This window comes from Chitinophaga pendula (assembly GCF_020386615.1).
GTDB lineage: Bacteria > Bacteroidota > Bacteroidia > Chitinophagales > Chitinophagaceae > Chitinophaga > Chitinophaga pendula.
In genome coordinates this window covers 4671391-4729061 of sequence record NZ_CP077769.1, presented here as the reverse complement: position 1 = coordinate 4729061, position 57671 = coordinate 4671391, and the positions used below count along the sequence as shown (strand labels likewise).

The following is a 57671-nucleotide window of genomic DNA, read 5'->3' as shown; positions in this document are numbered from 1 at the left end:
TCTTGTTCTTACTCGTGCAGGTGCGACAGACAGACTAAAAACTTTGGACACAGCAAGGGCTCCATCTGTAGAAGTTGGCGAATCACTGCTTGTTATTAAGAATGGAAGTATCGAAGATTTTGTACAGGTATTTAAACGTGTTAATAATACATATCTGCCTCCCATTATTGACGAAACGGGTTATAAAGGAAGGATTGACTTACAATTATTATCGCCATTGGATGATTTGGACAAGATAAAGACTGAATTGGGTAAATATGGCTTAGTGTTACAGGAGAAAGAGCGGCAACTAAAGATGCTGGTAGTTAGAGAAACTGCAAGGTTGTAAAGCACTATCTATTTCGTAACAGCAAGTAATAAACAGGCACATCTTCAACTGAAGATGTGCCTGTTATTTGCTTTTAGAGAAGCATAGCAACGATGCTTATGGTTGTCTGTACAGTTCTTGGTCAATCAGCAGACTGTTACCGGTAAGCTGAGTACCATTTTTTAACAGCTGAGCGCTTAATACTACAGTTGACGCCGGGGCAAAAACGATAGATGTAAACGGATTAGTTGATTGCGTATTGCGTTGTGCGAAATAACCGTAAGCAATCAGACCTTTTTTAGCAGGAGTGATTTGGGCATTGGCTAAGGCTTCAGTACCATATACTTGGAAAGATAAGGTAGGAGCATCAAACCAAACATACTCAAGGGGAGCAGTAGTGAAAGCGCTAGTAGCAAAACCTACTGCGAGAGCGATCAAGGCAACGCCGAGTTTCAAAGTTTTCATAAAATACGTGCTTTTGTAGTCTTAAAAAGCAGAAAAAACTTTAATGGTTAAATTATGGATGTACCTACTCTTTCTCAGGTTTTCGGTAGCCCCTGTAATACCTGCTGCAGACAGGCGGGTGTTGTACAACAAAACGTTTATTGAGCTATATGGTAAGCGCCCGTTGTATGTGGGCGTTGATGTACCGCTTTTCTTTTCTGAATAATATTATACCGGTTAATGCCAGCCCTGCCAGTAGCAGGTTAAAAAAGATATGTAGTTGTTCTGTCAGATGCGGACGTAATAAATTTCCACATATACATGGCAAATGGAGACCGGCACTAAAAAGTGAAATCCGGTAGATGGCGCCAACGCTCATTGTTATTAGAACCATATACAGGGCAACGTTACGGCTGCGTGGGATGATCAATATGATAGCAATGACCAGTTCGGCTGCAGGTATTACCCAGGATAGTTGAACAGGTAACTGATTAATATAAGGTTGGAAATGTAGTAACAATAAAAATACTTCGTATTTTGATAGCTGGCCCGCGGCCATTATGGCAAAAACAATGATCAGCAGGTCGGCAATTATTTCTATCCATATTTTCCTAGACATACATTCGCGTTGTGTTCTTTTAATGGGTGTACTTAACCAAAGAGTGGGGTATAATTACTGACGATGTAAAAGTAACGGACTGCTATTTTTAATGTTCATCAATTCGGGTATTTTTATCTATCAATTCAGACGTTACTATCGGTATAACTCGTTATCGATGATCAGGCTGTTGCCATAGGGCTTGCCCGTTTCGTCACGGATCAGAGAAGCATATACTACTACCATGCTATGTGGCCCTTCGTACACTACCGCGTAGAAAGGATCGTATCCTCTTTGCCAGCGCCCGGGATCATACCCATATGCCAGCAGTCCATATTCATTAAGTGGAAAACTAGCCAGTGCCTGAGCTTCGGTGCCATAACACTTAAATTTATAGCCTCGGTTTACATCGAACCAGATATAATTGAACGGTAAACGCGCCGAATAGGAGCTAGTAAACCATCCTGTTGCCATAAGCATAATGAAAAGACAGATACGGTTACGCGTATTCATAAGAGAGGGTTTTTGTATCGCTCACAATTTATCTGTTATCAGCCTGATCCACATATCAAATCTGTTTTTCATCTTCTATCAAATCAGGCGCGTTAAGTAATGCTTTCCTAAAGAGGCCAGGTACGATCCCTGTATGTTTTTTAAAGACACGGCTGAAGTTGCCCTGCTCTGAATAGCCTGTATGCCACGCTACTTCCCGTACGCTCATACCTGCCTGTAGCAATACCTTTGCTTTGTCTATTTTTCGGTGAAGGATATAATCGTAGACAGCGGTATTAAACTGTTCTCTGAAACCCTTTTTAAGGCAGGTAGTGCCCATGTGAAAATGTTTTGCAATCGTTTCGATGGTTAGTTTTTCATCCAGGTTATTATGTATATAGGCTCTTATTGCACTGAATCTTTCTTTCTGCTGCTGTTGGTAGGAAAGTGAATGTGGTTCATAGCGCTGCGCAATTTTATCCAAGGAGAGCATAAAGAGGTGACGTGCCCAACATTCGATGGCGGCATGAGCGCCGTATCCGGTGCCTTTATGTTGTATGATCTGATCGATCAATAGTTTCATTTCGGGTGAAATGCCAGTTTCCTGTTTGCTGAAAATGCGGGAGGGAGCTGTTTCTGCTTGTTGCAGATGTGCAGATAGAAATGGATAGTCGGTACAGAGACGTTGAAGGAATGCAGGGCAAATGTCGAGGTGAAAGAAGCGATAGATACCGGGCTGCAATTGTAGTTCAAGTTGAGAAGGCTGCATCACACTCCAGCATTGCTGCCCTTCATGTAAGGTAACAGTTCCCTGTTGTGGAAGTGTTGTTGTCAGCGAATTTTTCAGCATGCATTGTAATGAGAAGGTGCAGACATCGGCCCGGGCAAACAATGTAATGGGTTGTTGAATGAAAAACAGGTGATCCCAAAGAGTAAAGTCATTGAAGGTGATGTGTTGGGATATGATACGTCCGGTATCAAGTACCAGTGTTCTTGCCTGGGCAATAGTAATGTGATATTTTCCAAAGGCTTTTTCAATAGCAGGTATCACTTTGGGGGCAACCAACTGTGGTGATGCTACAAGGAGTTGCATAAACGATTGTTTTAGTGAACAATAGATCATGGTATAAGACAATAAACAGGGAGCTGGTTCCTGTTATAGTAATCATTGTTCTCTGTCAGGCGTGAGTAGTTAGCCTGTGCCAGATTACGATAAGTTTGGAAGGATGAGGGTTAAATAAGTCAGGTATACTATTATTTACCTATACAATAGGGAATTAGCCGGCAATGATGTATGAATGCCATTGAGGGACACGAACGGTGATATTTGAAACAGGTAGCTGCCAAAGACCTGTCGGATAATAAAGATAGGTGAAGCGCTGGGTTATGTGGCGCAGTAACTGTCTTTCTTTGCGGGTGCATGTCGCAGTCGTTTTAGAAGGTCATTAATAAGACGATGCACGGCAAATTAACTAAGTGGGGCTGCAACAACATTGCGGATAGGAAAATATAAACGATTTGCACATTTCCTGAAACAAATTGCCCACTTATATCCTGGGCTCTTTTGCGAGGAATTTACGATGAATAACTGTTTGTACCGGGATGCCGGCGATTTTACTTTCCAGCCAGGAAATGATATCCAGGTAGAGGAACGATCTTCTCTCGTAAGGGTCTTTAGATATCTGTACCAGCCGTTCTTTGAGGTCGATAAAAGCTTCGCGCAGTGCCTTTGGATGTGCATATATGTTCTTACGCAGGAACTTCAGGATCTCTTCCATTACCTGTCCGAGGTCTTTATGTTTGGAGATAAAATGGTAAACCGACTTGATGAGATATTCTACCAGGCTATAGTTTTCCAACTCATAGTGTGCAATCAGGTGTAAGATGCGGGCGAAACACTGAATGTCTGCGCGCAGGCTTCCTATACGCAAATTGATGATCTTATTGAGGTAGGTAATCGTCTTGTTATTATCTCCGCTGCCAAAGTAGAGACAAGCTATTTTATAGTAAAATACCAGTACCCGGTGTTGGTCTACTTTCAGCTGATGTTCTGCGATCGCGGCTTCCAGTTCCGGTACTAACCTGAGGCCATTGCTGAAGGTGCCCTCCATAAAATGTTGGTTGATCCGGGCGGTGTATAGATGTACGACGGCAGATGTCTTTGTATTTTCGTTGAACTGTTCATCGTTGTTGGCCATGAAACACTCTAGTTTTTCGAGCACTGTTTTGAACTTTTCGTGGTTCATAGTATAGAAGTGTGCTGTCAGGAGGTTGTGTATGGCTTTGATGTACAGGTCTACATCTGTTTTGAGCAATGAAGGATACTCTGTAAACAGGTCTGTCCATTTCTGGGAGTAGCGGTAGTACATTACAAAGTCCTGGAGTATGTAGTAATACCAGCAGTAGGCCTGGTAAAGATGTATCTTTTCGTAGGAGCTCATCCTGGAAGACTGGTGGGCTGGTAATTGTCTTTCGAAGAAACTTTTTACCATGGCTTCGTCTTTCTCATTACGGGCGTGCCCTAATTTCAGGTATAACCCGTATAGTCTCAGTGATAATGTGGAAAGGGTATTGGCATTAGCCAGCTGTTGACGGAGGTGGAGCGATTCTTCACTTAGTTCGTCGGCCCGGTTCTCCAGGCTGCGGGTGATGTGCCGTGACTCAATCAGTTTTTCGAACTCCACGATCTCATAGCTCAACATTACTTCCTGGCAGTCTATGGCCATGGTTTTGGCTTTAGCCAGCAGGCGAAGGCTTTGGTTATATAGCCCTTTCAGATATAGTACGCGGGCATAGTCCAATTGCTCGCGGAGTTCTATTAGCGGGTCTTTTTGTTTATAAAGTAGCCGGAGGCTGGTGAGCAGGTGTTTGTAAAGGTGTGCTTTTACATTCGACAGCTGCTGCTTTTTGATGTCGGGTATCTTTTTGAGGATCTGTTCCTCGTCGTAGTCCTTCATTTTATCCAACGTATTGAAGAGTTGGACGAAAAGGACGTCTTCTTTGGTGTTGTTTTTATTAAAAGCCAGCTGAAAATGCCTTTTTTCTGCTTTTGTTAGTGTTTTTATTAATATGAATAATGCGTCCTGCTGACTGTTGGGCATCGTTGATAAAATATTGTAAGTGATTGATAATCATCTTTTTGATGACTGCTCACAGCTTTTAAGAATCGTAATTATATCAAATTTAACTATCTGGTCAATAACTATTGCCCATTAGATTTGAAGGTACAACACAAGGAAGCGTAAAATTAACGAATCTCCGCTCATATAAATATAATGGCAATTGATTTACAGTAGCTAGGCGGGGAGCTAAATAAAAAAGGATGGGGAAAACATTATTTGATAAGATCTGGGATAGCCACGTTGTATTTAACAAACCCGGATATCCGGACGCTGTGTACATTAACACCCATTTTATTCACGAAGTGACCAGTCCACAGGCTTTTGATGGACTGCGTAAGCGTGGGATACCTGTATTTCGTCCGGCTAAAACGCGGGCGACGGCCGACCACAATGTGCCAACGGTCGACCAGCACCTGCCTATCAAAGAAGCGTTGAGCCGGTTGCAGGTGGAGATGCTCAGTAAAAATACCGCCGAGTTTGGTATAGCATTATATGGATTGGGGCATCCTTACCAGGGTATTGTGCATGTGATAGGACCGGAATTGGGGATCACCCTGCCGGGGATGACCATTGTATGTGGAGACAGTCATACTTCCACGCACGGTGCCTTTGGAGCGATAGCATTTGGTATAGGTACTTCGGAGGTAGAGCAGGTATTGGCGACACAATGTATCCTGCAATACAAACCCAAGCGGATGAAGATCTCGGTGAACGGGCAGTTAAAGAAAGGTGTAGTATCCAAAGACATTATACTTTATATCATTTCCAAGATATCAGCTTCCGGTGCTACCGGTTATTTTGTGGAATATGCCGGCGAAGCGATCACTGGTTTAAGCATGGAGGCCCGGATGACCATTTGCAATATGAGTATTGAAATGGGAGCCCGTGGTGGACTGATTGCTCCCGACCAGGTGACCTTTGATTATATAAAAGGCCGTGAGTTCGCGCCCAAAGGAGCTGACTGGGATAAATCACTTGCATACTGGGAGACCCTATATTCCGATACTGACGCAGAATTTGACGTCACATTGGAGTTTGACGCAGCTGATATTGAGCCGATGATCACCTACGGAACCAATCCTGGTATGGGAATGGGGGTGACGCAACATATTCCTTCTCTGGATCAGCTGGATGCGCAGGAGCAGCCATCTTTCAAAAAATCACTGCAGTATATGGATCTCGAACCTGGTAGTGTTTTACTGGGGAAGAAGGTTGACTATGTATTTATTGGCAGCTGTACGAATTCCAGGATAGAGGATCTCCGGATGGTGGCTGATTTTGTGAAAGGGAAGCAGAAGGCTGCTGATGTGGTGGTGTGGATTGTGCCTGGTTCCAAGCAGGTAGAAGCACAGGCGAAGCGGGAAGGTATTGATAAAGTATTTGAGGCGGCGGGTTTTCATTTGCGGGAGCCCGGTTGCTCTGCCTGTCTGGGTATGAATGAGGACAAGGTACCTGCGGGAATGTATTGTATATCTACCTCTAACCGCAACTTTGAAGGCCGGCAGGGGCCTAATGCCCGTACATTCCTGGCCAGTCCGCTGACGGCCGCTGCAGCGGCCATTACGGGGAAAGTGATGGATGTAAGGGAACTTATTTGATCATGTCATTGCAACATGTTATGGAACATTGGAACGCCACATTATATAAGGAGAAACATTCTTTTGTATTCGAGTATGGTAATAGCTTACTGGAATGGTTACAGCCATTGGCCGGGGAGCAGATCCTTGATCTGGGATGTGGGACGGGCGAACTAACTGCTAAGCTGGCAGATGCCGGCGCGTTGGTAACGGGTTTGGACAATGATGGGGAGATGATAGCCAGCGCGCGTGCTCAGTATCCCGGACTAGACCTGGTGGTAGCTGATGCTGCAGGTTTTTCATTGCCGGGGGTATATGATGCCGTTTTTTCTAATGCAGCCCTACATTGGATGCCGGATGCCCGGGCTGTCATAGCCGGAATGTACCGTCATTTGAAGCCAGGTGGCCGGCTGATATTGGAAATGGGCGCCAAGGGAAATGTGGGCGGAATATTGCATGCTCTGGAAAAAGTAATGGCTCTTCATGGATATGAATACCAGGCCTTCTGGTATTTTCCATCTCTGAGTGAATATAGTACGTTATTAGAGGAGGCGGGATTTGTGGTACGGAAGGCTTATTTTTTTGATCGGCCTACGGTTTTGTCTGATCCGGAAAACGGTATAGTGGAGTGGTTGCGAATGTTTGGAGAACGGATATTTTCAGATGTGCCGGTAGAAAAACAAGAGGTGATATTGCGGGAAACCCAGCAGTTGCTCTACGATACGCATTATAAAGATGGAAAATGGTATGCAGATTACGTAAGGTTACGGGTGCATGCCGAAAAATAATCACGACTGAATTTATTAATAGATATGAGTAAAAACTTCCAACAGCTTACATCTACTGCAGTTCCGCTGCCCATAGAGAATATTGATACGGACCAGATCATTCCGGCACGCTTTCTTAAAGCCACTACCCGTGAAGGATTTGGAGAGAATTTGTTTCGTGACTGGCGGTTTGACAGCAATAATCAGCCTAAAGCTGATTTTGTATTGAATAACCCTGTGTATAAGGGGCAGATACTTGTAGCAGGCAAAAACTTTGGTTGTGGTTCTTCCCGCGAGCATGCGGCCTGGGCGTTGGCAGATTATGGTTTTAAAGTGGTGGTGAGCAGTTTTTTTGCGGATATCTTTAAGAACAATGCCTTAAACAATTTCATACTACCTGTAGTTGTCAGCGATGCTTTTCTGCAAAGTATATTCCGGACTATAGCGGCTGATGTCAATGCTCAGCTGGAGGTGAACCTGGAGCAACAATACATCAGGATAGTGGCAACCGGAGAACAGGCTACGTTTGATATCAATCCGTATAAAAAGACCTGTCTTATCAATGGCTATGATGACATCGACTATTTACTCAGTCTGCGTAAGGAAGTGGAGGCGTATGAAGCTAGCCGGGAATTTAATTTTTGATCTACCTGTATTGCACTTAAACTGTTAAATAATAATAATGGGCGTTGAGAAGAAAATATTGATAATACCCGGTGACGGAATAGGACAGGAAGTAACTTCCTGGGGCCAGAAAGTACTACAGGCTATTGCCACGAACTTTAAACACACTTTTACCTTCGAAGAAGGCATTATGGGGCATGTAGCGATCGAGGCTACCGGCGACCCGCTGCCAGATGAGACGCTGGAAAAGGCTCGTAACAGTGATGCGATCCTGTTCGGCGCTATCGGCCATGCTAAATATGATAATGATCCTACGCTGAAGGTAAGACCTGAGCAAGGGTTATTAAAGATCCGCAAAGAGTTGGGATTATATGCCAACCTGCGTCCGATCAAACTGTTTGACGAATTGCTGGAGGCATCCAGTATAAAGCCGGAGATACTCAGAGGAGCAGATATCCTGTTCTTCCGGGAGTTGACAGGTGATGTTTATTTTGGAGAGAAGCAACGAACAAATGACAGAAATACGGCCTCGGATCTTATGATCTATCATCGCTATGAAGTAGAACGTATTGCCCGTAAGGCTTTTGATGCGGCACGTACCAGGCGTAATAAACTTTGTTCTGTAGATAAAGCAAACGTACTCGAAGCCAGCCGACTGTGGAGGGAAGTAGTACAGGAAGTTGCCAAAGAGTATCCTGATGTGGAGACAGAACATATGTTTATTGACAATGCGGCTATGCAGCTTATCAAAGACCCCAAACGCTTTGATGTCGTAGTGACGGGGAATCTTTTCGGAGATATCCTGACAGATGAGGCTTCTCAGATAGCGGGTTCCATGGGTATGCTGGCCTCTGCATCTGTAGGAGATAAGGTAGGATTTTATGAACCTATTCACGGTTCTGCACATGATATCGCTGGCAAGGGTATTGCCAATCCGCTGGCATCTATATTATCAGCTGCTTTATTGCTTGATATCTCATTTGGTTTGAAAACAGAATCACAACGTGTTATTAAAGCGGTGGAAGCTACGCTGAAGCAAGGCTACCGGACGATGGACATTGCCAATAAGCATACTGTAAATGATCTCATCATGGGTACGGATGCGATGGGCGCAAAAGTATTGGAGAACCTGAATTAATAACGCTTTTTCATTTACTCAACCTTAATAACAAATTCACATGGATAAAAATCGTGTATATATATTTGATACCACCCTGCGTGATGGTGAACAGGTACCAGGCTGCCAGTTGACGACTGTAGAGAAGATCGAGGTAGCCAAGCAGCTGGAAGCGCTGGGAGTGGATATTATCGAAGCAGGTTTTCCTATTTCCAGTCCTGGTGACTTCCAGAGTGTAGTGGAGATATCCAAAGCGGTAAGTGAGCCCGTGATATGTGCGCTGACCCGTGCTAATACCATGGACATTGATGCAGCGGCAGAGGCACTTCGTTTTGCTAAACGCAAGCGTATCCATACTGGTATTGGCTCTTCAGATATGCATATCAAATATAAATTCAACAGTACCCGGGAGGAAATACTGGAAAGAGCGGTTAAGGCAGTGACTTATGCCCGGAATTTCTGTGATGATGTGGAATTTTATGCAGAAGATGCTGGTAGAGCAGATAATGAATACCTGGCACGTATGATAGAGGCTGTGATCGCAGCGGGAGCTACAGTTGTAAATATACCGGATACTAACGGCTATTGTCTGCCGGAGCAATATGGTGCCAAGATCAAATACCTGGTGGATCACGTATCCAATATTGACAGGGCAATTATCTCCGTGCATTGTCATAATGACCTCGGGCTGGCTACTGCCAATTCCATTGCGGGCGTGATCAATGGCGCCAGACAGGTGGAGTGTACTATTAACGGCATAGGAGAGCGTGCCGGTAATACTTCTCTGGAAGAGGTGGCTATGATCCTGAAAACACATCATGGTCTTGGATATAATACCAATATCAATTCCAAGCAGATATATGGTTTGAGCACCCTGGTATCTACTATGATGCGTATGCCGGTGCAGCCAAACAAAGCCATCGTTGGCCGCAACGCTTTTGCTCACAGTTCCGGTATTCACCAGGATGGGGTATTAAAACATCGTGAAAACTATGAGATATTAAATCCGGAGGATGTGGGTATTTCCAGTAATTCGATCATCCTTACTGCCCGCAGTGGCCGTCATGCATTGAAACATCACCTGGAACGCCTGGACTACAAGATCGATAAGATCAACCTGGATGAAGTGTACCAGCGCTTCCTGGTAATGGCCGATCAGAAGAAGGAGATCAACGACGCAGACCTGCAGCAACTGATGGGTGATGGTGACGAAAAAAACTATGCGGATCAGGCAATCAAAGTTACTTTGTTGCAGGTAGTATGTGGCGATCCACTACGTCCTATGGCCACTGTGAAGCTGAAAGTGAATGGAGAAGAACACGAAGCCAGTTCTGCGGGTAATGGTCCTGTGAATGCAACGATCAATGCTATCCACGAGATTATCAAGGACAACATCGATATTGATGAATTCAGTATACAGGCGATGCACGGAGGAAGTGAAGACGTGAGTAAAGTGAATATGCGCGTGAAACATAATGGTCATTCTTATTATGGTTTTGGCTACTCGACGGATATCGTTAATGCATCGGTACATGCGTATGTAGATGCTTTGAATAAGATATTTTAGATCCAGATTTGGACTACTTGAAGGTAGGGACTGTCGTATAGTAAGATATGCGGCAGTCCCTCTTTTTTTATGTCTTTCGGAAAGGGAGGAGAGAGAATTGATAACAAATAACCTCTTGTTTAGACGGCGGATATCAGTTTTTTTTTACCATCAGGCATATCAAATCAAACAGATGCGTACTAAATACTGGTATCCCGTATCTGTTCACTGCTAATGAGGGGGACTTAAGGGAATGGGATGCTTATGCGGAAAATGTAAGGGTGAAAGATCTGCAACTGGATGCCACTGTTTTTCAGCGCCTGCATTTCTGAAGTTACTGAAGACCTGAGATGCACCGGAGGGGTATATTTTGTAGATGCAAAGAGCAGCCCGAATAGTAAGCATCTTTTGGTCGTTTGCGGTGAAGGGGATGGTACTGTAAAGTTATATAATCCTACACGCTAGTTTTTTTTATTATGAATAAAAGGTGTAATCGGTACTTTTTGACCGGGCGAAGCCTTTTTTTGCATTGGATTTTATTAAAATTGGGCAAGAAACTACAAATTACGGTTAAAAAAGAATTGCTGCGACCCTGTTTATTTGGGTATTTTAGAACCCTTAAATTAATCAAAGATGAACTTGTTTCGATTAGATGGAAAGACTGCCGTGGTGACCGGAGGCGGAAGTGGAATAGGACAAGCTATTGCACAATGTTTTGCCGCGCAGGGAGCTCATGTACATATTATTGAGTTGAACGAGGATGGAGGGAAGGGAACAGCGGCAGCCATCATAGCGGAAGGGGGGCTGGCATCATTGCATGCCTGCAATGTATCGGACCAGGCGGCGATGATAAACACGATGGAGACTATCAAGGCTGCAACCGGTCGTATAGACATCCTCGTGAACTGCGCCGGTATTGCGCATATAGGAAATCTTCAAAATACTACTGAAGCTGACCTGGACAGGATATACCAGGTGAATGTGAAAGGTACCTATAATGCGATGTATGCGGTAATTGGTCAGATGAAGCAACAGGGTGGTGGTGTGATATTAAATGTCGCTTCTATTGCTTCGAGTGTGGGTATTCCGGATCGTTTTGCTTATTCGATGAGTAAGGGTGCTGTATTGACGATGACATTGTCGGTGGCTAAAGATTTTATACAGGACGGTATCCGCTGTAATTGTATCTCTCCGGCACGGGTGCATACACCTTTTGTGGATGGATTCCTGGCCAAAAATTATCCCGGGCGTGAGCCGGAAATGTTTGAAAAGTTATCTAAAACGCAGCCGATCGGCCGTATGGCGAAACCGTCGGAGGTAGCTCACCTGGCACTGTACCTATGTGCAGACGAAGCTGGTTTTATCACAGGGTGTGATTATCCGATCGATGGGGGCTTCATTAAATTAAATAATTGATACGGCTTATCTTGCAGAGATAAAACTATTATATGCAATATCTCTTTAAGACCGTATTTGTAGCAGCCATTATTAGTTTCGTCGTAGCTTGCCATTCATCCAACAATCAGGGAGCGGCTGACAAAGAACAGGCTGCCGGCCCGTTGGTGGAAGCAAAGCCAGCTGGCACTATCGCCATTACCATAGAGGATAAGGATAAAGACACGCAGCATGTTAAGATCCGTTTCCAGCTGGGGAATTTAGAGAAGGAGAAGCGATTTGAAGTGTCTTTGGCGAAGGGGGTGCAAGAGGAAGACCTTTATAAGATGGTATGGGACAAGCCCAACAGTTGTTATATTGGGGTGTTAAAAAGTAGCAGGAGCACACGTTATTATCATGCGAGCCAGAGTGAAGACGGAAAGGAGCTGAAGATATTCCATGTAGGTACTCCCCCGGAGCAGATATGGCATTATGTAGAAGACGTGAAAGGGCTGGGGAAGATAACAGAGCAGAAGGAGTTATTGCAGCATGATTATAACAAGCATATTTTATCGGGTAAGATATCCGCTGACTTTATAGTGCGGTTCAAGGTTAATAACAGTAAGGATTCTGTTAATCTGTATACTGAATTTGCCGGTGCGCGTAAAGAGCAGATGATAGCGATTCCTACTGGTTATGATCCTGCTATAGAGGCATTGTCTGAAGATCATTGTGTATTCGGATATGTGGACAAGCAGCAGAAAGTAGACCGGGTGCTTGATATACAGGTCGTGCAGGGCCGATTGAAAATAAAACAACTGAAACAAGTATACTGATAGTGGTGTAATCACCGCTGTCGTCAACTTTCAAATCAATACAAATGAAACTGATCAGGTTTGGATTACCGGGAGCGGAGCAACCGGGTGTAGTAACAGCGGCGGGACAATTTGATGTCAGCGCTTTTGGTGAGGATTACGGAGAGCGATTTTTTGAGACGGGGGGATTGGAGCGTTTGGCTAGTTGGTGGGAGCAGCATGGAAAGGACTGTCCGGTTATCCCTGCCGGCACTCGTTTGGGGGCGCCTGTTCAGCGTCCTTCCAAGATCATCTGTATAGGGTTGAACTATGCAGACCATGCCCGGGAAACAAATGCCCAGCTACCACAGGAGCCAATCGTATTTTTTAAGAGTACCTCTTCGCTGGTAGGTCCTAACGATGCACTGGTTATACCCAAAGGGAGCGAAAAGACCGATTGGGAAGTAGAATTAGCAGTGGTAATTGGTAAAAAGGCCAGTTATGTCGAGGAAAAGGATGCACTGGACTATGTGGCCGGCTATGCTTTACATAACGATTATAGTGAAAGGGCTTTTCAGCTGGAAAGAGGTGGTCAGTGGGTAAAAGGTAAGAGCTGTGACACCTTTGCTCCATTAGGGCCCTGGTTGGTGACTAAAGATGAGATTGCGGATATTGACAACGTACGTTTATGGCTGACTGTTAATGGTCAGCAAATGCAGGACGGTAATACTTCTAATTTCATTTTCAAGGTGCCTTTCCTCATTTCTTATCTCAGCCAGTTTATGACCTTGCTGCCAGGAGATGTCATCTCTACCGGTACGCCGGCAGGTGTAGGTTTGGGTATGAATCCCCAGGTTTATTTAAAACCAGGTGATGTGATAGAATTAGGTATTGATGGTATGGGCACCTCGAAACAGGTGGCACAGGCCTGGAAATAATTTCTAATGGATGCTGTTCCTGCAGCGGGAACAGCGTCCTTATACGGACTATAATTATCAGATATGAAAAGGTATTGCCTGGCGTTGGATCTTGTGGATGATCCGGTGCTTATAGCAGAATATGAAAGTTATCATCAGGCGGTATGGCCGGAGATCAAACAGAGTATTACGGACAGCGGGATACTGAATATGGAGATCTACCGCATTATGAATCGTCTGTTCATGATCATGGATGTATCTGCTGAATTTGACGGGGAGCGTAAGGCGGCAGCGGATGCTGCGAGTCCTAAAGTACAGGAATGGGAGCAACTGATGTGGAAATACCAGCAGCCATTGCCTATTGCCAATCCCGGAGAGAAGTGGATCGAAATGAAAAAAATATTCGGGCTTTAGCGCTATACGACTAATAGACGAGTGAAGACAGGACGGATAGGAGCTTCACGTTAATGAATTTTCCACTTATGAATATATGAATAACGACCTATTTCATCACAGTGACGATCGTATAGACAGCCATCAACATTTCTGGCGATATCATCCCGTAAAGGATGCCTGGATCACGGATGACATGCAAGTGATCCAGCGGGATTTTCTGCCTGATGATCTGCAACCGGTGTTAACAGCGAATGGCATTACCGGTTGTGTTGCCGTACAGGCTGATCAGTCGGAAGCAGAGACCGACTGGTTGCTGCAGCTGGCAGGAGCATATCCATTTATAAAGGGAGTAGTAGGCTGGGTGGATCTTCGTGCGGAGCATATCCGGGAGCGACTACTTCATTATAAGCAGTTTCCGTTATTAAAAGGCTTCCGGCACATTGTGCAGGCAGAACCTGATCCTGCTTTTCTTCTGGGAAAGGAATTTCTACGCGGTATAGCGGCGTTGCAGGATTTTGGATTTACGTATGATATACTGGTATTGTCCACGCAATTACCAGCTGTGGTATCTTTTGTGGCGCAGTGTCCTGCGCAAAAGCTGGTAGTGGATCATCTGGCCAAACCAGCGATCCGGTCCGGCGATATCCATGAGTGGGCGAACGATATGAGGCAGTTGGGAAGACATCCGCACGTGTATTGCAAGGTCAGTGGTATGGTGACGGAAGCTGACTGGCAAGGTTGGCATGCCGATGACCTGCGGCCATATTTGGACGTGGTTTTTGAAGCCTTCGGGCCGGAGCGGTTGCTGTTTGGCTCTGATTGGCCGGTATGTCTGGTTGCGGCACAGTATGCTGAATGGTGTGCTTTACTGGAAGATTATATGCAAGGGCTTACGTTTGCCGAGAAGCGCATGGTATGGGGAGGTAATGCTAAACAATTTTATAATTTATAACTAATTAAACTGATATCATGGATCTGGGATTAAAGGATAAGGTGATCATTGTGACTGGTGGCGCGAAAGGTATAGGAGAAGCGATTTCTCGTCAGCTGGCCGAGGAAGGTGCTATTGTAGTCGTAGCTGGTCGTAATGAGCGGGATAATGAGAAAGCGGTGGTAGCTATTGAAGCTACAGGTGGAAAGGCGTACGGTGTTGTAGCGGAGTTGGGTAATCCTGATGCGTGCAAAAAGGTCATCGAGGCTACGGTGGATAAGTATGGTACTGTCCATGGATTGGTGAACAATGCAGGTGCAAATGATGGGGTGGGGCTTGAAAACGGTAGTCCGGAGAAGTTTATGGCATCGCTTCAATCCAACCTGTCTCATTACTATAACCTGGCGCATTATGCATTGCCTTATCTCAAAGCCAATAGCGGTAATATTGTCAACATAGGTTCTAAGGTGGCTACTACCGGGCAAGGTAATACGTCGGGATATGCTGCATCCAAAGGAGCGATTAATGCACTTACCCGGGAGTGGGCAGTAGAGTTATTGCCGTATAGTGTAAGGGTAAATACTGTTATCCCGGCAGAAGTGTGGACACCATTATATGAAACCTGGATTAACTCTTTACCAGATCCGAAGGAAAAACTGAATAGTATTGTAGCCAAAATACCACTGGAAAAGCGGATGACGACCTCCGATGAAATTGCTGCGATGACGGTATTTTTGTTGTCGGCCCGTTCTTCACATACAACCGGGCAAATCATTTATGTGGACGGCGGATATACGCACCTGGACCGTTCTATCAGCTAATATGTCACTTTTTTTTTCTCCACGGGAAGCATTTATCTCAACCATTTAAAACATCAAAATCTACTCTATGGCAGGCGGCGCAGTTGGTAACACTACCTATACCAGTACAAACAAGTCGGGAAAATATCTGATCCCGCTCATCCTGGTGACCAGTTTATTCTTTCTTTGGGGGCTGGCCTATGGTCTGCTGGATGTATTGAACAAACATTTCCAGGAGGTACTGGACATTACCAAGCGACGGTCTACATTATTGCAAGCTGCTTATTTTGGTGCATATTTCCTGATGGCGTTGCCTGCGGGGTTGTTCATGAACCGTTTTGGTTACAAGCGAGGGATTATAATGGGATTGTTACTGTATGCCGGCGGGGCTTTCCTGTTTTATCCGGCTGCACATCTGCTGAACTTTAATTTTTTCCTGCTGGCATTGTTCATACTGGCTTGCGGGCTTACCTGCCTGGAGACTGCTGCCAACCCTTATGTGACTGTTTTGGGTAGTAAGGAAACTTCGGAGCAGCGACTAAACCTTTCCCAGTGTTTTAATGGATTGGGATCATTTTTAGGGCCGGTGATCGGTGCAGAATTATTCTTTGGGGGTGAAGAAGGTGGGGCTACAGGGGGAAGTGATCTGGCTACCGTGCAACTGGTATATATTATTATTGCAGCGGTGGTATTGCTGATCGCCTTTTTCTTTTACCGTACATCTTTGCCCGAAATTAAAGAGGATGCTACGGCACAGGTAGCAGATAATAGCATGCCTACGCGTCCTTTGTTATCCAATTCTCATTTTGTATGGGGGGTGATCACCCAGTTTTTTTATGTGGCAGCGCAAGTGGGGATCGCTGCTCTTTTTGTGAATTACGTGACGGAATATTGGGCTGGCATGGGAAGTAAAGAAGCCGCAAAACTTTTAAGTGTAAGTTTATTGTTGTTTACGATCGGTCGTTTTGCGGGAACAGCAATTATGAAGAAAGTGGCACCTAATAAGTTACTGGCTATCTATGCGCTTGTCAATGTTGCCTTGTGTGCGGTGGTGATAGCCGGTCAGGGGGCGTCATCGGTATACGCGCTGATGGCTGTCTTTTTCTTCATGTCTATTATGTTTCCGACCATCTTTGCCTTGGGTGTTAAGGACCTGGGAGCTAATACTAAGAAAGGGTCTTCTTTTATCATTATGTCTATTGTGGGAGGAGCGCTGATGCCATATTTTATGGGGTTGATCGCGGACGTGCAATCTACTGCAATGGCCTATATTATACCTATGTTCTGTTTCCTGATCGTATTTTATTATGGCTGGAGAGGGTATCAGCGGAGATAAGTACTGTTAATGGGAGGATGCCTGTTGTACAAAGCTGATATAGCTCTTTTTGATGAATTCTCCCATATCATATTGTGTAGCATTTCTAATGAAGTCGTAAGAAGGCCGGTAGCGTTGCATGAACTGTGTCAGGCTGTCTCCATGCAGGTTGGTTAGTTGTGTGACCAGGTCGGGGGAATAATAGCGGTCGATAAAATTGTCCTGCTCTTTTTGTAGTAATATTTTCTTGAAATGTAATTGTTTACGATTGTTTTTGAACTGCATCACCTTTTGCAGGTTGTTGAGATTAAGGCTTAAGATACCATATACTTCATACCATTTTTTTCGTCTGAATTCGAAATTTTTTCTGAACTCGTTGCGAAATGCGATAGAGTCTTTGAAGAAATTGTATTGACGGATGTTAATGGTATTTAATTCCAGGGGTTGTCTTTTAAGATAATGCCGGGGGGTAGCTCTTCTGTCTGCTACCAGGTATAATACGGGGGTATAGCCAATGGCCCTGATCAGCAGGGTATCTCCTTTCTGCACACGTAGGTTATAAGTACCTGCATCATCTGTAACGGCGGAGGATTTATTTTCTTTATTCAGGATCGACACACCGGCCAGGGGGATGCTATCTTCACTTAGTACAAGCCCTTTAAGCGATGATTGGGCCAGGCAGCTGCCGGTGAGTAAACAAAGGATACAAATGACGGCGACGAAGATCCGGAGCATGTATGGATATTTCTATAGATAAATGGATGTTGTAAAGGTACCTTATCAGCTATTAAAATCCTGTTAATTCAGTAACAAATTGAGAGGGCGTACGTTTCGTGACGAATATATATCCTGAAAGGATAAAAAACGTCGTATCTTAAACACTCAAAGCCATTCCCAATGTTGTACCGTTCTGTATGCATACCCCGTATTATTTTTTTGCCGGCGATGTTACTGGTGATTTTTGCTGCGTGTAGCAAGCAGAAAAAGACGACTATTATTACGGAGCAGAATGCAACGCTGCAGCTTAATATCAGCCATGTTGTAGGCGCACGGCCATTATCACTTTCGGGTGTTAGTTATCAGAATGAGGTAGGAGAGGCCTATACGATCAGTGCGTTTAAATATTATATAGGTAATGTTACCCTATATTACCCGGATGAAAAAAGTGTTACGGTGGCTGATACTTATTTTTTGGTGAGTGAGGATAGTGCTGCGTCTAAGAAGATCATCATCAACGGATTACCTGCAGGTAATTTTTCCCGTTTATCTTTTCGTATTGGTGTAGACAGTGCCCGTAATAACAGCGGGGCTCAGAGCGGCGCCTTGGATCCTGTGTATGGTATGTTCTGGACCTGGAACAGTGGGTATATTATGGCGAAGGTGGAAGGTAATTCGCCGGTGTCTATGCAGCCCGATCATCAGTTACAGTTTCATATCGGTGGATATGTAGGTGCACAGAACGTTGTGCGTACGGTGATGCTGGACGTGCCGGGATTGGTATTACGGAGTAATGAGGCGAATGGGGTATCCCTGGTGGCGGATGTGTCGAAATGGTTTTCGGGGCCTGATCCTGTCAGTTTCAAGACATTGTCCAGCTGGATGACGCCAGGGCCGGTATCGGTAATGATGGCGGATAAGTATAAACGCATGTTTTCTGTTGTTAAAGTTGGTAATCAGTAATGCGGACCCGGTTTATATATGGATGTATTTTTCTGGCCGGTCTGATCTGGGCTTTATCGCCTGCCTGCCGTAAAGGAGATGCGAGTATCCGTTCGGGGCAGGATGCGCCGGAGCCATATGAATTGATATTGCCGACCGGATGGCCTGTGCCGGTTTATGATTTCTCTCAGAATTCGCTTACCAAGCAGGGGATTGCTTTAGGCCGTTATTTGTTTTATGATCAACGTTTGTCTAAGGATAGTACTGTTTCCTGTGGTTTTTGTCATCAGCAGTTTGCTGCATTTGGTCATTTCGATCATTCTTTGAGTCATGGTATTGAAGGGCGTATTGGTACCCGTACGGTGCCTACTTTATTCAATCTGATCTGGAAACGATCCTTTATGTGGGACGGGGGGGTGAATAACCTGGAGATACAGCCATTGACGCCGATCACAGACCCCAACGAAATGGGACAGGACCTAGGTACTTTGGTTAGGAATTTACAATCTGATGCCGGCTACCGGCTGCGATTCAAGGCGGCATTCGGTACAGAGGAGGTGACCAGCCAGCGGATATTCCGGGCCCTAACGCAGTTTATGGCGACGATGGTATCTTTTAATTCGAAGTACGATAGTGTGATGCGGCAGGCGCCGGGGGTGCAGTTTACGTTGGAGGAGCAGCATGGCTATGAGATATTTCAGCAGAAGTGCGCAGCTTGTCATAAGGAGCCATTATTCAGTGACTTCTCCTATCGCAATAATGGGCTGTCCAAGATCCCGGCGCTGAATGATATCGGGCGTATGAAAATCACCAATAATGCGTCGGATTATATGAAATTTGGCGTACCTTCATTGAGGAATGTGCTGAAAAGTTCGCCATATATGCACGATGGCAGATTTTTCGATATTTACCTGGTGTTCGACCATTACGATCGGGGCATTGTAGAGAATGCTTCACAGGACCCGGCTTTACGGACTACCCTGGATCCACTGTTAAAGAATGGACTTCCATTAAACGTTGCTGAGAAAAGAGCGCTTTATTTCTTCCTGAACACCTTGACAGATCCCGGACTCATCAATAATCCATCCCTGAGTGAAATACTCATTAGATAGCGCTAATGCATAAGATTTTCATTTTATAAAACATATACATATCCTATAATTAAATCTAATATTAGCATGGTTTTTGCGCACTCCACGGCTATGAAATTTTTAAAAAGACTGGTGAAATGGAGCAGTGTGGGTTTTTTGCACGTCATGTTACTGATACCGGCTTCGGGTCGGGAAAATGGCGACAAAAAGGGAAAACCTGGGCATGGTACTGCCAGTTACTATGCAGATAAATTCAATGGCCGTAAAACAGCTAATGGGGAGACTTTCAGTAATCAAGAGATGACGGCAGCGCATAATAGCCTTCCCCTGGGTACTTATGTGAAGGTGACCAATACCCGTAACGGGCGTTGGGTGGTAGTCCGGATCACGGACCGTCTTCATGAGCAGAATACTCGTATTATCGATCTTACTAAAAAGGCTGCCGGTAAACTAGGGTTTATTGCCAGGGGACTTACCCGTGTAAAAGTGGAGGTAGTGACCCGTAGTTTTGTTAACAGCCTGATCGATCCGCTGCTACTTGCACAACGTTAAAAATGGGCTGGTAAAGTATTAAAGGCAAATGCCACACTATTATGGTGTGGCATTTGTTTTTTTATTTCTTTTTGCTGGTCCTCTTCCAGCATTCGGGCATGTGATCGTCGACCATACCGGTGGCTTGCATGAAGGCGTAACAGATGGTCGAGCCTACAAATTTGAACCCTCTTTTCAGCAGGTCTTTACTCATTGCATCGGAGACCGGCGTTTTGGCGGGAACTCCTGCTATGGATCTGTAGTTGTTGATAACTGGCTGATGGTCTACGAAGGACCAGATATACTTATCAAATGAGCCGAATTCTTTCTGTACGGCAAGAAAAGCTTTTGCATTACCAATGGTAGCTGCTACTTTCAGGCGGTTGCGGATGATACCCGGGTTTTCCAGCAGTTCGGCTATTTTTTTATCGTCGTATTTTGCGATCTTTTTCGCGTCCCAGTTATCGAATGCTTTACGATAATTCTCTCTTTTGGTAAGTACTGTATACCAGCTCAGACCTGCCTGTGCTCCTTCGAGATTGATCATTTCGAAAAGGTGGGTATCATCGTGTTGTGGTACTCCCCATTCCTGATCGTGATAATCTATATAGAGCTGGTCTTTGGTGCACCAGCTACAACGTTTCTTTTCCATATGCTGTATTTTCTATTTTTATAGGCGGCTCCTTTGCAAAGCAACGGATTTTCCTGGATCATGCAGCAATTGGATCTATCAAAGTTCCCATTTACGAGAGAGTTCTTTTACTTTTTTCTTGTATGCTTTTAGATCGGCGATGGTTTGCTGGATAAAGCTGTTGTCGGCCAGTTTACCTACGACTGCTTCCATTTCTGCTTCATTTTCGTATACCATTTTGCGGAAGGGATTTGTATAGTCTTTTTCCCGGGAATGATAGATTCCTTCTGTCAGTAGCCCCAGGGTGTATACGGATTGTTGTAGCCATTGTTTGAGAAGGTCTGTGTTAAAATCCTTTGGTGCGATGCCTTGTATGTAGAGCATGGAGGCGATGGCATGTTGTAGTTTGTCCAGCGGATATTGCTCCCCTACCTGTGTATAGGTTTCATGTAGCTGGTGCCAGCTGTTGATCTTTCCTTTTCTGATCCGTTGTTTGATATCGTCTACTACTTCTGTTTTCATCAGCTGCCCACCGATATTCTGCCAAGTGCTTCTACGAGCCGTTTTAACGATGTTTTGCAGGGCTGTGAATGACTCCAGGTTGGGAGCATATTCTACTATATTGCGGATACCGTATAGTACTACCAGCTGTTTGAGTAGGGTATAGGACCGGTGTACTTTGAGGAGTTGTACTTTCCTGTTGCTGTTTTCGATATTATCGGCATATACGGCCAGTTTGGCTACTTCTTCCGGATGTTGATGCAACAGGGTGATTCCTTTTTGCCGGAAGTCTTTTTCGGTAGCCTTGGTAGTTGTTTTAGTCTGTTGTTTATACCAGGCTTTCCCTACTGCGGTCTCAATAAGCGGGAGTGCCTGCAGGAGTTCTTCTATGGCATCGGGAGCGAGGTAATCGTATTCTATATGTTGAATTCTTTCGGTACGTTTATCACGGTCTACGTATTTCCAGGAGTTGCGGGCCAGTGCGTACATATTATACATGAACCAGTATCCCGGCATGATCTTCAGGGTATTATCATGTTCATCATTCATTACGAGGCTGAATGGGAACGGGATATCCAGTTCGTGCATGTATGTCCCTTTGGAGATGAGGGTAAATGACGCGAAGCGGGAGTTGTGTTTCAGGCTAACGCATAGTCCGGGCCAGAATCCACGGCCTGCGATTATTTCACCATCGGCACCTCTTGAGTTGTGGTTGGAGCCTACGGTAGCACCTGCGGCCATGTTACTTTGCCCCATAATCACTGCGGCGCAGAGGAACGAGTTGTTATGGTGTTGTTCATGTGCCGGGAAGATAAGAGAGTTAAGTACTTCGCAGCAGGAGATAGTGGCGTTGTTGCCAAGGTAGGAGTTGATAAGGCGGGCGCCGTATTTAAGCTGGGAGTGGGATGCCATAACGAAACGAACCGCTTTAACGCCATAGAATACGCGGCAGCCATATCCGATGATACCATTTACCATTTCACAGCCTTCTCCTATCTGAGAGGCGGCACCGGGAGCGCTGTTGATGGTCAGGTTTTTCAGCTTGTTAGCGCCTTTCAGGTAGGCATCGGAGCCGATGGTCACATCTTTTATGATCTTACAATTCTTGATAACGGTACGATCGCCGACCATACCATAGTAACCTCTTTTTTTATCGAATTGTTTTTCTGTGAACGATTTGAATTGCTGCATGAGTTGCTGGTCGTCGCGGTTACGCGTCCAGAGCCAGGCATCTCCGGGCAGCATGCCATCGAAGGGCATGACGTTGCGGCCACCGTTTTCATTACACAGTTCGAGCCAAATGCGTACGTTCTCTGGTTCTCCTTCTTTTACTATACCGTTACCGAATTTGGCGTAGTCGGTGATGGCCATTTCATTGACATTGGTGATCATCACTTCATTGCCGATGATATAATGGGAAAGGAAGTTGGCGTTGTGTACAACGACATTATCTCCAAAATCGCAGGCGCAGATGGTGCTGTTATATAGTCCTACCGGGAGGCGGAGGTTATGAAATTCGAGGTAGTAAGGTTCCAGTTTTCCGATCCGGACCATGCCGAAGAAGTGGCAGTGTTGTACGAGTTGCGGATTGAATTCTTCGGCTACGAATATGTTATTCCAATCATCAGAGGTATTATCGTTCCTTACAAGTGTTTCAAGTTCTTGGGCGGTGAGTTTACGATATACATTTTGCCGGCCCCACTGTTGGTTGCGCAGGTGGTATTCATCTTTTCCTTTGGGAAGGTACGGGCCTTCGATGAAATTGTACCCCAGCTGGGTGAGCGGTTTCTTAACTATCTTATTCATGCAGCAATGTTTGGATTAAGCAGCGGTACGGGGAGTATAGGTAGGTAATTTTCACGAAATGGAAAAACGTAAAATGTAAAAGCAGGGAGCTGTCAACGCAGGACGTTGCAGCATCTGCTTTTACATTTACAATTATTGTCTGGTGTTTCCTTCTTGTTTATTCAATAGCTACGACTGTGATTATTCAACGGTCACAGATTTCGCCAGGTTTCTCGGTTTATCTACATCGAAGCCTTTAAGTACGCCGATATGATATGCCAGCAGTTGTAATGGAATTACGGAGATGATAGGGGCTACCAGTTCATCTGCTTCGGGTACTTCTATTACGTCGTCAGCCATACCTGGGATCACCTGATCGCCTTGGGTGACCACTGCGATGACTTTACCTTTACGTGCTTTGATCTCTTGTATATTAGATACTACTTTTTCGTAGTAGCTGTCTTTGGTGGCAACGAATACTACCGGCAGGTTTTCGTCTACCAGTGCGATAGGGCCATGTTTCATTTCTGCTGCGGGGTATCCTTCGGCATGGATGTAGGAGATCTCTTTTAATTTGAGGGCTCCTTCGAGTGCTACCGGGAAGTTGTAGCCACGGCCGAGGAACAGGAAGTCGCGGGCATCTTTGTATTTATCACCGATCTGGCGGATTTTTTCGTTTAGTTCGAGTGCGGCAGCTACTTTTTCGGGTACATGTTCGAGTTCATCGAGCAGGTGCTGGAATCGCTGTTGGGTGATGGTACCTTTTTCGATAGCGATTTTGAGTGCTATGAGGGCGAGTACGGTCAGCTGTGCTGTGAAGGCTTTGGTACTGGCTACGCCGATCTCGGGGCCGGCATGGGTGTAAGCACCGGCATGAGAAGCCCTGGCGATGGAAGAGCCTACGACATTACAAACACCCAGGATGATAGCGCCTTTTTCTTTGGCGCTTTCTATGGCCACGAGTGTATCTGCTGTTTCGCCGGATTGGGATACGGCGATGATCACATCTCCTTTACCAATAACGGGGTTACGATAGCGGAACTCTGAGGCATATTCTACCTCAACGGGTATACGACAGAGTTCTTCTATCATATATTCTGCTACTAGGCCGGCGTGCCAGGAGGTACCGCAGGCAACGATCACGATACGGTTTGCATTTTTCAGGAGGTCAGCATGATCGCGGATACCACCCATGGTCAGGGTGCCCAATTTGGCATCGAGACGGCCACGGAGGCTATCGAAGATAGTTTGTGGTTGTTCGAATATTTCTTTGATCATAAAGTGGTCGTGTCCACCTTTTTCTATAGCTGCGAGTTCTATATCCAGTTTTTGGATATAGGGGGTTTGAATTTCGTTGGAGATATTTTTGAGGATGAGTTCATCTCCTCTTATAATGGCGATCTCGTAGTCATTTACGTATACTACTTCTTTGGTATATTCTACGATTGGAGAGGCATCGGAAGCGAGGAAATGTTCGCCGCGGCCTACGCCTATTACCAGGGGGCTACCTTTGCGGGCTGCGATGAGGGTATTAGGGTCTTTGGAATCGATGATCACGATTACATATGCACCTACGACGCGTTTCAGGGCGATACGTACGGCTTCTTCAGTGGAGCAATTGTTGCTTTCCTGTATTTCTTCTATGAAGTGTACGAGTACTTCGGTATCGGTATCACTTTTGAAAACATGGCCTTTATTGAGCAGTTCCTGCTTGAGTTGCGCATAGTTTTCGATGATGCCATTGTGGATCATGGCTAACCTGCCATTACCGGATTGGTGGGGGTGGGAGTTACGATCGCTCGGTTCGCCGTGGGTGGCCCATCTGGTGTGGCCGATAGCGATATTACTCTGCACATTTTTGCCGGTCAGGTGTTCTTCCAGTTCGGCTACCTTTCCTTTCTTTTTATATACCTGCAGGCCGTTATTGATCAGGGCGATCCCGGCGCTGTCGTATCCTCTATATTCCAGTCTTTTTAATCCTTTCAGTACGATGGGATAAGCTTCCCGTTGTCCTATGTATGCAACTATTCCGCACATATGATTTTATGAATTTAAGTCAATTAGGTCTTACATTTTGGTAATAAAGTATCGCAATATGCTAATAAAATATGACATATACGTTGTCGGGTTGGTAACCATCCGGGTATGGGCATATGTTCTGGTTGGTAGGGCCAACGGCGTTGGCGTAGGTATTGATTTGATTCATCAACATTTTGACATGGTTTTAGAATAAACTTGTTATGGTGTTTTCCGCGATGCAGCAGCCTTTGAGGGGCTATTATCCGATAAACTTATAACTGATATGGTTTTGTGTACTGACCGGCCTTTTGCTGGGATCAGACAGGCGGCATTTTGCAAATAATGTGCCTGACTGGTTTGTCACAAGTGGAGTAGCCGGAAAATGAATGCAAGTATATTGTTTTTCAGCTAAATACGCAAAGGAGGTAATAAAAGATTAATATAAGTGTGCAAGCGACACGGTGTGAATCGGGGAAGACCCTTACTTCCCGGTTTGCAAAAATGTGGAAAGTAAGGGCCGGGTATATGTGTGATAATTACTTTTTAATCAGGGTATTGTCGAAGAGTTTGAGGATACGTTTGTATTCATCTGTCCAGGAGGAAGGGGTGATGAATCCGTGGTCTTCGACGGGGTATACGGCCAGTTCCCAGTTGTCTTTTCCCAGTTCTATGAGGCGCTGGGTGAGCCGTACGATATCCTGGAAATGGACGTTGGTATCCACCATGCCGTGGCACATGAGGAGATGTCCTTTGAGGCCGGCGGCGTGATAGATGGGAGAGGACCTGCGATAGGCGATGCTATCGGTGAATGGTTCGTTCAGGATATTGCTGGTATATCCATGGTTGTAGTGTGCCCAGTCTGTGACGGAACGGAGGGCGGCTCCTGCGGCGAATGCATCCGGTTGCGTAAACATGGCCATGAGGGTGATAAAGCCGCCATAGCTACCGCCGTATATACCGATACGTTTGGGATCAACTCCCATTTGTGTGGTGAGATAGCTGGCGCCATCCAGTTGATCGGTCAGGTCTTTGTCTCCCATATAGCGGTAAATGCCGGTACGCCAATTACGGCCATAGCCGGCACTGGCACGGTAGTCTATATCGAGTACGGTATATCCTTTGTCGGCGAGGAGATTGTGGAACATATATTCCCGGAAGTACTGGCTCCACCATTTGTGTGCATTTTGCAGGTAGCCGGCGCCGTGAACGAAGATGACGGCAGCGCCATTTTTGGTAGCTGCATTGGGGCGATAGAGGCGGGCATATACCTGCTCGCCATCTCTGGCCGAAAAGGTGATGACTTCTGCTTTACGCCATGGGTAGGCATTGAATTCATCGGAGCGGCCTTTGCTGGTGAGTTGTATGGGGGAAGCGCCCGCTTTCAGCGGTTGCAGGAATAGTTCCCAGGGCTGGTTGGAGGAGGAGTAGCGATAGGCTACCCACTGTTCGTCCGGGGATATAGTTACTTCATGTGCGCCTTCCTGGGTGGTGATCTTTTCTCTTTTACCACCGGTTGCAGGCAGCCGGTAGAGCTGTTTTTCGCCCGGATGTACTTCGTTGGTGACGATGTAAAAGAATTTCTTATCGTGTGTAAGATAGACGTCCTGCACTTCAAAACGTCCTGCTGTAAGTGCTTTAGCTGTAGATTCATTGATATGGCGGCTATATAGGTGGCTGTAGCCGGTGGCTTCGGACTGGTACCAGCAAGTTTGATCATTTAGCCAGCCGATAGCGCCATCTCCCTGGGTCCAGCCGATACCCGGGCCGCTTATCCAGGCGTCGTCATGTTGGTGGTCGATGAGGCTGAGGGTGCCGGTTGCCGGTAGCAGGAGCATAATCCAGCGATCTTTGTTATCCAATGAGCGCACATCTACCAGGGCCTGCGTACCTGGTTCGTTCCAGTAGGGGCCGTTGACGATCACGGGGCGAGGTGCGGGCCTGGCGGTATCTTTTTTATAATCCTGTAAAAATGCAGGTGGTGTAGTGATCCCGGGCAAGTTATTGGTATGGATCGGTAGTACGGTATCTTTTTCCCGATCGAAGACAAAGCTCTCGTAGGTGCCGCTGGGCGTACCAACATTGGTGCGGGCCTGAATGTCTGTAGTATATCCACTTTCGTTTACGAATTCCGGCACGATGGTATTACGACGTTCTCCTGCTGATTTAAACAGGCGATATGTAACAAAGCGGCCATCGGGGCTGATATCTACATTGCTTACGGTTTTATCATCGGTATAAATATTCCGGAGGGATTTCTCTTTATGTAATTTATTGAAGGCAGTGGCAGCGTCCTTTTGTTCTTTTTTTTCTTTCAATACATCCATGATTTCCAGTTCGCGGTCTTTGAGCCATTGTTCCTGGATATTGAGTTTGGGTGTAGCGGGGGCTTTACCCTTTGTAAAGGCGGTGAGCTGGGAAGTGCTACCTGTTGCGATATCCCAGGCGTAGAGGTCTTGTCCCTGGCGGTAAATGATCTGCTGGTCGTGGAAGCTGAAAGCCGGTGCGCTTTCTGTGGTAGTTGTCTGTGTAATACGGACTATTTTGCCACCGGGTATTGTCTGAGTATATATGTCTCCGTTATAGGCGAATACGATGCGGTTACGGGCAGTATTATAGACGGCGAAGGTGATGGCTTTTTGCCAGCCGGTGGAAGGCGCCGGTACTTTGCGGGGTGTTTTGTCTTTGATATTGATGGCATAAAGGGAATCTGCCAGTGCCTGTTCTGGGTTCCAGTTAAAGTAGATTGTTTTGCTGTCAGTGCTCCAGGTGGCGCCGGAGGGGGATGTGCCTATCCATTTCGGGTCGCGCATGATCTTTTCCACGGACAGTTGTTGACTATAGCTATTGAAGGTCAGGAATAGAACAGGAGCGGCTATTGCCCACTTTTTCATCATGATGCGGGATTTTGTTGTATGTTGCTGTTATTTATTATTGGCTAAAATACGATGCGTTACTTTGTTATTATATTTCTTTTGATATACGGTTGTCAGCCTGCGCCCAGCGGGCGGGAAACGGTGCCGCTCGTGGAAGATACGACATTCCTGACGGGGACGGTGTTCCTGGTGCGGCATGCGGAGAAGTATCCCGGCAGGGACTCTACATTGACGCCGGAGGGGTTATTGCGGGCGGGCCGGCTGTATCGGTTGCTGAAGGATTCCGGTATACAGAAGATATATACTACTCCTTACCGGCGGGCGGTGCAAACGGCAGATTCGTTACGGTTGCGGTTGCACCTGGATACTGCTTATTACCGGGCTGATACAACCGGGGAGTCGCTGATATATGAGATATCCAGGAGGGATGACTGGGGGAAGCGGCTATTGGTGGTAGGACATAGTAATACCTTACTTCCTATCCTATACGCTTTGCGGGCGAGGGTGCAGATCGATTCGATCGGTGATCAGGAATTTGGTTATCTCTTTATTGTTCAGAGGGGACGGAAATCGACGAAGGTGCAGGTTAGTCATTATTAGGCAGGGTATGTAATCCCGGAAGGGAGTTGATATATGCCTGGAAGCTGGTTGCTTCCGGGCATTATTTTTTGTGAACCGGTCAGAGCAAAATGCCTTGCATGAGGGTATAGGCGACGGAGAAGTAGATCAACAGGCCGGTTACGTCTACGAGTGTAGCGACAAAGGGGGCGGAGGAGGTAGCTGGGTCAGCTCCCAGTTTTTTAAGCAGGAGGGGGAGCATAGAGCCGGATAGGGTTCCCCACAATACTACACCGATAAGGGAGATACCTACGGTCGATCCGATGAGGACGGTATGTTCGCCATAGGTGTGAAAGAGGCGGTTCCAGATGACGATACGCATGAAGCCGATGAGGCCCAGTACGCTGCCAAGCATAATACCTGACAGCAGTTCACGGCGCATGACGCGCCACCAGTCGCTGATGGAGATCTCGCCTAATGCCATGGCCTGGATGATGAGGGTAGAGGCCTGGGAGCCGCTATTACCACCGCTGGAGATAATAAGCGGTACGAAGAGGGCGAGTACTACGGCTTTGGCTATTTCGTCTTCGAAAAAACCCATGGCGGTGGCGGTGAGCATTTCGCCGATGAATAGTACGATCAGCCAGCCTATACGTTTTTTAACCAGTTTGAGCAGTGGCATGTCGAGATAGGGTTCGTCGAGTGCTTCGGTACCCCCTATCTTTTGGATGTCTTCGGTATGTTCTTCGTTAGCGATCCACAACATATCATCGATGGTCACGATACCCAGCAGGAGGCCGTTATCGTCGACTACGGGAAGGGCGACACGGTTTTCCATCCGGAATATCTGTATGGCTTCTTCCTGGTCGTCGTTGACATGGAGGGATACGAAGCGGTCGTCCATGAGGGTATGAACGACGGTATCCTGGGCTACGAGGAGGAATTCTCTGATACGGAAGTCGTCGAGCAGGGTCCCTTTTTCATCGACGACGTATATCACGTCGATGGTTTCGCTGTCTTTGCCATGTTCGCGGATATGTTCGAGTACATGTTTTACGGTCCAGTCTTCCTGTACGGCGATATATTCCGGCGTCATGATACGGCCGACGCTGGTTTCCCGGTATCCGAGGAGGGATAGGGTGATCTTTCTTTCTTCGGGATCGAGTAGTTTGATGAGTTCTTTTACGGCTTCGTTGGGTAGTTCGCCGAGGAATGCGGCGCGGTCATCTGCGGGCAGTTCATTGAGCAGTTCGGCTACTTTGGTGGCTGGCAGTTCGCGGATGACATCTTCCTGGGCATGGAAGTCGAGGATACGGAAGGCTGCGGCTGCGCGACCTATGGAGAGATGATTGATAATGATACCGGCTTGTTCGGGTAGTTCGTGCAGGAGTTCTGTAATGTCCGTGATGAGTTGATCATCCAGGTACACCCGTAACTCTGCGTAGCTATGCTCTGCGACAAGCGCTTCGAACCGTTCCAGTAAAACTTCATTTTCCATAATCCGGTAGTCTCTCAGTGAGCGAAAATAAGATAAAAAGGTTGTGGGTTGTGCGCGGCTTATAATATTTCGCCTACATGTTTACGGATATTGATGCATATCGTATCTGTGGGTAGGTCGTTGGCATCGCTGCCGAAAGGATCTTCAATTTCTTCGGCGATCAGTTCGAGACTTGCCAGTACGAAGAATATGAACACTATCATGGGGATAATGAGGTATCCGACGCTGAATACGTATCCTAATGGGAGTGTCATGATGTAGAAGAAGATGAATTTTTTAAGAAAGACGCTGTAGGAGAAAGGGATGGGGGTATTGCGGATCCTTTCGCAGGCGCCGCAGATATCGGTGAAGGACTGCAATTCGGCATTGATGGTAATGAGCTGGTCGCCACTGATCTGGCCCTGGCGATAGAGTTCCTGTATCTTTTTCATCATCTGGCCAGCTATCTGGTTAGGGACGTGCCGGCTGCTATCCGGGAGGTATTGATCTGTATTTTCCAGTTCTTCGGGGATAAAGGTTGTGCGGAGGTGATTTTTAAGGCTGAAGGCGTAGTTGGGGATCATAAAACGGAAGAAGATCCTGTCGGTTGTGTTGGTAGCAGGCAGGATAGCGTCCAGTTTGAGGGAGAGGTTACGGCTATTGTTTACGAGTGCGCCCCATTGTTTGCGTCCTTCCCACCAGCGATCGTAGGCGGTGTTGGTCCTGAATACCAGGAGTAGGGAGATGACGAAGCCCAGGAGGCCATGCATCAGGGAAATATTCTTGAGATCGCTGTTTTGCGACAGTTTAAAGACTTCGAGTTCCAATATAGCGATGAGTGCGGAGTAAGCAGCCAATGCGATGAACATGGGAAAGAGCTTCCGGACGGTATCTGCTTTATGCAGGCGGAATATAAAGGTGAACCAGTCTTTTGGGTTGTAGTTGATCATAAGTAAAGTAAGGCTGTTTACGACCGGCTACCGGCCGGTGTTTGTATCCAGCCGCAAACCTAAAAATTTTCAACATGATTTTGATAACTTCCTGCTTTACCTTTATTTTACGGCTTCTTATTTCAGTTTAAAGATTTATGATAAAACCATACTTATACATTGACAAGACGAAAGGGAAGGGAAGAGGTGTTTTCACCAAAGAAAGAATCCCTGCCGGAACACGTATTGAGATATCTCCGGTAATCGTACTGTCTTATGACGACACAGAGATCGTGGACAAAACGAAGCTGCACAATTACATTTTCCTGTGGGGTGTACGTGAGACCCGTTCCTGTGTTGCGTTGGGTTACTGTTCCATTTACAACCATGCTTATGATCCTAATTGTGAGTATGAGATGGACTTTGATGCGGATACGATGAGTATTATTACCCGCCGGGACATTAGCAAGGGAGAAGAACTTAGTATCAATTACAACGGGGATGTGGATAACAAGAACCCGGTTTGGTTTGATGTAAGAAAGAAATAAGCAGGATTGCGCATAATAAGGAATTGAAAAATTCCTTATTATTGTATTCAAATATGTAAGTGCTTATATATTTTGTATAAAGGCGTCTATGTGGCACTTTTTACCTGCTTAAATATATAAGTGCTTATACAATTAATATTAAAATTCCAGGTGTATGTCTTTTTATCCATCCTTGGGTTATCTGGTTTTCGGCAGTCGTTTGCGGCGTTTGAGTGAGTATTTCCTTATGGAGGTGAATAAGGTGTATGAGCAGGCGGGTATTGCGTTTGATGCCAGTTGGTTCCCGGTATTCTATTTATTATCGAAAGCGCAGCCGATGCCCTTGGTGGACATAGCGGATCAGCTGGAGGTATCTCATTCGGCGGTGAGTCAGCTGGTGGCTAATTTAAAGCGGAAGGGGCTGGTAAAGACGGGGCCTTGTCCGGATGATGGGCGTCGGCAGCTTGTATTGCTGACCCGTAAGGGGGAGGAGTTGTTGCGGGAGGTGCAGCCTGTGTGGGAGGCGATCAATGTGGCTATGGAGTCGCTGGCGGCGGCTGGAAAACAAAGTAAGCAAATTTTAGAAGGCGTTGCGCAGCTGGAGCGTGCGGTACAGCAACAAGCGTTGTCTGCCCGTATTCTGGAGCAATTGCCTGGTATAGCATCCGATCATTTTCACTCATCACCATCACAATCATGAATCGCAATTTCAGGTATGGTATTGATCAGCTGACGGTAGGAAAGGCGATAGATCTCGCCGCAGGTAAACTGCAAGGCATATTGGCCCCGGAAGTGGCTGATAAGGTCAATACCAGTCATCGTTATGTTCAGACCATTGTATCGCAGCACCGTACGGTGTATGGCATTAATACCGGTTTTGGTCCATTGTGCGACACCAAAATATCGGAGGAGGACACGCGTGCGTTGCAGTATAACATTCTTCAGAGCCATAGTGTCGGGGTGGGGCAGTCTATTCCGCAGGAGATCGCCAAGCTGATGCTGATCACGAAGGTGCATGCGTTGGCGCAGGGGTATTCCGGTGTGGCGTTGTCGACGCTGGAACGTATTATCTGGCATATTGATAACGACATGATCCCGTTGGTACCGGAGAAGGGATCTGTAGGGGCTTCCGGTGACCTGGCGCCACTATCGCATTTGTTTCTGCCCCTGATAGGGTTGGGACAGGTATGGTATGCGGGTAAGGTAGTGCCGGCTGCTGCTGCATTACAATCTGCAGGTTTGGATACGGTGGTATTAGGGCCTAAGGAAGGGTTGGCATTGATCAACGGTACGCAGTTTATCCTGGCGTTCGCGACCAAGGCTGTGTCCCGTTTGCATAATGCGTTGGAGGCGGCGGACCTGGTAGGTGCGTTGTCGTTAGAGGGGCTGATGGGCACCTCCAAACCCTTTGATCCCCGTTTGCATGCTATACGTCCATTTCCCGGCAACCAGCTGGTGGCGCACCGTTTAAAGACGTTGCTGGATGGATCGGGTATTATGGCGGCACATGTGGATTGCGGCCGCGTACAGGATCCTTATTCTTTGCGTTGTATGCCGCAGGTGCATGGCGCTTCGCGTACGGCCTGGCAGCACCTGATGGAGCTGACGACTATAGAGCTCAATGCGGTGACGGATAATCCTATCATCTTTGGCGCGGAGGATACTATCAGTGGTGGTAATTTCCATGGGCAGCCGATGGCATTACCCTTGGATTATGCTACGATAGCGGCGGCGGAACTGGGTAATATTTCTGACCGCCGTTGTTATATGATGCTGGAGGGACGTTATGGTCTGCCTAAGTTACTGATAGCGGATGCGGGGTTGAACTCCGGGTTTATGATACCGCAGTATACTACGGCGGCGCTGGTGACGGAGAATAAGACGCTTTGTTTTCCTGCCAGTGCGGACAGTGTACCTACTTCACTGGGTCAGGAGGATCACGTATCTATGGGTTCTATCAGCGGGCGTAAGTTGCACCAGGTGATAGATAACCTGGAGTATATACTGGCCATTGAGTTACTGTATGCTGCGCAGGCGGTGGATTTCCGTCGTCCGTTGCAGTCTGGCGCCGTATTGGAGGCCTGTCACACTTTTGCCCGTCAGCATGTAAGTTTTGCTGATAAGGACCGGGTGTTTGCCAATGATATTCATGCATTGCACCGCATTATTGCGGACGGTTCTTTTGTACATACGGCTAATGAAGCTGCTACACAACATCATTTATCATTAAACGGAATATATCATGACCAGTTCGGACTTTATTAAGCAATATGCTGCGCATCCTCATTATAAGGCGCCCCGCGGTGCACAATTGCATGCCCGCAGCTGGCAGACGGAAGCGCCATTACGTATGCTGCTCAACAACCTAGATGCGGAGGTAGCGGAAAATCCTGATGAGTTGGTAGTGTATGGGGGGATCGGACAGGCAGCCCGTAACCGGGAGGCATTGGGTAAGATCATTGAGCAATTGCTGACATTGGATGAAGATCATTCTTTGCTGGTGCAGTCGGGTAAGCCGGTAGGGGTGGTACGTACGCATCCGCAGGCTCCCCGTGTGTTGCTGGCTAACAGTAACCTGGTACCTAAGTGGGCTACCTGGGAACATTTCAACGAATTACGGAGTAAGGGATTGATGATGTATGGGCAGATGACGGCTGGGAGCTGGATATACATAGGTACGCAAGGTATTTTGCAAGGTACTTATGAGACCTTTGTAGAATGTGGGCGTCAGCATTTCAATGGTGACCTGAAGGGTAAGTTGCTGGTGACGGCGGGTATCGGCGGTATGGGCGGTGCTCAGCCGCTGGCTGCTACGATGGCCGGCGCTACTTTCCTTGGTGCGGATGTAGATCCGGCGAGGATACAGAAAAGGCTGGACACGAAATATATTGACCGGATGACGCATTCTTACGAGGAAGCGATACAGTGGGTGATGGAAGCGAAAGAGAAAGGGGAGGCGATTTCCATTGGTTTGGTGAGTGATGCCGGTGATCTGCTGGAGCGACTGTTACGTGACAATATCATTCCTGATATCCTGACGGATCAGACATCTGCGCATGATCCTATCAACGGTTATATTCCTCACGGTATGACGCTGGCGGAAGCTACTGCTTTGCGCGGGCGTGATGCGGCAGCATATAAGGCGGCATCGTTGAAGAGTATGGCGCGTCATGTGAAATATATGCTGGCATTGCAGGAGCATGGGGCTATTACTTTTGATTACGGTAATAACCTCCGTGAGTTTGCCAAAGAGGGCGGGGAGCGTAATGCCTTTAACTTCCCCGGGTTTACGCCAGCCTATATCCGGCCATTGTTCTGTGAAGGTAAGGGACCGTTCCGTTGGGTAGCATTATCCGGTGATCCTGAGGATATTTATACTACAGACCGTGCGTTGATGGAAGCTTTTCCGGAGAATACGGCCCTGATCAACTGGTTGCAGAAGGCGCAGGATCGGGTAGCCTTCCAGGGATTACCTGCCCGTATCTGCTGGCTGGGCTTAGGTGAAAGGGAAAAAGCCGGTCTGATATTTAACGAGTTGGTGAGAACGGGTAAGGTGAAGGCACCTATTGTGATCGGGCGTGACCATTTGGACTGTGGTTCTGTGGCATCGCCTAACCGGGAGACGGAAGCGATGAAGGACGGTTCTGATGCGGTATCTGACTGGACGTTATTAAACCTGATGTCTAATACTGCCGGTGGGGCGACGTGGGTGTCTTTCCATCACGGTGGTGGTGTTGGTATGGGTTATTCACAGCATGCCGGTATGGTGGTGCTGGCGGACGGTACGGACCGGGCAGCGGCGTGTTTGCGCCGGGTATTGTTCAATGACCCTGCTATGGGTATTTTCCGTCATGCAGATGCCGGTTATGAGAAAGCGGAGGAATGGGGAGACCGTTTTGGTATCCGTATTTAAGTAATCATTTTGACGACAGCAGACCTAGGTCTGCTGTCTTGTTTTATAAATACCAGCTATGTTACTAACAGGACCATTTTCACAGTTATTACCATTGGAGGGGATGCCGTTGAAGGGAGCTATTCCGGATGAGCAGTTGACGGTGATCGGACAGGCCGGCATTGTTACTTCGGGGGAGTTGATCGTGGCAGTAGGTGATTTCCAGCAGCTGCGTACAGATTATCCGGATGCGGAGGTGCATTTCCTGGATAAGCCGGCGGTATTGCTTCCGGGGTTTATTGATTGTCATACGCACATTTGTTTTGACGGTAGTCGCAGCCGGGATTACGCTATGCGTATTGCTGGCAAGAGTTACCTGGAGATCGCGCGTAGTGGTGGCGGGATATGGGATAGTGTGACCAAGACACGTACGGCTGATGTGCATACGTTGGCGGGTAATACGGTGGCGAGGGCTAACCGGCATTTGCAGGAGGGGGTGACGACGATAGAGGTCAAGAGTGGGTATGGGCTGAACCTGGAGGGGGAGATCAATATGCTACGGGCTATACGTAAGGCGGCGGCGCATACGCCTGCGACGCTGATACCTACCTGCCTGGCAGCGCATATGAAAGCGAAGGATTTTGACGGTAGTGAGCAGGCTTACCTGGACTGGGTGATAGGGGAATTGTTGCCCTTGATACAGCAGGAACAGCTTACGCACCGGGTAGATATATTTATTGAGGAGACGGCCTTTTCGCCGGCGTTGGCGCAGGACTTTCTGTTACGTGCGCGGCAGATGGGGTTTGTATCGACGGTGCATGCGGATCAGTTTAGTGCCGGTGGCTCGGCTGTGGCGGTGGCTGCGGGTGCGTTGTCTGCTGATCATTTGGAAGCCAGCGGGCCGCAGGAGATCGCTTTACTGGGTAATGCGGATATTGCGGCGGTGGTATTGCCCGGCGCATCGCTGGGCTTGGGGATGGCCTATGCGCCTGCGCGTAAGCTGCTGGATGCTGGTGCGAGTGTGGTGATTGCCAGCGACTGGAACCCCGGTTCGGCGCCTATGGGAGACCTGTTGATGCAGGCTGCGGTGATGAGTGCGGCGGAGAAATTGTCTACAGCGGAGGTATTGGCAGCGCTGACCTACCGGGCCGCACCTGCTTTGCAGCTGAGGGACCGGGGAGTGCTGGCAGCCGGTTATGTAGCGGATATGCAGGCATATCCTTGTGCTGATCACCGGGATATTCTTTACTACCAGGGTAAGCTAAAGCCACATATGGTGTGGAAAAACGGTCAACCTGTCAAATAATTAGCGCTACTTATGTTTACAGCAGACTTTTACAAACCGACGACAACGGATGTGTGGGCGGGCAGGGTGGATGGACCTGAGGAGGATGTGCAGCGATGGCATCAGCGGATACAGCTGGTAGATCTTACGATGGCTCCTTTGCCCAAGCTGGCGGATACACAACGGGGGATTGTATTACTGGGATTTGCCTGTGATGAAGGGGTACGGCGGAATAAGGGCCGTGTGGGAGCGGTACAAGGGCCGGTTGCTTTACGGAAGGCTTGTGCGGGTTTTCCGGTGCATTTTACTGCCGGTACTTTATTACTGGATGCCGGTGATATTATCTGTAAGGAGCAGGACCTGGAGACAGCGCAGGCTATGTTGGGCAAAGCGGTGGAAAGTATATTAGCGGCGGGTTATCGTCCTCTTTTGTTGGGTGGTGGGCATGAAATTACGTATGGCCATGTGCGAGGTATACAGGATCACCTGGCGCGTGTGGAAAGTGGAAACGAGCTGGGATTAGTAAATGTGGATGCTCATTTCGACCTGCGTCAGCCAGGTACGGAGGGGGTGAGTTCCGGTACTGGTTTCTGGCAACTGGCGACGGAGGCGAAGGGTGGGCAACAGGCTTTTCATTATCTCGCGATGGGGATACAGCAGCATAGTAATACCCGCCGGTTGTTTGACACGGCTGCGGCCTTCGGGGTAACGGTATTGCCAGCCGATCTTTTTCATTACCAGGAGTACGGGGTCTTATCGGAAGCGCTGAACCGGTTTCTGTCAGCGGTTGCTTATGCATATCTTACCATTGACCTGGATGCTTTTGCTGCGGCCAGTGTACCGGGGGTAAGTGCGACTGCCTTTAATGGGATTGCGCCCGGCGGTGTTTTCCTGCGTTTGTACCGGGAGCTGTTGCAAAGCGGTAAGGTCATTTCCATTGATATAGCGGAGTTGAACCCCGGCTTGGATGTGGATAACCGTACGGCTAAACTGGGTGCATCGCTGTTGTACGATGCAGTAATGTATTGGGGATAATTCTTTATGCGCCTATGTTCAAAGAGTACTTCGACGACAATGGCCAGTGGCAGGTGGGCACCTTTAAAAAGCGTAAGAATGCGGAGATGGACGGGTGATACGGGGAAGGTATTCGTTAAATTTATTAAGAAGGAGACTACATAGTGAAGGGAGTCTTTTCGTGTTATTTATGGCTTGCGTTCGATGTTTTCATTGGACGCAAGCCATTTTCTTTTACAGGTGATCAGAATACGATTGTTTTGTTGCCATGAATGATGACGCGATCATCGATATGAGCTTTTACTGCTCTGGTAAGTACTTGTCTTTCGATATCTCTCCCTAAGAGTACGAGGTCTTCCACTCCTTGTTTATGAGTAACGCGGGCGACGTCCTGTTCGATGATGGGACCTTCGTCTAGTTCGTCGGTGACATAGTGTGCGGTGGCGCCTATCAGTTTTACGCCTCTGTCGTAGGCATGCTGATAGGGTCTGGCGCCTGCGAATGCGGGGAGGAAGGAGTGGTGTATGTTGATGATGCGTTCGGGGAAAGTGCGGACGAAGTTGGGGGAGAGTATCTGCATGTACCTGGCGAGGACGATAAAGTCTGTCTGGCAGGACTGGAGGAGGCGGATAGCGGCATCTTCCTGTGCTGGTTTGTTGGCGGGATCGACGGGCAGGTGGCAGAAGGGGATGCCGAAATCTTCGGTGATCTTTTGGAGGTCGTTGTGATTGGAGATGACGAGGGGGATGTCTACCGGTAGTTCGCCATTGCGCCAGCGCCAGAGCAGTTCGACGAGGCAGTGGTCGTAGCGGGATACCATGATGGCCATTCTTTTTCGGTAGAGGGAGTAGTTGATATGCCATTCCATTTGGAGCGGGGTTGCTACTTGTTGCTGGAACTGTTGTTCGAGTTGTTGCGGGGTGATATCTGCTGCGCTGAGGCTGCATTCCATACGCATAAAAAAGAGCCCTTCTTTAGGATCTGTGCTGTGCTGGCTGGCATCGAGTATATTGGCACCAAGTTCGAACAGGAAGCGGGATACGCCTGCAACGATACCAGGTTTATCGGGGCAGCAGATCAGCAGCCGGGCGGTTGTATCTATGGGTGTCTGCATGTCATTTCATTAAGGGCAATTAAATTAATATAAAAGCGATTTGTTTTTTTCTAATAATTTGCGGGCCGTTAAACACTGCTATTGAGGCTGATCACTGCTAAAACTGAATGCTATTGAAAAAAATAGGGTTGTTATCGGATACGCATAGTTATCTGCATCCGCAGATATTCCAATATTTTGATAAGGTGGATGAGATCTGGCATGGAGGGGATATAGGTACGGTGGCGTTGGCGGAGGAGTTGGAGCGATTCAAACCTTTTCGTGCGGTGTATGGTAATATAGACGGTGCGGATATCCGTGCGCGCTATCCTTTGCATCTTCATTTTGAGTTGGAGGGGGTAGGGGTCTATATGACACATATCGGAGGTTATCCGGGGAAATATGCCCCCGGTGTAAAGGAGCAATTGCTGGAGCACCGGCCGAAACTGTTTATCTGCGGTCATTCTCATATTCTCAAGGTGGTACCTGATCCGGCATTGCATTTGTTACATATGAACCCCGGCGCCTGCGGACAGCAAGGATGGCATAAAGTAAAGACGCTGTTAAGATTTGAACTACAGGATGGTAATATCCAGCAACTGGAAGTAATAGAACTCCCTAAATAATGAGGCGCTACAGACCTTTGCCAGTTTATTTGCTTCGCAGATGAACAGTGAACACTATTATTGTACAACCGAGATCAATTGTCTATGATGAAGAGATGCGCAGTATTATTGTTAACCCTTGTATGTATTTCCGGCGGTGTGCATGCACAGCGGGAGTCGTTTGTGAAACGTGTGCAGCAGTGGTTGCAGACGGAGAATGACAGTAATTATATCGAGGATCATACGGAGGATCTTACGATCCGGTTATTCGGGTCCAGGAAATACACTTATTATGATATTGTGCACCGTCGCCGGAAGGATGAGATCCTGTACCGGCCTAACAGTAATTTCAATGTGGGAGTAGGGGTAAACTATAAATTTATCGGGGTGAACCTGGGATTTAACCTACCTTTTATCAACCGGGACCGGGATAAGTACGGGAATACGAAATACCTGGATCTGCAGTCGCATTTGTACCTGCGGAAGCTGGTAATTGATTTTTACGGGCAATATTATAAAGGGTATTATGTTGCTAATCCCAAGGGTACGCTTGCCGATTATGTGCCGTCGGACGGGTTTCCGCAGCGGCCGGACCTTTATAATCTGAACCTGGGGCTTACGGCGCAGTATATCTTCAACCATAAGCGATTCTCTTACCGGGCGGCTTATCTGCAGAATGAGTATCAGAAGAAGAGTGCCGGTTCTTTCTTATTGGGAGGGGATATTTTTGGTATTCGTATTAAAGGGGATAGTTCGTTTATTCCGTATAACCTGAGTAAGCCTGATTTTCTGAAGGGGGTTCATTATGACCGGACGGGAATTTTCAGTCTGGCTGCCAACCTGGGATATGCTTATACATTTGTGTATAAGCAGCATTTTTTTGTTACGCTGTCATTGTCGGGCGGTTTAGGCGGTAATTATACCACTTTACGATTTGACGACGGTAGTAAGAAGGGCGGTGTTGGTTTGCAGGTGAACCGTACTATACGCGCTTCTATCGGGTATAATTCCAGTAAATACTTTGCCGGTATTCACTATGTGGATATTGTAACGAATAGTGAGATGCCTATACCGTTGGGTATGCAAGCTTTTGGCACTGGGAATTTCCGTGTCAGTCTGGTACGGCGTTTTGCTTTAAAGAAGCCTTTGTTTTAGCTGATTTTTATTGTTACAAGGAGGACAATTCGGTTTGTATGTTAATACGAGCCTGGGATTCGTGTGTCTGCCGGAAGGTGGGTGTTTTATAGATGGTGGGATGATCGAGCAGGTGTTGTAGTATCTTTTTTCTGCCTTTGCTATATGTTTCATCGGGGTAGGCGGCGTATTCGTGGCGTATTTGCGAGGTATAGTGGCGGTAGGTATCGGGATGTTCGCCGAGGATACTGAGATCGATATCGAGGAAGAGATCGAGATCCGGGTTGTTGGTGTCGTTGATATGTGATTTGGTGGCGTTGATGAAGGCGGCGGTTTTCTGCATGAGGGTTTCGGGGTAGCGGATGCAGTGGAGGAAGCGGATGGCGGCGGCGGCGCTCAGGGCTTCGTTGTCGGTGCGTTGTATATCGTAGATGAGGTCATGGAAGAAGACGGCGAAGGTGAGGGTGTCGGGGTCAGCGATGAGGTGTTGGTATTGTTGTGTGAGTTGGAGGAGGCGGGAGATATGTGACAGGGTGTGGTATTGGCGATGGGGTTCGCTGTAGTGGCGGATGATATCCTGGAAGGTGGTGTTGGAGAAGTGCTGATCGGCGGTGTATCGAGCGGTTAGTTGTTGCCAGCAGGGTTGTAAGTTGGAATGGTTGTTCATGTAAGATAATGGGTATGGTAGCATTAAAAAACCGGGCAGGGAGGCCTGCCCGGTTGTGTTATTTGATTGCCGTTGTCTGGCATTAAGCTTTAGCTTTTGCGAATTCAGCGCGGATCACGTTGAGTGCGCCACCTGCTTTGAACCATTCGATTTGTTGTTCATTGTAGGTGTGGTTTACGATGATTTCGTCCTGGCTGCCATCTTTGTGGTGGATTGCCACGGTGAGTGGTTTACCGGGAGCGAAGGTGGTGAGGCCGAGGATGTCGAAGGTATCGTCTTCCTGGATCTTTTCGTAATCTTCCTTGTCGGCGAAGGTGAGGGCGAGCATACCTTGCTTTTTCAGGTTGGTTTCGTGGATACGGGCGAATGATTTCACGAGGATGGCCCTTACGCCGAGGTGGCGGGGTTCCATGGCGGCGTGTTCGCGGCTGGAACCTTCTCCATAGTTTTCGTCGCCGACTACGATGGAGCCTATTCCTGCGGCTTTGTAAGCACGTTGGGTGGCAGGAACGGGGCCATATTCGCCGGTGAGTTCATTCTTAACGGTATCTGTTTTATCGTTAAAAGCGTTGACGGCACCGATCAGCATGTTGTTGGAGATGTTGTCGAGGTGACCGCGGTATTTGAGCCATGGGCCGGCCATAGAGATGTGGTCGGTGGTACATTTACCTTTTGCTTTGATGAGCAGTTTGAGGCCTTTGATGTCGGTACCTTCCCAGGCTTTGAAAGCTTCCAGGAGCTGGAGGCGGTCGCTGGTGGGGGATACGATCACTTGTACGCCGCTACCATCGGCAGCGGGGGCCTGATAACCCGGATCGTCTACTTCGAAGCCTTTGGGGGGCATTTCGTAGCCGGTAGGTTCATCGAGCATAACTTCCTGTCCGTCTCTGTTCTTCAGCTTATCGGTGAGGGGGTTGAAGGTGAGGTCGCCGGCGATGGCCAGTGCGGTTACGATCTCCGGGGAGGCAACGAAAGCGTGGGTAGATGCCAGGCCGTCGTTACGTTTTGCGAAGTTACGGTTGAAGGAGGTGATGATAGAGTTTTTGCGGGTAGGGTCATCGATATGACGGGCCCATTGACCGATGCAAGGTCCGCAGGCGTTAGCCAGTACAACGCCGCCGATCTGGTCGAAGGTGTTGAGGAGGCCGTCTCTTTCGATGGTGAAGCGTACGAGCTCTGAACCTGGGGTGATGGTGAATTCGGATTTCACGTCCAGGTTTTTGTCGATGGCTTGTTTTGCCAGGGATGCGGAGCGGGTGATATCTTCGTAGGAGGAGTTGGTACAGGAGCCGATGAGGGCTACTTCCAGTTTTTCGGGCCAGTTGTTTTCTTTTACTGCCTGGGCGAATTTGGAGATAGGCCAAGCGAGGTCCGGAGTGAACGGACCGTTTACGTGTGGTTCGAGTTCGTCGAGGTTGATTTCGATTACCTGGTCGTAGTATTTGGAAGGATCTGTGTATACTTCTTCATCGGGGCGGAGGTGTTCTCTAACGCCATCTGCGAGTTCGGCTACTTCAGCGCGGCTGGTACCTTTGAGGTAGTCTGCCATTTTGTTATCGTAGGCGAAGAGGGAGCAGGTAGCGCCGATTTCGGCACCCATGTTACAGATGGTTCCTTTACCGGTAGCGCTGAGGCTATCGGCGCCTTCACCGAAGTATTCGACGATGCAGCCGGTACCACCTTTTACGGTGAGGATACCTGCTACCTGGAGGATTACGTCTTTGGCGGAGGTCCATCCGTTCATTTTACCGGTGAGTTTTACACCGATGAGTTTAGGCATTTTGAGTTCCCAGGGGAGTCCTGCCATTACGTCTACGGCGTCGGCGCCACCTACGCCGATGGCGATCATACCGAGACCGCCGGCGTTAGGGGTGTGGGAGTCGGTACCGATCATCATACCACCAGGGAATGCGTAGTTTTCGAGTACTACCTGGTGGATGATACCAGCGCCGGGCTTCCAGAAACCGATGCCGTATTTGTTGGATATAGAGGAAAGGAAATCGTAAACTTCTTTATTGGTGTCTATTGCAGTGGCCAGATCTTGTTCTGCGCCTACTTTGGCCTGGATCAGGTGATCACAGTGAACGGTAGAAGGCACGGCCACCTGATCGCGTCCGCAAGTCATAAATTGCAGCAGCGCCATCTGAGCGGTAGCGTCCTGCATGGCTACGCGATCCGGAGCGAATTCTACGTAAGACTTCCCTCTTTCGTAGGGGGAAGAAGTACTGGAGAACAGGTGCGCGTATAAAATTTTTTCTGACAGTGTCAGCGGACGACCTAACATTTTACGGGTAGCTTCCACCTTACCCGGGAGTGCCGCATACACTTTTTTGATCATGTCAATATCAAACACCATGGGAAATAAATAATTTAGACCAATTAAAAAATGCACCGCGAAATTAACTAAAATCAGGAAGTTTTTAAAATAACTCCGGTCGATTTGCGCTAGATCTGGCGGCAAATGGTACATTTTTTGTAAATATTAACACTGACGAACGTGTAAGCATACCGTTAGGGGGACTATTGCCCTGACATTTGTTTTTTGGGCCGAATAATGTAAATTTGGGATATGAACCGCTTAAAAGATTTTGTGGAGTGGCAGGCTTTCGGTGTTTGTGCCGCTATCGGTAACAAGCTGGGTGTAGCTACGTCCCGTATCCGGTTATTTTTTATTTATGTGTCTTTTATTACGATGGGTTCTCCGCTCATCATTTATATGATCCTGGCTTTCTGGGTGAATATGAAACATTACATGTTGAATGCCCGTCGCAACCCGCTGCGTTATCTTTAGTTACTGACTGTTTTTATTGTTGTATTGCTGTAGGGGATGCTATAGCTGTTACGGCTATTGGCTGGTACCGGCTGGCGGAGGGTCAATTTTATTTTTCTTACATTTACAGTCCTGCTATACACCACACTTAACATTATTCACGATGGCCCGTACTCCTTCCCATATGGTGCCCCTTGGGGCTCCTGCACCTGATTTTACGCTGCTGGATGTTGTTTCCGGTGAGGAGATCACTTTATCTGCGCGGCCTGCTGTGGCAGGTACGGTAATTTTGTTCATCTGTAATCATTGTCCGTTTGTGCGTTATGTGAACGGGGAGTTGGTGCGGTTAGCGCGGGATTATATGTCCAAGGGTATTGATTTTATAGCGATCAGTTCGAATGATGCGGTGCAGTATCCGCAGGATGGGCCTGATGAGATGAAGGCGAATGCATTGGAGCAGGGGTATCCGTTTCCTTATTTGTATGATGAGACGCAGGAGGTGGCGGCTGCGTATCAGGCGGCGTGTACGCCGGATTATTTTCTGTATGATGGGGACCTTCGGCTGGTGTACCGGGGGCAGCTGGATGATGCGCGTCCGGGAAATGATCAGCCGTTGAATGGGAAGGATCTGCGGGCGGCGTTGGATGCGTTGCTGGGGCATGAGGAGATCAGTCCGTTGCAGAAGCCGAGCCTGGGGTGTAATATCAAGTGGAAACAAAAAGAGCCGCAACGATAGCGGCCCCTTATATTAACAACAATAGTTTGCGAGTGGGTGTTGGGATTATTCCAGGTGAAAATTGGTCATACCATGGTAGTGGTTCTGTAGTTGGTTGACGGTGAGTTCACCTTTAATATCCCGGTATTCGTCGCGATAGCTGAGCAGGGTCATGGACTGCCCTCCCTGATAGTACAACTTGACGGCGAACGGGCCTCTGATGTAGGTGGCGCTGCCATTGTCGGCGGTTGTGTCTTTCTGGAATTTCAGTTTAAGCAGTTGCTCTTCGTCCAGCGGGATGGAGTACAGTTTGTCGAGGCTGTACCAGAATTCCTGTTCGCCGGTAGCTACGCAAATTTGTTTATCCTCGTGGTTTATTTCTACCACTTCTCCTTCCATCCTGGTGCCTTCATTATCCACTATCACTGTATCACCTACTTTCAAGTCGTGTAAACTAATCATAGTTGAGAATAGATTTAGTGTTGCATGAATATAATAAAAAATACCAGAATATCCAGCGATGCTGGTGGCTTTTTTATTTCACGTGCACGGCTTCGCGGATACGTACGAGTTGTTCGAGTAATTCTTCGAGGAGGTCGAGGTGCAGCATATTTGCGCCATCGGATTTAGCGTTGGCCGGATCGGGATGTGTTTCGATGAAGAGGCCATCTGCGCCGGTGGCGATTGCTGCTTTGGCGATGGTGCTGATGAGTTGTGGATTACCGCCTGTTACGCCGCTGCTTTGATTGGGTTGTTGCAGGGAGTGGGTGCAGTCCATGATCACGGGTACACCATGGTGTTTCATGATGGGGATATTGCGGTAGTCTACTACGAGGTCCTGGTAGCCGAAGGTGGTGCCTCTTTCTGTGAGCATGACCTGGTTATTACCGGCTTGGTGGATCTTTTCCACGGCAAATTTCATGGCTTCTCCGCTTACGAACTGTCCTTTTTTGACGTTGACTACTTTCCCTGTTTCGGCGGCGGCGAGGAGGATGTCTGTCTGGCGGCAGAGGAAAGCAGGTATTTGGAGGACGTCGGCGTATGCGGCTGCCATGGCGGCTTCGGCGGCGGAGTGGATATCGGTGGTAACGGGTAAGTTGAAAGCTTTACCTGTTTTTTGCAGTAGTTCCAGGCCTTCTACGTCGCCAACGCCGGTGAAGGAGTGTATGCTGGTGCGGTTGGCTTTGCGGTAGGAGGCTTTGAAGATATATGGGATAGACAAACGCTTACAGATAGCGGAGACTTTTTCTGCGATGTGTGTGAGTAGTGATTCTTCTTCTATTACGCAGGGACCTGCTATCAGGAAAAAGTTATCAGGATTATATTGTTCTTTGAATAATGTCTTCAGCTGTTTCATAGTATTTAAGCGCTTGAATTTTGAAAAAGCAAAGGTACGAAAATTAGCAGGGACCTGTGTATGGAAAGGAGGTGGGGGGCGTGCTGTATCGGGTATTTGTCATAATATTGTAATCCATTATAAAGAAAGTAGGAAGGGGGGAGGAGATATTGTTATGGCATTGTCATGGGAAATCGGGTGATAGCTATAGTTAGCTGTAAAGCCTTTAATATTACGCAATCAAATTAAATTTGGCCCTCAATAGGTTACAACATGAAGAAAGACAAGATCCTGGTTATTGGCGCCTGCGGACAGATAGGCGTGGAGCTCACACTGGCTTTGAGAAAAATATACGGAGATGCGAATGTGATCGCCTCTGATCTGCGGGAAGAGCATGAGTTATTGAAGGGGTCGGGGCCATATGTATCGTTGGATGTGATGAACAAGGAGATGCTGCATGTGCTGGTGATCCGGCATAATATTACGCAGATCTATTTGCTGGCGGCTATTCTGTCTGCTACGGGCGAGAAGAATCCTTTGCTGGCCTGGCATATTAACATGCAAAGTTTGCTGAATGTGCTGGATATAGCGAAGGAGGAGGGGTTGGACAAGGTGTATTGGCCGAGTTCCATTGCGGTATTCGGGCCTAATTCGCCGAAGGATGAGACGCCTCAGCATACGATTATAGAGCCGACGACGATTTATGGTATCAGTAAGTTTGCGGGTGAGCGTTGGTGTGAGTATTATAATCATCGTTATGGAGTGGATGTTCGGAGTTTGCGTTATCCGGGATTGATCAGTTATAAATCTGCGCCTGGTGGTGGTACTACGGATTATGCGGTGGAGATTTTCCATGAGGCGTTGGAGGAAGGGAATTATAAATGTTTTTTATCGGAGGATACTTATTTGCCGATGATGTATATGCCGGATGCGATACGGGCGACGATCGAGTTGATGGAGGCTCCGGCGGAGCGGATTACGGTTCGGTCTGCGTATAATGTGAGTGCGATGAGTTTTTCGCCGAAGGAGATTGCGGCGGAGATCAAGGCGCATCTTCCATCTTTTGGTATCAGTTATGAGCCGGATTACCGTCAGCAGATTGCGGATGGCTGGCCTGCGAGTATGGATGATGAGCAGGCGCGTCTTGATTGGGGGTGGAAGCCGGAGTATGATTTGTCGAAGATGACGGCGGATATGTTAACAAATCTGAAGCTGCGTTTATAGTACGCGGTTTGTAATGGTATAAATAAGAAAAGGTTGTGGTGCTACGCCACAACCTTTCTTTTTTTCCTGTCTCACTTAGCTATTCCTTTCTTTTAGTCAACCAGTTGCTACTCTGGCTATGTACTGGCAGCGGACCGGCTGGTAAACCGCTTCCCTTCCGGCGCTGCTTACAGTACATAATATTTGTGATTGTCCGCGTACTCGGGTAATTGGTGATCGTTGAGCATTTGTTTCAGGTCACGTTCTATGTTGCGCGAGATGGCGGTCATAGGCGTGTCTGTTGGTTTGTTCTCGAACGGGTCCTGCAGGTGGATCGCCATTTTTTCTATCAGGAGGAAAGAGGCGGCGATGGCCATTACCAGTGGTACTTCCATGAGCCCGAAGTATTCGATGAGGGCGAATGGCAGCATCAGCAGGAAGAAGTGCATGGCGAAGTGCAGGTAAAGGCTGTAAGTAGCCGGGAATACGGTGTTCTTGATCCTTTCGCACTTACCCATGGCGTCGCAGAGGCGGCTTAATGTTTTATCCAGCTCTACTTGTTGATACGGGTTGATCCATTCCTGTTGCAATGCGAAGGCGATGTCTCTTGCATGCAGTTCGAGGAGGGCCATTGGTTTGTTATTATAGCGGGAGATAAAGTTTATTTCCCTTTTTGATATCAGGTGATCGATGCCTTCTGTGGCATCTTCGTGCCTGAGTGATTTGCTGAGGCTGTGGCACCAAGCGATCTGTCTTTTCACCATTTTCTCTCTGAAGTGCACGATTTCTTCTGTCTGGTAGGCATTATCCATAAAGGACAGTATTTGCCTGGACAGGGAACGTGAGTCGTTCACGATGGCCCCCCAGATGGTGCGGGCTTCCCACCAGCGATCGTAAGCCTGGTTGGAGCGGAAGGCCAGCAGCAGTGACAGTACGGTACCCATGATCATTGGAACAGACAATGGGATGGAGATATCTGTCAGCTTGAAACGATCGTATAGAATGGTGATCGTTAAGGTGTATATGGTGACAAGCAGTATTTCGTATTTGATCTTCCCGAAAACGTATTTCAGGGGAATATTTTTCTTTAAAAGCATAATTGTCCGATTTAATAATGAACCATTGTGCTGCTTGCCTATCAGTTAAGGCTGAATGCTCTTCAAGTGTTTGCGAGGAACAGTTCAGACAGTGTTGCCGTTGGGAATACCTGCTCTCTTTTCTTGACGGGCAGGTATAATACTTCGTGCTTGCTTTTTCTGATAAGCGTAGCAGGATTAAAGCTCTCTTTGCTGGGCAGTGTATAGTCGTCTGCTTCGGGGCATACGATGGTATCTATCTCATGGAAGTCGAGATGATTCCGTAGTAGTGCGACGGTATTGCCGAGCATGAATGTGACTTCCAGTTTCTGGATGTTGCTAGCGTATTTATTACGGAGTATTTCGCAGGCGTCGCGAAAGTCTTCGGTAACGAGTTTGTAATGTGATGAACGTCTTGAAAGCATCATCAGATCCAGAATGGACCCCGGCATGTGTAGTGCATGCATGAGCACTACCCTTAGTGGTTCCTTTTCAAAATGTGCTATTGCGTTGTGGATGACTCCGAGTGAACGAATAGACAGGTCTGTTGGAACGAGTATGTTTCTCATATTGCCTTCTTTTTATACCACAAAGTTATTTCGGGGGTATTTGGAAGTGGTAAGAAGGCGGTTAAATGATGGTAAGAATGTTGTTAGAATCTGGTAAGAAAGGTTAGAAACCGGTAAGAAAGCGGTAGTTATCTGAAGGAGGGGAGTGTGATGCGGATCTCTGTGCCTTGGTTCTGCTGGCTGTTTACAGCGATATTGCCGTTATGGAGGCGGATGATATTACGGGCGAGGGGGAGGCCGATGCCGTATCCTTTATAGGCATGTGTGTTAGAGGCGCGGAAGAATGGTTCGTAGATATAGGGGAGGTCGTGTTGGGGGATACCGATGCCGTTGTCTTTAATGATAATGATATTATGGGTATCTGTGGCGGCGAGTGCGATAGAAACGGGTTGGTTATCGGAGTATTTGCAGCCATTGAGTACGATGTTGCTGAGGGCGAGTTGTAGTAGTTGGCTGTTGCCTTTGACGACGAGTTTATCTTCATCTTCGGGGAGCATGCTGAAGTCGATGGCGACTTTGTTTTCCGGGTTGATCTGGTCGACGGTTTCTTTGACGGTAAATACGAGTTCGTCGGTACGGAGGGGGCTGAGTTGTTGTTGCTGGTGTGTGGTAAAGCCGGTCTGTGCGAGGCTGAGCAGGCTTTTGGTGATATGGTGGAGGCGTTCTGCTTCGCGGAGGACGACCTGCAGGGATTGGATGTATTGGTCTTCTGAGCGGTGTTTGCTGAGGGCCAGTTCAGCTTCTCCGATGATGGCGGTGAGTGGGGTGCTGAGTTCATGGGAGGCGTTGCTGACGAAGTTGTTTTGTGTTTCGAAGGCTGTTTCGAGCCTGTCGAGCATATTATTAAAGGTCTGGGACAGTTCGCTGATTTCGTCGGTGCTGCTTTGTGTGGGGAGGCGCAGGTGGAGGTTGTGTGCGCGGATCTGTTTTACCTGGTTGGTGATATCTCTTACGGGTTGGAGGATGTATTTGGAGAAGAACAATCCGGCGGTGATGAGGAGTACGCCAGCGATGACGCAGCAATAGAGTAATACTTTGCGGAGGTCGTTGAGGTATTCTTTGCCATATTCGTTTTGAGCGGATACGATGACGATATAGTTTTTATCCTGTTCGTTATAGTGGATGCCTTCATAGAAGATGTTTTGATGGCGGAAGGTAGCTTTGCCGAAGCGCAGTACATCTTTATAGAAGTATGACGGGAGTTTTTCCGGTTTTCCGGCGGGGCTGATGCTATCGTTGGGGAGTACCTGGATGAAGTATTCGTGTTCGAAGGGCAGTCGTTCGAGGTGTGCCTGTCTTATTTCGTTGTAGGTGGTGGAGTTGTGTTCATCCTGTTCGAGATTGGCGCGTGCGGCGATATATGCCCGTATTTCGAGGCGTTTATAGAAATCTTCGAAGGAGTGTTTGTTGGCCAGGCGGTAGGCGAAGGTTGCCATCAGGAATATGATGGAAACGGTGAGTACGGAGAAGATGAGTAATATTTTGGTACTTATTTTCATGAGGCATCTTCTTTTAGCATGTATCCCATGCCTACGACGGTTTGGATGAGGGGAGGCTGTCCGGAGCGGTTTACTTTTTTGCGGAGGTAGTTGACGTATACGTCGACTACTTTGGTATTCATGTTAAAGTCGATGCCCCAAACGTTTTCCAGTATTTCCATTCTGGAGAGTACGCGGCGCGGGTTTTTGAGCATATATTCCAGGAGCCGGTACTCGGTGGCGGTGAGTGCGATGGTGTTGCCGTTGCGGGTAGCGTTTTTGGTATGTATGTTCAGTTCGAGGTCTGCGATGCGGAGTATATTGGAGGCGGTGGGGGTGGAGGTGTCCTGTTTTCTACGCAGTAGGGAGCGTATACGGGCCAGGAGTTCGGCTTGTTTGAAAGGTTTGACGAGGTAGTCATCGGCGCCGCTATCGAGGCCGGAGACGATATTTTCGGTGGATCCCAATGCGGTGAGCATGAGGATGGGGGTATTGTTTTGTTGCTGGCGGAGGGTTTGGCAGACGACGATACCATTTTTGACGGGGAGCATGACGTCTAGTATGATGAGTTGGAATTCGTGTTCCGTGGCCATATCGAGGCCGGATTGACCATCCATGGCGACACTGATCTCGTAGCCTGCTTCGGAGAGGCTGCGTTTTATAAATGAGACAACGGAGGGTTCATCTTCGATCAATAATAACTTCATGTGTTGCTACCTTTTGCCAGGGAGTCAACAAATTTAGGTCCTAAAAGGCTAAAAACAATTGAAGAAAGTGATCGGGGTAAAATAATGTTCAACGGTACAATTAAAAATCCCGGGTATGCTGATGTGGTGATACATCGGTATGACCGGGATTTTGTATATGCGGTTATGGTGGTTGTAGCGGTTATTCTACGAAACCTACGGCAACGGTGGCGTGGCTGTATTCATCGATGAGGATGAAGGCGCCGTTGGCCGGGTTGACGAGGTATGGGTCGGCGAAGATGGGCTGTGCGGTTTTGAGGGTGATCTTACCGATATCGTTCAGGCCCAGTTCTTTTTTGTCTTCGATGATCCGGTTGGAGGTAACGTCGATGACATGTTGTATCTGTTGTACTTTGGCTTTTACGCGGTTGATGGCATGCTGGAGCAGGTATGTTTTTCCTGGTATCAGTTTTTGCTGGTCCATCCAGCAGATCTGGGCGTTGATTTCTTTGAGGGGAGCAGGTTCGTTGCCGGCTTTGACGAGCATGTTTCCTCTGCTGGTATCTATTTCACCGTCGAGGGTGATGACTACGCTTTCGCGGGCGTTGGCTACTTGCTGGGAGGTATCGAACCTGTCGATGGATTTGATCCTGCTTTGCTGCATGGAAGGCAGGGATGTTACTGTGTCGCCTACACTGAAATGGCCGCTGGCCACTTTGCCAGCGAATCCGCGGTAGTCGTGGAAAGCTTCTGTGCGTGGGCGTACGACGGATTGTACGGGGAATCGGGCCGGGTGGGCCTGATCGCCATGGTCGAAGGACACCTGTTCGAGATGTTCGAGTAAGGTTTCGCCGGGGTACCAATCCATTTTGGTGCCTTTGGCCGCTACGTTTTCGCCATAGAGGGAGGATACGGGTATGAAGCGGATGGATTGTGGTTGGTATTGGGCACCGGCGAGCAGTTCGTGAAAGTCGGCGACGATCTGATCGAAGCGGGACTGGCTGTATTCTACGAGGTCCATTTTGTTGACAACGATGACCAGGTGGGGAATGCGGAGCAGTCCGGCGATGAAGAAGTGCCGGTATGTTTGTTCGACGATACCTTTACGTGCGTCTACGAGGATGAGGGACACTTGTGCGTTGGAGGCACCGGTGACCATGTTGCGGGTATATTCGATATGACCCGGTGTATCGGCGATGATGTATTTGCGGGTGGGTGTAGAGAAGTAGATATGTGCCACGTCGATGGTGATACCTTGTTCTCTTTCGGCTACGAGGCCATCGGTGAGGAGGGAGAGGTCGGTGAAGTCGAGACCTTTCCTTTTGCTGGCAGCGTGGAGGGCTTCCATTTTGTCCTGCGGTATGGATTGTGTGTCGTACAACAGGCGCCCGATGAGGGTACTTTTTCCATCATCTACACTTCCGGAGGTGGCTATACGTAATACTTCCATTCAAATGATATTATGCGTATGATATATAGTTTACTGTTTATCTGGGTTGGTTGACTAGAAGTAACCAGCTTGTTTTCTTTTTTCCATAGCGGCTTCGGAGCGTTTATCGTCGATGCGGGCGCCTCTTTCTGATATTTTGGCTTCCATTATTTCGGCGATGATATCTTCGAGTTTATCAGCTTCGGACAGTACGGCGGCGGTACAGGTCATATCGCCGACGGTGCGGAAGCGGACTTTTTCGCGGAAGGGTATTTCTTCTTCGGTGGTGTTGAGGAAGGGGGAGTATGGCCAGTAGAGGCCATCGCGTTCGATGATTTCTCTTTCGTGGGAGAAGTAGATGGAGGGTATCTGCAGTTGTTCGCGGCGGATATAGTTCCATACATCGAGTTCTGTCCAGTTGGAGATGGGGAATACGCGGACGTTTTCGCCGATATTGATTTTGCCATTGAGCATATCGAAGAGTTCTGGTCGTTGCATTTTGGCGTTCCACTGTCCGAATTCGTCTCTGACGGAGAAGATGCGTTCTTTGGCGCGGGCTTTTTCTTCGTCGCGTCTTGCGCCGCCTATGCAGGCATCGTATTTCAGTTCTTCGATGGCATCGAGGAGGGTGACGGTCTGGAGGGCGTTACGGCTGGCGTATTTGCCGGTTTCTTCCTGTACTTTGCCCTGGTCGATGCTATCCTGTACGTTGCGTACGACGAGGTCGAGGCCGAGGGATTGGACGAGCGAGTCGCGGAATTCGATGGTTTCGGGGAAGTTGTGGCCGGTATCGATGTGGAGGAGGGGGAAAGGTATTTTCCCTGGGTAGAAGGCTTTTTGGGCCAGTCTAACGATCGTTATGGAGTCTTTACCTCCGGAGAACAGGATAGCCGGTTTTTCGAACTGGGCTGCTGTTTCGCGGAGTATGTAAATGGCTTCATCTTCCAGCGCCTGAGGGAATTCCCATTTTATCTTGTTGCTCATATATGGATCTGTTGTCAGCTGTTTTAAAAAGTTTGTTTTGGACGGATGCTGGTGGATCAGCCATGGAGGCCGCATTCTTTTTTGGATTCTTCCCACCACCAGCGGCCGGCGCGGGGATGTTCTCCCGGTTGGATGGCGCGGGTGCAAGGGGCGCAACCGATGGAGATGAATCCGGTGTCGTGCAGTTTATTGTAGGGTACGTTATGCTGTTGGAGGTGGGAGCGTACGTCATCGTAGCTCCAATGTATCAGCGGGTTGTACTTGTACAGCTGCCGGGCGTCGTCCCATTCGATGAGGTTGATATGCTGGCGGTTGTCGGACTGTTCTGCGCGGAGGCCGGTGATCCATACTTTAACGCCCTGTAGTGCTCTGTTGAGGGGGACTACTTTGCGGACGAAGCAACATTCTTTGCGATTGTCGACGGAATCGTAGAAGCTATTGAATCCTTTTTCCTTTACCAGTTTTTCTACTGCGTTGGTTTCCGGGAAGTAGACTTCGAAGGATTGTTTGTACCTGGCCTGTGTGAGGTCCATGAGGTCGTACGTTTCCTGGAAGAGGCGGCCGGTGTCGAGTGTGAACACGCGTACGGGCAGCTGGTGTTTCCAGATGAGGTCACTGATCACCTGGTCTTCCTGTCCGAAGGATGTGGAGAAAGCTACCTGTCCGGGGAATTGATCCAGCAGGTAAGCGATGTCTGCAGGTATATCTGTACCTGTTAATGCTGGCGTAATTGCTGTCATGTAAGCGTCCTTAACGTATGAATGTTATGGCTGCGGCTGCCATCAACTTTGCCGGTTTTAGCCTGCCGCTGCAACAAAAATACATAAACTCTATAAAAAAGATAGACTTAGTTACAGAAGATTTACCAAACAATTACCAAATCTGTGCCAGGGAGGGATTTGAGGGAGCGTGGAGGATTGGAAGGGAAGGATGGGGATGGGAAGGATGGGAATGGGAAGAATGGGGGGAGGGAAGGCGGTAAAAGCGGATGGGGGGGGTGGGGCGGCGCTTTGTAATACGGGAGATGGGTAAGGGGCGGCGGAGGTGCGGGAACGTGGTGGGTGGGGCGGAGGAGCGAATGGGTAAAGAGAGGGGGGAGGTGGGAAAGGAAGCAGGCAGAGGGTGAGGGATGAGCTGAGAAGGGGGAGGAATGATAGGGGAATATGGCGGGGAATAAAAACAGGGACTCCCGGATGGAGCTACCTGGTCTTTATGGGACGGGGCGGCGACTGCATCCGGGAGTGGGTTTGCTGACGGGCGTTGCGGTTAGGCGTTGCGGGTCAGAATATCTTTTAATGTTTTGTTTTCCAGCAGTTTAAGGGTGGCGTCCCTTACTTTGGACATGACATCGTTGAGGCCGCATACGGCTTCATCGCGGCAGTTTTCGCAACGTTCGTAATAGTTGAGGCTGACGCAGGGGAGCAAGGCGATGGGACCGTCGAGCAGGCGGATGATGCGTGCGAGTGCGACCTCTTTGGGTGGTTTGAGGAGGTAGTAGCCGCCGCCTTTTCCTTTTTTGCTGCCCAGTATACCGGCGTTTTTCAATTCCAGGAGGATATTTTCCAGGAATTTGATCGAGATATTTTTTTCTTCTGCGATCTCGGAGATCAGGATAGGGCCTTTATCCATGTTCTCTGCCAGGTGTATGAGTGCGTGGAACGCGTACTGTGTTTTTTTTGATAACATAATTCTTGAGTCTCTTGATTTGCATCCTCCCTGTGCTTACGTTGCGGTGAGCATACCTACAAATATAAGTTTTTTAAGGCGAACGCCTTCATTGGCAGGTGGGAGGGTTGTGGATGCATTACAGGTTGAGGACATCTTTCATGGTAAAAACGCCTGTTTTGCCGATGATCCATGTTGCTGCGGCTACTGCTCCGGCGGCGAATCCTTCGCGGGAGTGGGCGGTATGTGTGATGGAAATATCGTCGATGGCGGAGGTGTAGGTGATGGTATGGGTGCCGGGAGCGGGGTCGATCCTTTTGGAGAGGATGACGAGGTCTTGTTCTTGAGGGCTTTCGGCGTTGACCCATTTTTCTTTGCGGGTGACCTGTTCGAGTATTTGTTCGGCGAGGGTGATGGCGGTACCGCTGGGGGCGTCTTTTTTCTGGGTGTGGTGGATCTCTTCGAGGTTGACGTTGTATTGTGGCTGGCCGGCCATGAGGGCGGCGAGTTTTTTATTGACTTCGAAGAAGATGTTGACACCGATGCTGAAGTTGGACGCGTAGAGGAAGGCCTGTTGTTGTTCGCGACAGTGGTCGGTGATGGTGGACAGTTTGTCGAGCCAGCCGGTGGTACCGCATACGACGGGTACGTTGGCGGCGAAACATTTCTGGATGTTATGGAATGCGGTTTCGGGGGAGGTGAACTCGATGGCGACATCTGCGTGTTGCAGGTGTTCTTTTTCGAGCAGGTGGGTGCTATTGAGGTCGATGCGATGTATTATTTCGTGACCATTTGCGAGGGCGATGGCTTCTATAGCCTTTCCCATTTTGCCATATCCGATAAGCGCTATTTTCATAAGCCAGTTGAGCGTTTTATATAGTAGTAGAAATGTTGTGTGTGAATGGGCCGGGTTACCGGCCGAGTGCGAAGGTTTGTACCTGTTTATTTTTCCGTTTGCCGACGTTGATCTGTAGGCTGAGGCCTAGTGTGCGGCTATCGATCATTTTCGGTGTGATACGGAAGCTGAGATCGTTGGACATATCGAATGCTTTGAGGTGAGCGAACACGGTAGCATCGATGATGTTGAGGCCGTATCCTACTATAAAGAAGAGTACGGAGTAGTCTACATATTGCCGGTAGGTGTCCCTGAGAGTTTTGAGGGTACTGGTTCTATATAGATCGATGTATTTATCTTTTACGTTGACGTTGCCGGCGATGCGGATGCGGTAAGCGTCTCGGAATTCTTTATACTGTTGGAAGTTGTAGATAAAGAATCCGGTGGTGGTACCGAGAGCGGCATATACGAGGGGAATCTTCCAGTATTGTTTGTTGTAGTACTGTCCGAGGCCTGGTAATACGGCGGAGTAGAAGGCTGCTTTGCGGGGGCTATGAGGAGTGGGTAGTCGCATATCGAGGGCGGTATCCTGGTTTTGTTTGGTGTTGATGACCAGGGTGCTATCTGTTGCGGCTTTAGAGGGCATGCGCAAGGTATCTTTACCGGACCGTTCGGCTTTGGCGGCGGGTCTGGTGGTATCCTGGGCGTATGAGGGTGCGTACAGGAACAGTAAGGTCATGAGCAAGCCGCCGGTATTGCGGAGGAATTTTATCAAATTAGCCACCGTATAGATCGATTTTTTCTAGTATGCTGTCCAATTCTTCGTCGGAGTAGAATTCGATGGTGATGAATCCTTTGCCGGTTTTGGAGCGGTCCAGTTTTACTTTGGTAGAGAAGTGGGAGGCCAGGTTATCCTGGATTTTCTGGTATGCTGGAGGCAGGTTGCCTTTGGCTATTTTTTTAGCATTGGCTTTGTTGTTGCCGGCCAGTTTGCGGACCAGTTCTTCTGTTTGTCTAACGGAGAGGCCGTTTTTCACGATTTCGCGATAGAGGAAGAGTTGCTGGTCGATATTTTCGATGGTAATGATGGCGCGTGCGTGTCCCATGCTTATTTGTCCATTGCGGACGGCCACCTGGATATCTGGAGGTAGTTTAAGTAATCTGATATAGTTGGTGACGGTACTTCTTTCTTTGCCCATGCGTTCTGCTACTTGTTCTTGTGTGAGTACGCATTCGTCCATGAGGCGTTTATAGCTCAGGCCAATTTCTATGGCGTTGAGGTTTTCGCGTTGGAGGTTTTCGAGGAGGGCGAGTTCGAGGAGTTCCTGGTCGTTTGCTTGTCTGATGTAGGCCGGGATATCTTTGAGTTCGGCCATTTTGGCGGCGCGGAGGCGGCGTTCACCGGCGATGAGCTGGTATTTTTTATTGCTGATCTTCGCGACGGTGATGGGTTGGATGATATCGTGCAGTCGGATGGACTGGCTGAGTTCCTGTAGGGCTTGTTCGTCGAAGTCGCGCCTGGGTTGTTTTGGG

General features: G+C 48.0%; 56 protein-coding genes (2 of these 56 only partly in view). 28 read left to right on the top strand and 28 right to left on the bottom strand.

The features are described from left to right. On the top strand, window positions 1-328 hold the end of the coding sequence (locus KTO58_RS16975; RefSeq protein ID WP_095838229.1) for a DUF3738 domain-containing protein. Its footprint begins 548 nt before the window's first position; 328 of the gene's 876 nt are visible here — the last part of the coding sequence; its start codon lies off the left edge, out of view; its stop codon occupies window positions 326-328. A gap of 96 nt (window positions 329-424) precedes the next feature. On the opposite strand, the gene KTO58_RS16970 is transcribed toward KTO58_RS16975, so the two are convergent. The 5 genes from KTO58_RS16970 to KTO58_RS16950 all read right to left on the bottom strand — a co-directional run bounded on the left by KTO58_RS16970 (window position 425) and on the right by KTO58_RS16950 (window position 4942). Continuing rightward, window positions 425-772 (bottom strand): hypothetical protein, encoded by a 348-nt coding sequence (locus tag KTO58_RS16970; RefSeq protein WP_095838230.1) that lies wholly within the window; start codon window positions 770-772, stop codon window positions 425-427. Between the two features lie 145 nt (window positions 773-917). Then, window positions 918-1370, bottom strand: a complete 453-nt coding sequence (locus KTO58_RS16965) for a MauE/DoxX family redox-associated membrane protein (RefSeq protein WP_095838231.1) — start codon at window positions 1368-1370, stop codon at window positions 918-920. Window positions 1371-1505: 135 nt separating this feature from the next. Next, entirely contained in the window at window positions 1506-1862 is a 357-nt protein-coding gene (locus KTO58_RS16960; RefSeq protein WP_095838232.1) for a hypothetical protein, read from the bottom strand. 55 nt (window positions 1863-1917) lie between these two features. Continuing rightward, window positions 1918-2934: a helix-turn-helix transcriptional regulator gene (locus KTO58_RS16955; protein WP_157752893.1), complete on the bottom strand. Its 1017-nt coding sequence runs from the start codon at window positions 2932-2934 to the stop codon at window positions 1918-1920. 454 nt (window positions 2935-3388) lie between these two features. Continuing rightward, window positions 3389-4942, bottom strand: a complete 1554-nt coding sequence (locus tag KTO58_RS16950; RefSeq protein WP_095838234.1) for a hypothetical protein — start codon at window positions 4940-4942, stop codon at window positions 3389-3391. 221 nt (window positions 4943-5163) lie between these two features. Here KTO58_RS16950 and leuC point away from each other — a divergent pair, with 221 nt between their 5' ends. The 12 genes from leuC to fucP all read left to right on the top strand — a co-directional run bounded on the left by leuC (window position 5164) and on the right by fucP (window position 17142). Beyond that, complete coding sequence (gene leuC / locus KTO58_RS16945) at window positions 5164-6561, top strand: 3-isopropylmalate dehydratase large subunit (RefSeq protein WP_095838235.1); 1398 nt, start codon at window positions 5164-5166, stop codon at window positions 6559-6561. Window positions 6562-6581: 20 nt separating this feature from the next. After that, a complete protein-coding gene (locus tag KTO58_RS16940) occupies window positions 6582-7328 on the top strand; it encodes a class I SAM-dependent methyltransferase (RefSeq protein WP_095841525.1) in 747 nt (248 codons plus the stop codon). A 24-nt stretch (window positions 7329-7352) separates the two neighbouring features. Continuing rightward, complete coding sequence (gene leuD / locus KTO58_RS16935) at window positions 7353-7952, top strand: 3-isopropylmalate dehydratase small subunit (RefSeq protein ID WP_198315211.1); 600 nt, start codon at window positions 7353-7355, stop codon at window positions 7950-7952. A gap of 37 nt (window positions 7953-7989) precedes the next feature. Then, window positions 7990-9069 (top strand): 3-isopropylmalate dehydrogenase, encoded by a 1080-nt coding sequence (leuB, locus tag KTO58_RS16930; RefSeq protein WP_095838237.1) that lies wholly within the window; start codon window positions 7990-7992, stop codon window positions 9067-9069. Window positions 9070-9109: 40 nt separating this feature from the next. Further along, a complete protein-coding gene (locus KTO58_RS16925; RefSeq protein ID WP_095838238.1) occupies window positions 9110-10615 on the top strand; it encodes a 2-isopropylmalate synthase in 1506 nt (501 codons plus the stop codon). Window positions 10616-11227: 612 nt separating this feature from the next. Further along, window positions 11228-12010: an SDR family NAD(P)-dependent oxidoreductase gene (locus tag KTO58_RS16920; RefSeq protein WP_225859801.1), complete on the top strand. Its 783-nt coding sequence runs from the start codon at window positions 11228-11230 to the stop codon at window positions 12008-12010. A 32-nt stretch (window positions 12011-12042) separates the two neighbouring features. Then, window positions 12043-12804, top strand: coding sequence for a hypothetical protein (locus KTO58_RS16915; RefSeq protein ID WP_095838239.1), 762 nt, complete (start codon window positions 12043-12045; stop codon window positions 12802-12804). Between the two features lie 44 nt (window positions 12805-12848). Then, complete coding sequence (locus KTO58_RS16910; protein WP_095838240.1) at window positions 12849-13700, top strand: fumarylacetoacetate hydrolase family protein; 852 nt, start codon at window positions 12849-12851, stop codon at window positions 13698-13700. Between the two features lie 63 nt (window positions 13701-13763). Further along, window positions 13764-14093 carry an L-rhamnose mutarotase gene (locus tag KTO58_RS16905; RefSeq protein WP_095838241.1) on the top strand — a complete coding sequence of 110 codons (330 nt, stop codon included), beginning with the start codon at window positions 13764-13766 and terminating at the stop codon, window positions 14091-14093. 76 nt (window positions 14094-14169) lie between these two features. After that, window positions 14170-15027: an amidohydrolase family protein gene (locus KTO58_RS16900; RefSeq protein WP_095838242.1), complete on the top strand. Its 858-nt coding sequence runs from the start codon at window positions 14170-14172 to the stop codon at window positions 15025-15027. Between the two features lie 17 nt (window positions 15028-15044). Next, complete coding sequence (locus KTO58_RS16895; protein WP_095838243.1) at window positions 15045-15827, top strand: L-fucose dehydrogenase; 783 nt, start codon at window positions 15045-15047, stop codon at window positions 15825-15827. A 67-nt stretch (window positions 15828-15894) separates the two neighbouring features. Further along, window positions 15895-17142: an L-fucose:H+ symporter permease gene (gene fucP / locus KTO58_RS16890; RefSeq protein ID WP_095838244.1), complete on the top strand. Its 1248-nt coding sequence runs from the start codon at window positions 15895-15897 to the stop codon at window positions 17140-17142. Between the two features lie 6 nt (window positions 17143-17148). On the opposite strand, the gene KTO58_RS16885 is transcribed toward fucP, so the two are convergent. Next, a complete protein-coding gene (locus tag KTO58_RS16885; RefSeq protein ID WP_095838245.1) occupies window positions 17149-17856 on the bottom strand; it encodes a carboxypeptidase-like regulatory domain-containing protein in 708 nt (235 codons plus the stop codon). Between the two features lie 162 nt (window positions 17857-18018). Between KTO58_RS16885 and KTO58_RS16880 the strand changes: the two genes are divergently transcribed. From KTO58_RS16880 to KTO58_RS16870, 3 genes are all read left to right on the top strand, one after another. After that, complete coding sequence (locus KTO58_RS16880) at window positions 18019-18801, top strand: MbnP family protein (protein ID WP_157752894.1); 783 nt, start codon at window positions 18019-18021, stop codon at window positions 18799-18801. Further along, window positions 18801-19892: a cytochrome-c peroxidase gene (locus tag KTO58_RS16875; protein WP_095838247.1), complete on the top strand. Its 1092-nt coding sequence runs from the start codon at window positions 18801-18803 to the stop codon at window positions 19890-19892. Before KTO58_RS16880 ends, KTO58_RS16875 begins: the two co-directional genes overlap by 1 nt. A 90-nt stretch (window positions 19893-19982) precedes the next feature. Further along, entirely contained in the window at window positions 19983-20423 is a 441-nt protein-coding gene (locus KTO58_RS16870) for a septal ring lytic transglycosylase RlpA family protein (RefSeq protein WP_225859800.1), read from the top strand. Window positions 20424-20484: 61 nt separating this feature from the next. Here KTO58_RS16870 and KTO58_RS16865 read toward each other — a convergent pair whose 3' ends face one another. From KTO58_RS16865 to KTO58_RS16850, 4 genes are all read right to left on the bottom strand, one after another. Further along, window positions 20485-21054 carry a DNA-3-methyladenine glycosylase I gene (locus KTO58_RS16865; protein WP_095838249.1) on the bottom strand — a complete coding sequence of 190 codons (570 nt, stop codon included), beginning with the start codon at window positions 21052-21054 and terminating at the stop codon, window positions 20485-20487. Between the two features lie 78 nt (window positions 21055-21132). After that, on the bottom strand, window positions 21133-23340 hold the full coding sequence (locus tag KTO58_RS16860; RefSeq protein ID WP_095838250.1) for a DUF4954 family protein: 2208 nt from the start codon (window positions 23338-23340) through the stop codon (window positions 21133-21135). Between the two features lie 180 nt (window positions 23341-23520). Continuing rightward, on the bottom strand, window positions 23521-25356 hold the full coding sequence (gene glmS / locus KTO58_RS16855; RefSeq protein ID WP_225859799.1) for a glutamine--fructose-6-phosphate transaminase (isomerizing): 1836 nt from the start codon (window positions 25354-25356) through the stop codon (window positions 23521-23523). Between the two features lie 518 nt (window positions 25357-25874). Beyond that, window positions 25875-28232: a prolyl oligopeptidase family serine peptidase gene (locus tag KTO58_RS16850; RefSeq protein ID WP_198315212.1), complete on the bottom strand. Its 2358-nt coding sequence runs from the start codon at window positions 28230-28232 to the stop codon at window positions 25875-25877. Window positions 28233-28361: 129 nt separating this feature from the next. Between KTO58_RS16850 and KTO58_RS16845 the strand changes: the two genes are divergently transcribed. Then, a complete protein-coding gene (locus KTO58_RS16845; protein WP_157752895.1) occupies window positions 28362-28811 on the top strand; it encodes a SixA phosphatase family protein in 450 nt (149 codons plus the stop codon). 79 nt (window positions 28812-28890) lie between these two features. On the opposite strand, the gene mgtE is transcribed toward KTO58_RS16845, so the two are convergent. Next, on the bottom strand, window positions 28891-30267 hold the full coding sequence (gene mgtE / locus KTO58_RS16840; RefSeq protein WP_225859798.1) for a magnesium transporter: 1377 nt from the start codon (window positions 30265-30267) through the stop codon (window positions 28891-28893). 59 nt (window positions 30268-30326) lie between these two features. Continuing rightward, complete coding sequence (locus tag KTO58_RS16835; RefSeq protein ID WP_095838253.1) at window positions 30327-31196, bottom strand: bestrophin family protein; 870 nt, start codon at window positions 31194-31196, stop codon at window positions 30327-30329. A gap of 137 nt (window positions 31197-31333) precedes the next feature. Here KTO58_RS16835 and KTO58_RS16830 point away from each other — a divergent pair, with 137 nt between their 5' ends. From KTO58_RS16830 to hutG, 6 genes are all read left to right on the top strand, one after another. Further along, the gene (locus tag KTO58_RS16830; RefSeq protein WP_095838254.1) at window positions 31334-31723 is read left to right on the top strand and encodes an SET domain-containing protein; all 390 of its coding nucleotides are present in this window, start codon (window positions 31334-31336) and stop codon (window positions 31721-31723) included. 154 nt (window positions 31724-31877) lie between these two features. Further along, on the top strand, window positions 31878-32402 hold the full coding sequence (locus tag KTO58_RS16825; protein WP_095838255.1) for a MarR family winged helix-turn-helix transcriptional regulator: 525 nt from the start codon (window positions 31878-31880) through the stop codon (window positions 32400-32402). Beyond that, window positions 32399-33967, top strand: coding sequence for a histidine ammonia-lyase (gene hutH / locus KTO58_RS16820; protein ID WP_095838256.1), 1569 nt, complete (start codon window positions 32399-32401; stop codon window positions 33965-33967). The genes KTO58_RS16825 and hutH overlap by 4 nt, the downstream gene beginning before the upstream one ends. Beyond that, on the top strand, window positions 33945-35615 hold the full coding sequence (gene hutU, locus KTO58_RS16815; RefSeq protein ID WP_095838257.1) for a urocanate hydratase: 1671 nt from the start codon (window positions 33945-33947) through the stop codon (window positions 35613-35615). The genes hutH and hutU overlap by 23 nt, the downstream gene beginning before the upstream one ends. A 58-nt stretch (window positions 35616-35673) precedes the next feature. Then, window positions 35674-36900 carry an imidazolonepropionase gene (gene hutI, locus KTO58_RS16810; RefSeq protein ID WP_095838258.1) on the top strand — a complete coding sequence of 409 codons (1227 nt, stop codon included), beginning with the start codon at window positions 35674-35676 and terminating at the stop codon, window positions 36898-36900. A gap of 12 nt (window positions 36901-36912) precedes the next feature. Further along, window positions 36913-37914, top strand: coding sequence for a formimidoylglutamase (hutG, locus tag KTO58_RS16805; protein WP_095838259.1), 1002 nt, complete (start codon window positions 36913-36915; stop codon window positions 37912-37914). Window positions 37915-38137: 223 nt separating this feature from the next. Here hutG and purU read toward each other — a convergent pair whose 3' ends face one another. Then, on the bottom strand, window positions 38138-39007 hold the full coding sequence (gene purU, locus KTO58_RS16800; RefSeq protein ID WP_095838260.1) for a formyltetrahydrofolate deformylase: 870 nt from the start codon (window positions 39005-39007) through the stop codon (window positions 38138-38140). Between the two features lie 107 nt (window positions 39008-39114). Between purU and KTO58_RS16795 the strand changes: the two genes are divergently transcribed. Beyond that, window positions 39115-39612: a metallophosphoesterase family protein gene (locus KTO58_RS16795; protein ID WP_255408045.1), complete on the top strand. Its 498-nt coding sequence runs from the start codon at window positions 39115-39117 to the stop codon at window positions 39610-39612. 84 nt (window positions 39613-39696) lie between these two features. Next, window positions 39697-40746, top strand: a complete 1050-nt coding sequence (locus KTO58_RS16790) for a DUF4421 domain-containing protein (RefSeq protein WP_095838261.1) — start codon at window positions 39697-39699, stop codon at window positions 40744-40746. Window positions 40747-40759: 13 nt separating this feature from the next. Here KTO58_RS16790 and KTO58_RS16785 read toward each other — a convergent pair whose 3' ends face one another. Both KTO58_RS16785 and KTO58_RS16780 read right to left on the bottom strand, forming a co-directional pair. Further along, entirely contained in the window at window positions 40760-41392 is a 633-nt protein-coding gene (locus KTO58_RS16785) for an HD domain-containing protein (RefSeq protein WP_095838262.1), read from the bottom strand. Between the two features lie 82 nt (window positions 41393-41474). After that, the gene (locus KTO58_RS16780) at window positions 41475-43748 is read right to left on the bottom strand and encodes an aconitate hydratase (RefSeq protein ID WP_225859797.1); all 2274 of its coding nucleotides are present in this window, start codon (window positions 43746-43748) and stop codon (window positions 41475-41477) included. A gap of 213 nt (window positions 43749-43961) precedes the next feature. Here KTO58_RS16780 and KTO58_RS16775 point away from each other — a divergent pair, with 213 nt between their 5' ends. Both KTO58_RS16775 and KTO58_RS16770 read left to right on the top strand, forming a co-directional pair. Beyond that, window positions 43962-44183 carry a PspC domain-containing protein gene (locus tag KTO58_RS16775; RefSeq protein ID WP_095838264.1) on the top strand — a complete coding sequence of 74 codons (222 nt, stop codon included), beginning with the start codon at window positions 43962-43964 and terminating at the stop codon, window positions 44181-44183. 142 nt (window positions 44184-44325) lie between these two features. After that, window positions 44326-44898: a thioredoxin family protein gene (locus tag KTO58_RS16770; RefSeq protein ID WP_095838265.1), complete on the top strand. Its 573-nt coding sequence runs from the start codon at window positions 44326-44328 to the stop codon at window positions 44896-44898. A 45-nt stretch (window positions 44899-44943) separates the two neighbouring features. Here the strand turns inward: KTO58_RS16770 and KTO58_RS16765 are convergent, their stop codons facing one another. Together KTO58_RS16765 and kdsA are read right to left on the bottom strand one after the other, a co-directional pair. After that, window positions 44944-45339, bottom strand: coding sequence for a KOW domain-containing RNA-binding protein (locus KTO58_RS16765; protein ID WP_095838266.1), 396 nt, complete (start codon window positions 45337-45339; stop codon window positions 44944-44946). 73 nt (window positions 45340-45412) lie between these two features. Next, complete coding sequence (gene kdsA, locus KTO58_RS16760) at window positions 45413-46234, bottom strand: 3-deoxy-8-phosphooctulonate synthase (RefSeq protein WP_095838267.1); 822 nt, start codon at window positions 46232-46234, stop codon at window positions 45413-45415. A 252-nt stretch (window positions 46235-46486) separates the two neighbouring features. On the opposite strand from kdsA, the gene KTO58_RS16755 reads away from it, so the two are divergent. Further along, a complete protein-coding gene (locus KTO58_RS16755; RefSeq protein WP_095838268.1) occupies window positions 46487-47437 on the top strand; it encodes an NAD-dependent epimerase/dehydratase family protein in 951 nt (316 codons plus the stop codon). Between the two features lie 167 nt (window positions 47438-47604). On the opposite strand, the gene KTO58_RS16750 is transcribed toward KTO58_RS16755, so the two are convergent. From KTO58_RS16750 to KTO58_RS16700, 11 genes are all read right to left on the bottom strand, one after another. Next, window positions 47605-48513, bottom strand: coding sequence for a bestrophin family protein (locus KTO58_RS16750; RefSeq protein WP_095838269.1), 909 nt, complete (start codon window positions 48511-48513; stop codon window positions 47605-47607). A 62-nt stretch (window positions 48514-48575) separates the two neighbouring features. Further along, a complete protein-coding gene (locus KTO58_RS16745; protein WP_095838270.1) occupies window positions 48576-49061 on the bottom strand; it encodes a putative universal stress family protein in 486 nt (161 codons plus the stop codon). A gap of 128 nt (window positions 49062-49189) precedes the next feature. Then, window positions 49190-50560 (bottom strand): HAMP domain-containing sensor histidine kinase, encoded by a 1371-nt coding sequence (locus KTO58_RS16740; RefSeq protein ID WP_198315213.1) that lies wholly within the window; start codon window positions 50558-50560, stop codon window positions 49190-49192. Continuing rightward, window positions 50557-51246: a response regulator transcription factor gene (locus KTO58_RS16735; protein WP_095838271.1), complete on the bottom strand. Its 690-nt coding sequence runs from the start codon at window positions 51244-51246 to the stop codon at window positions 50557-50559. Before KTO58_RS16735 ends, KTO58_RS16740 begins: the two co-directional genes overlap by 4 nt. A gap of 181 nt (window positions 51247-51427) precedes the next feature. Next, entirely contained in the window at window positions 51428-52675 is a 1248-nt protein-coding gene (locus tag KTO58_RS16730) for a sulfate adenylyltransferase subunit 1 (protein WP_095838272.1), read from the bottom strand. A gap of 54 nt (window positions 52676-52729) precedes the next feature. After that, window positions 52730-53638: a sulfate adenylyltransferase subunit CysD gene (cysD, locus tag KTO58_RS16725; RefSeq protein WP_095838273.1), complete on the bottom strand. Its 909-nt coding sequence runs from the start codon at window positions 53636-53638 to the stop codon at window positions 52730-52732. A 56-nt stretch (window positions 53639-53694) separates the two neighbouring features. Further along, window positions 53695-54378, bottom strand: a complete 684-nt coding sequence (locus KTO58_RS16720) for a phosphoadenylyl-sulfate reductase (RefSeq protein WP_095838274.1) — start codon at window positions 54376-54378, stop codon at window positions 53695-53697. A 526-nt stretch (window positions 54379-54904) separates the two neighbouring features. After that, complete coding sequence (locus KTO58_RS16715; RefSeq protein ID WP_095838276.1) at window positions 54905-55324, bottom strand: RrF2 family transcriptional regulator; 420 nt, start codon at window positions 55322-55324, stop codon at window positions 54905-54907. A 118-nt stretch (window positions 55325-55442) separates the two neighbouring features. Further along, window positions 55443-56159, bottom strand: a complete 717-nt coding sequence (gene dapB, locus KTO58_RS16710; RefSeq protein ID WP_095838277.1) for a 4-hydroxy-tetrahydrodipicolinate reductase — start codon at window positions 56157-56159, stop codon at window positions 55443-55445. A gap of 55 nt (window positions 56160-56214) precedes the next feature. Then, on the bottom strand, window positions 56215-56922 hold the full coding sequence (locus KTO58_RS16705; RefSeq protein ID WP_157752896.1) for a DUF5683 domain-containing protein: 708 nt from the start codon (window positions 56920-56922) through the stop codon (window positions 56215-56217). Next, window positions 56915-57671, bottom strand: the 3' portion of a protein-coding gene (locus KTO58_RS16700; protein ID WP_095838279.1) for a ParB/RepB/Spo0J family partition protein. Its footprint extends 176 nt past the window's final position; the window shows 757 of its 933 coding nt (coding positions 177-933); its start codon lies off the right edge, out of view; the stop codon is at window positions 56915-56917. The genes KTO58_RS16705 and KTO58_RS16700 overlap by 8 nt, the downstream gene beginning before the upstream one ends.

Excerpts from the sequence above, each read along its gene's own strand:
- mgtE (WP_225859798.1), bottom strand. The coding sequence starts at position 30,267 with ATGGAAAATGAAGTTTTACTGGAACGGTTCGAAGCGCTTGTCGCAGAG.
- KTO58_RS16955 (WP_157752893.1), bottom strand. The coding sequence starts at position 2,934 with ATGCAACTCCTTGTAGCATCACCACAGTTGGTTGCCCCCAAAGTGATA.
- KTO58_RS16745 (WP_095838270.1), bottom strand. The coding sequence starts at position 49,061 with ATGAGAAACATACTCGTTCCAACAGACCTGTCTATTCGTTCACTCGGA.
- KTO58_RS16730 (WP_095838272.1), bottom strand. The coding sequence starts at position 52,675 with ATGGAAGTATTACGTATAGCCACCTCCGGAAGTGTAGATGATGGAAAA.
- KTO58_RS16765 (WP_095838266.1), bottom strand. The coding sequence starts at position 45,339 with ATGATTAGTTTACACGACTTGAAAGTAGGTGATACAGTGATAGTGGAT.
- KTO58_RS16915 (WP_095838239.1), top strand. The coding sequence starts at position 12,043 with ATGCAATATCTCTTTAAGACCGTATTTGTAGCAGCCATTATTAGTTTC.
- KTO58_RS16885 (WP_095838245.1), bottom strand. The coding sequence starts at position 17,856 with ATGCTCCGGATCTTCGTCGCCGTCATTTGTATCCTTTGTTTACTCACC.
- KTO58_RS16715 (WP_095838276.1), bottom strand. The coding sequence starts at position 55,324 with ATGTTATCAAAAAAAACACAGTACGCGTTCCACGCACTCATACACCTG.
- KTO58_RS16910 (WP_095838240.1), top strand. The coding sequence starts at position 12,849 with ATGAAACTGATCAGGTTTGGATTACCGGGAGCGGAGCAACCGGGTGTA.
- KTO58_RS16925 (WP_095838238.1), top strand. The coding sequence starts at position 9,110 with ATGGATAAAAATCGTGTATATATATTTGATACCACCCTGCGTGATGGT.
- glmS (WP_225859799.1), bottom strand. The coding sequence starts at position 25,356 with ATGTGCGGAATAGTTGCATACATAGGACAACGGGAAGCTTATCCCATC.
- KTO58_RS16785 (WP_095838262.1), bottom strand. The coding sequence starts at position 41,392 with ATGAACAACCATTCCAACTTACAACCCTGCTGGCAACAACTAACCGCT.
- KTO58_RS16970 (WP_095838230.1), bottom strand. The coding sequence starts at position 772 with ATGAAAACTTTGAAACTCGGCGTTGCCTTGATCGCTCTCGCAGTAGGT.
- KTO58_RS16740 (WP_198315213.1), bottom strand. The coding sequence starts at position 50,560 with ATGAAAATAAGTACCAAAATATTACTCATCTTCTCCGTACTCACCGTT.
- hutG (WP_095838259.1), top strand. The coding sequence starts at position 36,913 with ATGTTTACAGCAGACTTTTACAAACCGACGACAACGGATGTGTGGGCG.
- KTO58_RS16835 (WP_095838253.1), bottom strand. The coding sequence starts at position 31,196 with ATGATCAACTACAACCCAAAAGACTGGTTCACCTTTATATTCCGCCTG.
- hutI (WP_095838258.1), top strand. The coding sequence starts at position 35,674 with ATGTTACTAACAGGACCATTTTCACAGTTATTACCATTGGAGGGGATG.
- KTO58_RS16895 (WP_095838243.1), top strand. The coding sequence starts at position 15,045 with ATGGATCTGGGATTAAAGGATAAGGTGATCATTGTGACTGGTGGCGCG.
- KTO58_RS16950 (WP_095838234.1), bottom strand. The coding sequence starts at position 4,942 with ATGCCCAACAGTCAGCAGGACGCATTATTCATATTAATAAAAACACTA.
- fucP (WP_095838244.1), top strand. The coding sequence starts at position 15,895 with ATGGCAGGCGGCGCAGTTGGTAACACTACCTATACCAGTACAAACAAG.
- KTO58_RS16720 (WP_095838274.1), bottom strand. The coding sequence starts at position 54,378 with ATGACAGCAATTACGCCAGCATTAACAGGTACAGATATACCTGCAGAC.
- KTO58_RS16755 (WP_095838268.1), top strand. The coding sequence starts at position 46,487 with ATGAAGAAAGACAAGATCCTGGTTATTGGCGCCTGCGGACAGATAGGC.
- hutU (WP_095838257.1), top strand. The coding sequence starts at position 33,945 with ATGACCAGTTCGGACTTTATTAAGCAATATGCTGCGCATCCTCATTAT.
- leuB (WP_095838237.1), top strand. The coding sequence starts at position 7,990 with ATGGGCGTTGAGAAGAAAATATTGATAATACCCGGTGACGGAATAGGA.
- KTO58_RS16870 (WP_225859800.1), top strand. The coding sequence starts at position 19,983 with ATGAAATTTTTAAAAAGACTGGTGAAATGGAGCAGTGTGGGTTTTTTG.
- KTO58_RS16880 (WP_157752894.1), top strand. The coding sequence starts at position 18,019 with ATGTTGTACCGTTCTGTATGCATACCCCGTATTATTTTTTTGCCGGCG.
- kdsA (WP_095838267.1), bottom strand. The coding sequence starts at position 46,234 with ATGAAACAGCTGAAGACATTATTCAAAGAACAATATAATCCTGATAAC.
- KTO58_RS16900 (WP_095838242.1), top strand. The coding sequence starts at position 14,170 with ATGAATAACGACCTATTTCATCACAGTGACGATCGTATAGACAGCCAT.
- KTO58_RS16790 (WP_095838261.1), top strand. The coding sequence starts at position 39,697 with ATGATGAAGAGATGCGCAGTATTATTGTTAACCCTTGTATGTATTTCC.
- KTO58_RS16825 (WP_095838255.1), top strand. The coding sequence starts at position 31,878 with ATGTCTTTTTATCCATCCTTGGGTTATCTGGTTTTCGGCAGTCGTTTG.
- KTO58_RS16830 (WP_095838254.1), top strand. The coding sequence starts at position 31,334 with ATGATAAAACCATACTTATACATTGACAAGACGAAAGGGAAGGGAAGA.
- KTO58_RS16795 (WP_255408045.1), top strand. The coding sequence starts at position 39,115 with ATGCTATTGAAAAAAATAGGGTTGTTATCGGATACGCATAGTTATCTG.
- purU (WP_095838260.1), bottom strand. The coding sequence starts at position 39,007 with ATGCAGACACCCATAGATACAACCGCCCGGCTGCTGATCTGCTGCCCC.
- KTO58_RS16960 (WP_095838232.1), bottom strand. The coding sequence starts at position 1,862 with ATGAATACGCGTAACCGTATCTGTCTTTTCATTATGCTTATGGCAACA.
- leuC (WP_095838235.1), top strand. The coding sequence starts at position 5,164 with ATGGGGAAAACATTATTTGATAAGATCTGGGATAGCCACGTTGTATTT.
- leuD (WP_198315211.1), top strand. The coding sequence starts at position 7,353 with ATGAGTAAAAACTTCCAACAGCTTACATCTACTGCAGTTCCGCTGCCC.
- KTO58_RS16735 (WP_095838271.1), bottom strand. The coding sequence starts at position 51,246 with ATGAAGTTATTATTGATCGAAGATGAACCCTCCGTTGTCTCATTTATA.
- cysD (WP_095838273.1), bottom strand. The coding sequence starts at position 53,638 with ATGAGCAACAAGATAAAATGGGAATTCCCTCAGGCGCTGGAAGATGAA.
- dapB (WP_095838277.1), bottom strand. The coding sequence starts at position 56,159 with ATGAAAATAGCGCTTATCGGATATGGCAAAATGGGAAAGGCTATAGAA.
- KTO58_RS16940 (WP_095841525.1), top strand. The coding sequence starts at position 6,582 with ATGGAACATTGGAACGCCACATTATATAAGGAGAAACATTCTTTTGTA.
- KTO58_RS16865 (WP_095838249.1), bottom strand. The coding sequence starts at position 21,054 with ATGGAAAAGAAACGTTGTAGCTGGTGCACCAAAGACCAGCTCTATATA.
- KTO58_RS16780 (WP_225859797.1), bottom strand. The coding sequence starts at position 43,748 with ATGGTGTTTGATATTGACATGATCAAAAAAGTGTATGCGGCACTCCCG.
- KTO58_RS16770 (WP_095838265.1), top strand. The coding sequence starts at position 44,326 with ATGGCCCGTACTCCTTCCCATATGGTGCCCCTTGGGGCTCCTGCACCT.
- KTO58_RS16875 (WP_095838247.1), top strand. The coding sequence starts at position 18,801 with ATGCGGACCCGGTTTATATATGGATGTATTTTTCTGGCCGGTCTGATC.
- KTO58_RS16775 (WP_095838264.1), top strand. The coding sequence starts at position 43,962 with ATGAACCGCTTAAAAGATTTTGTGGAGTGGCAGGCTTTCGGTGTTTGT.
- KTO58_RS16860 (WP_095838250.1), bottom strand. The coding sequence starts at position 23,340 with ATGAATAAGATAGTTAAGAAACCGCTCACCCAGCTGGGGTACAATTTC.
- KTO58_RS16920 (WP_225859801.1), top strand. The coding sequence starts at position 11,228 with ATGAACTTGTTTCGATTAGATGGAAAGACTGCCGTGGTGACCGGAGGC.
- KTO58_RS16905 (WP_095838241.1), top strand. The coding sequence starts at position 13,764 with ATGAAAAGGTATTGCCTGGCGTTGGATCTTGTGGATGATCCGGTGCTT.
- KTO58_RS16750 (WP_095838269.1), bottom strand. The coding sequence starts at position 48,513 with ATGCTTTTAAAGAAAAATATTCCCCTGAAATACGTTTTCGGGAAGATC.
- hutH (WP_095838256.1), top strand. The coding sequence starts at position 32,399 with ATGAATCGCAATTTCAGGTATGGTATTGATCAGCTGACGGTAGGAAAG.
- KTO58_RS16965 (WP_095838231.1), bottom strand. The coding sequence starts at position 1,370 with ATGTCTAGGAAAATATGGATAGAAATAATTGCCGACCTGCTGATCATT.
- KTO58_RS16850 (WP_198315212.1), bottom strand. The coding sequence starts at position 28,232 with ATGATGAAAAAGTGGGCAATAGCCGCTCCTGTTCTATTCCTGACCTTC.